The sequence below is a fragment of the Campylobacter sp. JMF_11 EL3 genome (assembly GCF_027736965.1).
Classification (GTDB): Bacteria; Campylobacterota; Campylobacteria; order Campylobacterales; family Campylobacteraceae; genus Campylobacter_B.
Genome location: NZ_JAOVTJ010000004.1, coordinates 1 through 57,671, shown reverse-complemented (window position 1 = coordinate 57,671; position 57,671 = coordinate 1). Strand labels below are relative to the sequence as shown.

Here is a 57,671-nt window from a genome sequence, read left to right as displayed (position 1 = left end):
GCCCATGCTCCTCGCGCAGGTGTTTTAAAAACTTCGCCCTCCCACTCGGATGCACGCTGTGCATGTGAAGCGAGCCACCACTGACATAAACAGCGCGATTTGCGTAATTTAACGCCAAATTTAGATCATGGCTAATCATAATAATGCCCGTGCCCTCTGAATTTAGGCTTTTTAGCAGTTCATAAATCTGCACCTGCCCCATAGTATCGATACTAGCCAAAGGTTCGTCCAAAAGCAAAATTTTAGCGTTTGCGCACAGAGCGCGCGCGATATAGACCCGCTGTCTCTGCCCCCCACTTAGCTCGCTGATTTTTGCCTCGCCAAGATCTCTCATACCCACTCGCTCCAAGGCTTCAAGGGCTTTTAGGCGATCTTTTTTAGTGTAAAATCCAAAAATTTTTTTATCTATTAGCCCCATTAAAACCACATCAGCCACGCTGATTGGAAAACTTTTGTTAATAGCGATGAATTGGGGCACATAGCCGATTTGCTTCCTAGCAGCAACCGGGGATTTGCCAAGCACCTCAATTTTGCCACTATCTGGCCTTAAAAGTCCCAAAATCAGGCGCAAAAGCGTGCTTTTGCCACTGCCATTAGGGCCAAAAATAGATAAAAAATCGTTGATTTCATACTCTAAATTTATCGAATTTAAAATTTGGCGCTTTTCGTAAGAAAACGAAAGGTTGCTAAGCTTTACGGCGCTCATTTTTGCGCCCCCGCAGCCGAGATTTCATCTATTAATTTTTTAAGCTCGCTTTGCCACTCATAGCTTAAAAAATCGATTTGTGTGAGCTTTGCGCCTGTTTGGGTGGCTAGGATTTGCGCTGCCTTGCTTGCAAACTGCGGGCTAGTGAAAATCACGCCGACTTTTTCATCATTTGCTAGCTTTATCAAATCCGCCAAATCAGCCGGTTTTGGCTCGCCCCCACCTTGCTCGACTGAAATTTGCGTGAGATTATACCTGCGCGCGAAATACCCAAGCGTGGGGTGGTAAATGATAAATTTCGCCCCAGATAAATTTGATAAATTTTGCAAGGCATAAGCGTGAAGCTCGTCTAATTCAGCTTCAAATTTAGCCAAATTTTGCTCGTATTTAGCGCAGTTTGCGCCATTTAGTTCGCATAAATTTTTAGCGATATTTTGCGAAATTTGTTTTACCAAAATCGGATCTAGCCAAATGTGTGGATCGGCTCCGTCGTGGGCGTGATCGGCGTGGTCGCCCTGCTCCTCGTGTTTTTCGGCGCGAGTATCATGCTCGCCAACTTCCTCGTGCGTTTCGCCCAAATTTTCGAAATTTATCTTCTCTATCCCTTCGCTTAAATCATAAAATTTCACCCCGCTAGCGTTTGCGCTAAACCTTTTTAGCCACACCTCATCAAACTCCGTGCCTATCCCAAAATACGCCACGCTCTTTGCGATATCACGCATTGTGGCGGGTTTGGGCTCGTATGTGTGAGGATCGGCGCCCTTATCCACGACGCTTTTTATCACAAAATCATCATCTGCGATTTTTTGCGCGAAATATCTCACAGGCTCGATTGTTACGCTAATTTGCGCCAAATCTTGGGCGAAATTTGCGCTAAATAAAAATGGGATTATCAAAAATTTGGGCAAAATTTTCATAAATTCTCCTTGTAAAACTGACGATTATATCATTTATAATAGAAATTTTGGTATTATTGCGAGAATTTGAGGTCGTTATGGAAAATATCTGGGACAAAAAAGCCGAAACTTACGCTAAATTCGATACAAATTTAAATGAATTTGGACAAAATTTATTTAAATTTATTGAAGATGAGGGCATAAATTTCGCAGGCAAAAGCGTCATCGACATAGGCGCAGGAACCGGCGTGTATTCACTATATATCGCTACTTTGGGCGCTAGGCTTTACGCTCTTGATAGCTCGGTTGCAATGCTTGGCGAGCTAAAAAACAGCGCGCAAAAATACGGCATTAATGTGGAGCAAATCATAAATGATGATTTTGCAAATTTTACCCAGAAAAATGAGCTTAAATTTGACATTGCGTTTTTGAGTATGAGCCCTGCACTGCGAAATGGGCAGGACTTTGATATGTTTTTAAACCTAGCAAAACGCAAAATTTATGTAAATTGGGCGAGCGAGCGAAATTCCTCGATGTTGTCGCCGATTTTCGCGCATTTTGGGATAAAAAAATCTAGTCTAAATTTAACCACGCAAAATTTCGAGTTAAATTTAAAAAACAAAAATATCCCTTACAAATCGCGCGAGATTAGCGAAAGGCGCATACAAAGGCGAAATTTAAGCCAAGCGGTGCAAAACGCGCTGTGGCATTTGGGGGTAAATGGCGCAAATATCAGCGAAAAGGCGCTAGAAAATCTTTTGGAAAAACAGGTAAAAAATGGGATTATCACAGATGAAATCAACGCTACTTTCAAAGCTTTTATTATTTAGTATTGTCCCTATTTTAGGCATTTGCGATGATATTTTCACGCCGCTAAAAATGCCAGCGTTTAGCCCCGAAAAAGCTAGCCTTGGCATGAAGCTTTACCGCGACGCTAAATTTAGCGAGCAAAAGCGCTCTTGCGATAGCTGCCACAATCTATACCTAAACTCATCGGGCGCTAGCGTGCGAAATGGCGAAATCCCCACAATCCTAAACGCTTATTATATCGAGCGATACTCGGGCGGAAACTTTTTCCCTAGCCTAAATGAGCGCATTAAAACCTCAGTTTTAAGCCCCAAAGAGTTAGCCTCATCAAAAGAGAAAATCGAGCTAATAATCACCCAAAATATAGCCTACAAACGCGAATTTAAAAAGCTTTATGGCAAGGCAAATTTCGAAAATTTCGTCGATGCCCTAGGCGAGTATCTGAAATCAAAAACCACGATAAATTCTAAATTTGACCGCGTTTTGCGCAATGAGGAAAAATTCAGCGAAAGCGAATTTAAGGGCTATTTGCTCTTTATCGAGTTGTGTTCGTATTGCCACAATGGCGCAAATTTAGGCACCAACTCATACGCCAAAGTGCCTAATAAAAACCTAAATTTCAACCCAAACACAAGGATTTCAAACCATCGAAGCCACACTCACAACTATCGAAGCCACACTTACAAAAGAGTGCCGACCCTGCGAAATATCACCAAAACAGCCCCTTACATAAACGGCGAGTATTCGCTAGCGCGCTCGATTAAATTTTTGTTCCGCGATGTGTTTGATTACAGCTTAGATGATGATGATTTGCAAAATTTGCTGGATTTTTTGGCGACATTATAAGGAGTTATGATGAAAAAATTATTTTCAAATTTTAACCAAATTAGTAAAGACACCATAAACTGGATAATCATGGGTATTATCATGATAATAAGCCTTAGCTTCGCGCTAAGCTACTTTATCTCGCTAAAAAATGTCTCCGACTACAACGCCGTAACACGCCAAATGACGATGATTTATGATGCGAATACTAGGCTAAATACGCTCTTTGCCTCTGATAAGCCAAGTCGTGATTTTAGCTCGATTAACGAAAATATGAAAGTCGTGTATAACACCCTAGATACGCTGGGGCAAAATCCGCTGATTTTGGATAATTCATTTAGCAACGATGTCGAGTATCTAAAAACAGCCTTTGCTGAAAAAATCAAACTCATCGACGAGCTAGGCGCGCTAAATTCGCAAAATAGCGTTATCTTGCACGCCATAGAGCAAAAATACATCAACCCAAACTCGCGCTACGAAGTGGTAAATATTTTCTCGCAAATCACGCAGCTAAACTACAATAACTACACCGAAATTTACGCCATAAAAGAAAAAATCAAATACATAACTCCGCAAAATTTAACCGAGCAAAATTTCTTAAAAAACGCAAATTTGGTGCTTGATAATCTCACTAAGCTAAATTTGATTATCACGCGAAATGAAAGCGCAATCAACGGCAAATTCAAGGATTTAAGGGAAAAATTTGCGAATTTCAACGCCGAATTTTACAACTCGTTTTCCGAAATGACTATGGTTTTTACCGCGATATTTTTGACATTTTTGCTCATCACTTACATGGTAAATTCAGACGCAATCAGCAAAAAACAAAAACTCCGCCCATACAAAGCCCTAGTCGATAGGGACGAAAACGCCGTATTTTTGCTAAATCATAAATTTCAAATCACCTACGCTAACAAACAAGTAACCGAAATGTTTGGCTACAAACTAGACGAGCTAAAAGGCAAGGATATCGGCATAATCGCAGCTAGCGAGGACCATGCCAAATTCGAAAAAAAACTTAAAGAAGAAAGCGATAAGATTGGATATTTCACACAGCAGCTGCGTTTGCTAGATAAAAATGGCACGCCGATTAACTCCAAAATAAAACTCTCAAAATTAGACGAAAACTCCAAATACCCGCACTATGGCGTTTTCATCAAAGATATGCGCCCAAATGAGGCTATGCAAGCTAGCCTAGCAGCAGCAGAGCAAACCCTGCTCGAACAAGGCTATGTCGATAAAATGACAAATTTCGGTAGCGAACTAGCCCTAAATGAAAGGATAATCAAACCAGAGATAGAAGGCTATATCATCTACCTAACAATCGCGAATTTTGATAATCTTAGACTATTTTATTCTAGCGATATTACTAGCCAAATCATAAAGGTATTTGCAAGGTCGCTTGATTTGTTTTTGGTCACAGAAAAAATCCCAGCCCAGCCATTTCGTATGCAAGGCGATGAATTTTGCCTATTTTATCCCGTTCATAAAGCTAGCAAAGAAAATATCGATAATAGAATTATTGTCGCAAATCATGTGCGCAAAATCATCGCAAAATTTACAAACCAACAGACCAAAATCGCAACCAAAGCCGGCGACATAAGTGTAACGATAAATGTCGTGGCTGGCGTAAGTAGCAACAAAGACAATAATCGCGCTACAAGGGTATTTCAAGCGGTCATGGCGATGTATGAAGCACAGCAAAAAAACGAGAATTTGGAGTATTACCGCCCAAACAACCCGATCGAGCTAAAATACGCCCAAAACCAGCTTATGATAAATACAATCCAGCAAGCAATCAAAACAAACCATGTCTTCGTGCTAGTCCAGCCGATTTTCGATATCTCAAAATCAGATCCAAACGGCAGGGAATACGGCACGCAAAGGACAAATTTCGTCCCTCTTGTCTATGAAATTTTAATCCGTCTAATCGATGATTCTGGCAGGGTTAGGCACCCGGGCGAGTTTATGGATGTCGCAAAACAGGCCTCACTTTACACTTCGCTGACAAAAATCGTAATCGAGGAGGCATTTAGGCTAATCGAAAATTTCCCAAATTCGAAATTTAGTATAAATTTGTCGTTTTTCGATATCGCAAACAACGAAATTCGCGCACTTTTGGAGGAAAAATTAGCAAAGGCAAAAAACGCGAAAAATCTCTTTATCGAAATTTTAGAGAGCGAGGAATTTGACGATTACGATAGCCTGCGAAAGTTTATCGCCACAGCCAAAAACCGTGGCTGCAAGATAGCTATCGACGACTTTGGCTCGGGGTATTCGAACTACTACCGAGTTTTGACGCTGGATGTGGATTTCATCAAAATCGATGGCGCACTCATCAAAGATATCGTAGCAGACGAGAGTTCGCGCGCGATCGTGGAGACTATCACAGCCTTTGCGAAAAACAGAAATTACGAAATCATCGCAGAATATGTCGAAAATCACCAAATTTCGACGATTTTGGAGAGCATGGGTATAAAATACATGCAAGGATTTTTTTACAGCAAACCAATGGAACCATCAAAAATCGCCGTGTAAATGGCGATTTTATCGTGGTTGTAAGCTAAATTTGCTTAATTTGCCATTGTGCGTAAATTTTGCTAAATTTATAAAATTTAAAATTTTGCAAAAAAATCGACCCTGAATTTTATACTCGTAGATTGCTTCGGCGATAAATCGCCTCGCAATGACAAATCAAACAATACGCTCAATCTGTCATTGCGAGAATTTTGCGTAAGCAAAATTCGAAGCAATCTACGAGCATAAAATTCAAGGTCAGTATTTTTGCAGAATTTTACCCATTTTTTCTGTTATACAAAATCGAGCAAACAAAGGCAGAAAAAATAAAAATTATCCCCAGTGTGCCGGTTATCACCTCGCTGATTTCAAATTCGAGCTTGATAAACATAATCGCTGCAAGCGTGCCAATCGCATAATGCGCGCCGTGTTCTAAAAAAATAAACTTCGCCAGCGTGCCACGCTCGACCAAATATATCGTGAGTGAGCGCACAAACATCGCCCCAGCTCCAAGTCCTAGCATAATGATAAAGATATTGTTGCTTAGCGCAAACGCCCCAATCACGCCGTCAAAGCTAAAACTAGCGTCCAGCATTTCGAGGTAAATAAAGCCGTTTAGGCCGTTTCTAACGCCATTGCAACTGAAAATTTTATCAAACGACTTTATCAAAATAAATAAAATTATCGCGCTAAAATATGCGATAATCGCCGTTTTTGAGGGGATTAAAACAGCCAAAACTGCGCCTAAAATCACAGCGAGTAAAATTTCAAATTTTGGGAAATTTTTGAGCCTTCTTACCAAAGCATTTTCTTCTAAAACCCGTATCCAAGGCTCTCTGTCCTCATCGTCGAAGAAAAAACTCAAAAACACCATCATCAAAAACGCCCCGCCAAAAATGTAAATGCCGTCTTTGTTTTCTTCTAAAATTTCACTATACCGCGCAGGGTTGTTTAGCGCCAAATTTAGGCTCTCAAAAAGCCCCAAATGCGAAGCAGCGCTTACGATGATAATCGGAAATGCAAACCTCATACCAAAAACCGCCACAGGTATGCCCCACACGATAAACCTTTTGCGCCAAATCGCGTTCATATCCGCTAAAACCTTGGCATTTACCACGGCATTATCGAAGCTAAGGCTGATTTCTAAAATAGATAGTAGCGCGCAAATATACGCCCCAGCGAACCCGCCTAGCCAAAATCCTACCAAAACAGCTATAAATAATATAAAAAATGATGAATAAAAATAACGCAAATTTTTCCTTTTTTTGTGCGATTTTAGCGTAAATTTGCCTTGAATTTAATATAATTTGCCCAAATTCCACACAAAGGCAAAAAATGTTAAGCAACCCAGTGTTTTTAAGCATACTTTTGATGAGTATTTTGTGTTTGCTTCGCTGTAATGTCATGCTAGCTATCCTAATCAGCGCGATTTGCGCGGTGCTGACTAGCCATATCCCGCTAATGGACGCCATAGGCTATTTCATCAACGGCAACCCGCAAACTGGCAGTGTCGGCATGGGCGGAAACTTGGAAACTGCGCTATCGTATATCTTGCTTGGCGTCATCGCAAGTGCCGTAGCACGGACAAATTTGACGGCGATTTTGGTGCGAAGCGTGGCTGGATTTATCAGCGATAAAAAATTTATTTTCATCGCTATGATTGCCTTTATTTCGTGTTTATCGCAAAATTTAATCCCTGTTCATATCGCATTTATCCCGATACTAATCCCGCCACTTGTAAAGATTATGAACTCACTAAAACTCGACCGCCGTGCCATAGCCTGCGCGCTGACATTTGGTTTGCAAACCCCGTATATGGCGTTTCCTGTGGGCTTTGGTCTGATTTTTATGGGAATTATCCAAAAAGAGATGAGCAAAAACGGCATGGATGTGGGTATCAGCGATATCGCTGGGGTCATGTGGATGAGTGCCATACCTATGGTAATTGGCCTTGTTTTGGCCATGCTTTACTACCGCAAGCCACGAAGTTACACTCAAACCAAAGAGAGCATTGAGGCGCATTTTGAGGAGTTTAAAATGCAAAAACGAGAATGGGGCGTGCTAGCTGGGATTATAGTGTGCTTCATCGCTCAACTTGTCCTTAGCATGGTAATTCAAATCGACGCTGGTTCAATGCCCTTTGCCGCTCTGGCTGGAATCCTTACAATGCTACTTTTAGGCGGTATTCCATGGGGCGAGCTAGATAGTATTTTCGACCAAGGCGTGCATATGCTAGGATACATCGCGTTTTTGATGCTTGTAGCTGGCGGATTTGGCACGATTATCAAAGAAACAGGCGGCGTGGGCGAGCTAGTAAGCGCAGTGGCTAGCCTAAGTGGCGGCAAAATCGGCGGAGCCGTGCTGATGATAGGTATAGGGCTTCTTGTAACAATGGGAATCGGATCTAGCTTTGGCACGATTCCGATTATCGCGACGATTTATTGTCCGCTAGCAGCTGAGCTTGGATTTAGCGTGGCTGCGACGATTTTTATCATCGGTGTGGCAGCAGGTCTGGGGGACGCTGGAAGTCCAGCCAGCGATAGCACGCTAGCCCCTACTGCCGGGCTAAACATCGACGGCGAGCATAACCATATCTGGGATACTTGCGTGCCGACATTTATATTTTTCAATATCCCGCTAATCATTTTTGGCGTAATTTTTGCGATAATTTTATAAATTTTTAGGGTTAAATTTCAAAATTTAACCCTAGATAAATTTTAAAATTTGCAGAATTAGGCAATAAATTTGGATAATCTTTCTAACTAAAATTTCTTAAATTTGCTAAAATTTTCTCACTAAATTTCAATCAAGGAGAAAATATGAAAAAAGTCCTAATTTCACTAGCTCTCGGAGCCATTTTAGCCACCACTGCAAGTGCCAAAGGCGAAGCGGATATGCCAAAAAATGTAGTGAGTGCGTGGGATAAAACCTTTGCAAAAAGCGACAAAGTAAATCACAAAAAAGTAGCCTTCAAAAACCGCTATGGAATTGTAATCGTTGCGGATTTATACACGCCAAAAAATATGAACGGCAAACTCCCTGCAATCGCCATTTCTGGCCCTTATGGCGCAGTCAAAGAGCAATCTAGCGGACTTCACGCGCAAACCCTAGCCGAGCGAGGATTTGTAACCCTAGCCTTTGATCCAAGTTTCACAGGCGAGAGCGGCGGCGATGTGCGCGACATTTCAAGCCCTGATATAAACACAGAAGATTTTAGCGCGGCTGTGGATTATCTAGGCGTACAAGACTTCGTAGATAGAGAAAAAATCGGAATTTTAGGCATTTGTGGCTGGGCTGGATTTGCGCTAAATGCCGCTATCAGCGACACTCGCATAAAGGCAGTTGCGACCACGACGATGTATGATATGACGCGTGTAACCGCCAAAGGATACAACGACAGCGTAGATGAAAATGCTAGGTATGAGGCCAAAAAAGCTCTAAATTTGCAACGCTGGGCGGACTTTGAAAAGGGTGAGGTAGAGTATTTGCCAAGCGGAAATATCGACCCTAAAACCATTACCGAGCAAACACCAAAATTTATCGCTGACTACGCGCTGTATTATAAAACCGAGCGTGGTTACCACGAGCGCGCCATCAACTCAAAAGAGCATTTTTGGAGCAAAACAGACGCATTAGCGCGTATGAGCGATAAAATTTTAACTTACGCAAATGAGCTTCGCGCCCCTGTTTTACTAGCTCATGGCGAGATCGCTCACTCACGATATTTTAGTGAGGACGCATTTAAAGAGCTTGGAAGCAAAAACAAAGAGCTTTTTATCGTGCCGGGTGCAAGTCATACGGATTTGTATGATAAAAAAATTCCGTTTGATAAATTTGAAGAGTTTTTTAAAGCAAATTTGAAATAAATTTGGCAAAATTGGCGCGAATTTGCGCGCCAAATTTAACTTAAATCACCAAAATTCCAGCATTTCTCATTAAATCTAGCGCGCACTTTTCATAATACTCGCGCTCATGATTTGGCGCGTCGTATGTCGCCACACACTCGCTAGGCACGACAATGTCCTTATTAATGTCATTTTCGTTGAAATATGTGCGAAGCGCAAGGGCAAATTGCAAAACGCAAATATCCGTGCAGCACCCCGTAATCACAAATCTATCAAATTCGCTCAAAATAGCCTTATCAAGGGCGTAAAAGCCGTTTGTCGAGCGTTTTTTGGTAGTGTTTTGAGGGGTGGCAAATTCGGATAGCTCGTCGATTATTTCGGCCTCTGGCGAGCCCTCGATACAGTGCGCTGGGTAGCGTTTCATCTCCAAATCCCGCTCGCCGTGCGCGTCGCAGATAAAATGCACGCCTGCACTTCTGCGAATTTGCGAAGCGATTGCGGGTGCGATTTTAGCGATGTTTGGATCTGCCATTGCGCCAAATTTCGCAAAACCATTTACCATATCGATTACAAAAACTAAATCCTTCATAAAATCTCCTTTAAAATCTCTTTTCGCTCATCTTTTAAAATATCCATTTTAGCCCGTGCTAGCGGAATTTGGGCCAAATTTATCTCGCAAATTTCACTTTCTTGCCCCACTCCAAGCTCGCACAAAATCTCTCCCTCAGGGCTAATCACGCACGAATGCCCGCCAGAGGCGCTATTTAGGGCTACTAAAAAACACTGCGCCTCAATCGCCCTAGCCCGCGCGAGAGTGTGAAAATGCTCTATGCGAGAGTGCGGAAACTGCGCGATGACAAAGATAATTTGCGCGCCATTTTTGGCAAGGTAACGGAAAATTTCGCCAAATCGCAAATCATAGCAAATCGCAAGTCCGATTTTTACGGGTTTTTCATCATGCGAAATTTCACAAAGCCCGAATTTATCGCCAGCGCGGACAAATTTATTTTCACCTGAATTTGAAAAAAGAAAAATTTTATCGTAATGATAAATTTCTCGCCCATTTTGATACACCAAGGCGCGGTTGTAAATTTCGCCATTTTCGTCCAGTGCAAGCCCAGCGATTGCGACTTTTTGCGCTGAAATTTCGCATAAAAATTCACGCGCTTTTTCGTTTTGCTCTGACGAAATTTCGCTAAAAATTTCAGGCGCAAACCCGCTTAAAAATGTCTCAGGAAGCACGATAATATCGCAATCCATCGCCTGCGAAGCCAAATTTCGCGCATTGGATAAATTTTGCTTGTATTTTAAAATTTCGCTTTTAATCTGCGCTAGTGCGATTTTCACTTTTTTACCCCTTTTATTTTTCCAGCCCTCTCATAGCGTTTGCGTGCGTGAGCGCAACCGCGATAGCATCGGTTATATCGAGCGGTTTAATCTCGCCTTTGAGCCCTAGTATTCGCTTGACCATGAAGGCGACCTGCTCTTTTGCGGCCTTTGCCTTGCCAGTTACGGATTTTTTAATTTGAAGTGGCGTGTATTCGGCGAAGTTGCCATAAACTTGCAAAATTTTTAGCCCCAAAGCCCCGCGAAATTGCGCTAGTTTTAGCACGGATTGGGGATTGTAGGCGTAAAACATACTCTCGATTGCGACCTCGTCGATTTTGTGTTGCGAAAATATAAGATCAATCGCCTCCGCCATTTGCGTCATCTGAAACTGCACATTTTCGGCCTTCATTTTCACTAAACCTGCTTCGACGAGCGAAATTTTATTCACATTTTTTTCTAAAATCGCATAGCCTAAATTTCTAGTTCCCGGATCAATTCCTAAAATTTTCATCACAATCTTTCACTTTAATTCACGCCTTATTCACTTGTGAATTACTTTATAAATTTAACACAAATTTAGCGAAATTTTGCTAAAATTAAGGATTAAACAAAGGAAAATTTATGGCAGAAACTCAACCACAAGAAATTTTATTAAGTTTAGCGGGCGAAATTCCACCGCTTGATTACGAAAGATATATCAAAAATTTAAAATTTAATGAAAAAAACTCTACCTTTGAATTCTTTGTTTATCACGCAAACAACGAGCTTGTGGCTAGATACATACAGACTAAATACGCTGAGAGGATCAAAAACGCGCTAGTTAAAAAATTTGGCGTTAGCAATATCACGGTCAAAATCACTTCAAAAGCCAAAATTTCTCCAAAAGAAATTTCAAAAATGATCCCGCAAGACAAGCCAAAAAGCACGATTGTCAATGACAATTACACATTTGAAAATTTCATCGTGGCTGATTCGAACAAACTCGCATTTTCTAGCGCAGTCAGTGCCGCCAAAAACCCCGGAAACAAAATGTATAATCCGCTGTTTTTATACGGACCTAGCGGGCTTGGCAAGACCCATTTGCTCCAATCAATCGCAAATCATTGTATCAAAAAAAATCTAAGCGTCATTTGCGTAACCAGCGAGCAGTTTGTAAATGAATTTATCTCAAATTTGGAAAATCAAACAATGGATAAATTCAAGCACAAATACCGCAACTGCGATATTTTGCTAATCGATGATATTCAGTTTTTGGTAGGCAAAAGCTCGACGATTGAGGAGTTTTTCTTCACTTTCAACGAACTAAGAGAAAAAAAATGCCAAATCGTCCTAACCAGCGACATCGCGCCAAAATACCTAAAAGGCTTTGAGGAGCGTATGATTTCGAGGTTTAGCGACGGGCTAATCGCTGATATAATGCCACCAGAGTTAGAGACCAAAATCGCAATCATCAAACGCAAAAGCGAAGAAAATAATTTTTATGTCCCAAACGATGTCATACAATACATCGCCGCGAATATGGGCGATAATATCCGCGAAATCGAGGGCGCACTAAACAAACTAAACGCATTTTCATCGCTTGTAAATGCCAAGATAGATTTAGCATTTGCCAAAACCACGCTTCAAGATCAGATCAAAGAACACTATCAAAATGTCGATTTGGAGCAGATTATAAGCGTGATTTCAAAAGAGCTAAATGTCAAACCAAGCGAGCTAAAAAGCAAAACAAGGGCCAAAAATGTCATCGAAGCGCGCCAAATTTGCATATATTTAGCCAAAATTTTAACCAAAAATTCAATGCCAAAAATCGCGTCGTATTTCAATCTCAAAGATCACAGTGCCATTAGCAAAAATATCAAAAAAATCAACGAAACGATTGAGAAAGATGAATTTTTTAAAATCAAAATCGAAGAGTTAAAAAACAAAATAACCCAAAAGGAAAATAATGAAAAAATATGAAATAAAATCAAAATTTGTGAATAATGGTGAATAAAATGGCAAATTTAATTCACAAAGCAAATTTCGCTAAATTCAGCATTTGCGCGGGGTATTCACTAAATCCCACACTCTACTATAACAAAAACAAAAATTTAAAATTTAAAGGACAGCTATGAAAGTCATAATTGCAAAAAAGGTTTTAGAAGACATTGTTTCAAACACAAATCCTTACCTTGACAAAAAGGATTTAAGCTCGATTACTTCTCATATTTTAATCAGAGCTAGAAATGGCGAACTAAGTATTAAAGCCACAGATCACGAAATCGGCCTTAGCTATGTTTTACCTTATGCTATGATCGAAGAAGAGGGCGAAGCCACAGCCAATGGCTCAAAACTTCTTAGCGTAATCAAAGGTTTAGGCGATGAAAATGTCACATTAGAGACAATGAACGGAGCGCTTTTTGTAAAACAAAAAAAGTTAAAATACAAATTCCCTATGTTTGACTCAAAAGATTTCCCAAATTTCCCTACTATCGAGGGCAAAAATAGCTTCAATGTAAATGCTTTGGTGCTTGGCAGAAGTCTTAAAAAAATATACTCTTCAATCGATACAAACAACCCAAAATACGAGCTAAATGGAGCTTTGATTGATGTAAAAGACGGGTATTTAAATTTAGTCGGAACCGATACTAAACGCCTTAGTGTCTTTGTGCTAAATACAAATATGGGCGAATTTGCCAAAAAAGATACCCAAATTTTAATCCCTAAAAAGGCAATTGGCGAAATTCAAAAGCTATTTTCAGATAAAATTGAAATTTATTATGATGAAAATGTCCTTTTGGCAGTGAGCGAAAATTTCGAATTTTTCACAAAACTAATCAACGGAAAATTCCCAAATTATGAGCGCGTAATCCCAACTGAGACAAATTTTAAAGTAATTTTACCACGAGATAAATTTGTCGGCGGCGTAAAAGCAATCAACGCAATGTGCGAAGAAATGAAGGTTACGATTAAGCCTGATGGCATTATTTTTGAGAGTATAAATGAAGATAATTCTGAGGCAAAAGCCGAAATCGAGGCAAATATCGCAGTTTCATCAAATTTGATTTTTGGCGTTAAAAACAGATTTTTACTCGATTTTCTAAACAGCGTCGAGGACGATATGTTTGAGCTAGATTTTAACAACTCAGAAACAGCATTTGTGCTAAGCTCAGGCGAGCTAAAAACGGTCGTAATGCCGATTAATAAAATTTAAGAAATTTAAGGGAAAATTTAATGGAACAACAAAATTATGGTGCAGGAAATATTAAAGTTTTAAAAGGTCTTGAAGCGGTTAGAAAACGCCCAGGAATGTATATCGGCGATACAAATATCGGCGGACTACACCACATGATTTATGAGGTTGTAGATAACTCTATCGACGAGGCTATGGCTGGGTATTGTGATACTATCGATGTAGAAATCACGCGCGAGGGTAGCTGTATCGTCACAGATAATGGCCGTGGAATTCCAGTAGATATGCACCCCACAGAGCATTTGCCAGCAGCGACTGTGGTTTTGACCGTTTTGCACGCTGGTGGTAAATTTGACAAAGACACTTACAAGGTAAGTGGCGGACTTCACGGCGTAGGTGTGAGCGTCGTAAATGCACTCTCATCAAAGCTTGTGCTTACAATCAAACGCCAAGGCAATGTTTATCGCCAAGAATTCGCCCAAGGCAAACCAACTACCGATTTAGAAATCATAAAATCCACAAACCGCACTGGAACGACTGTGGAATTTTGGCCAGATGGCGAAATTTTTGAAATTTTAGAATTTAATGCCGATACTTTGTCAAAAAGATTTAGAGAATTAGCATATTTAAACCCAAAAATTACCATAAATTTTAAAGATCAAAGAGACGGCAGAAATGAGAGTTTTCATTTCGAGGGTGGATTAGAGAGCTTCGTAACTGATATGAACAAAGCCTCACCTGTTAGCAAGGCAGTTTCATTTAGCGATAGCGTCGAAGATGTCGCTGTGGATATCGCGCTAATGTATAATTCAACCTACGATGAAAAATTATTAAGTTTCGTAAATAATATCAAAACCCCAGACGGCGGAACGCACGAAGCTGGATTTAGAGCGGGACTAACTCGCGCTATCACAAACTATATCGCAGCAAACGCAGCCGCACGCGAAAAAGACACCAAAATCACCGGCGATGATGTAAGAGAAGGCCTAATCGCAGTCGTAAGCGTCAAAGTGCCTGAACCGCAATTCGAGGGGCAAACTAAGGGCAAACTTGGTTCAAGCTATGTCAAACCAATCGTGCAAAAAATGACCTTTGAGGTGCTTTGTAAATATTTCGAAGAAAACCCAAACGAAGCACGAGCGATTATGGAAAAGGCTCTTTTAGCGGCCCGTGGTCGCGAAGCTGCGAAAAAAGCGCGCGATTTAACGAGAAAAAAAGATAATATCAACTCAGTCGGCACACTTCCAGGAAAACTCGCTGATTGCACCAGCAAAGATGCTAGTATGAGTGAAATTTTCCTTGTCGAGGGCGATAGTGCGGGCGGATCTGCCAAAGGTGGTAGAGATAGGGAATTTCAAGCGATTTTGCCTTTGCGCGGTAAAATTTTAAATGTCGAAAAAGCGCGTTTGGATAAAATTTTACAATCCGAAGAGATCAAAAACATGATAACCGCCTTTGGTTGCGGTGTAGGTGAGGAATTTAACGCCGATAAACTTCGCTATCACAAAATCATCATTATGACAGATGCCGATGTCGATGGTAGCCATATCCAGACCCTGCTTTTGACATTTTTCTTCCGCTATTTGCGTCCGATTATCGAAAACGGCTATGTTTATATCGCTCAACCGCCACTTTTCAAATACAAAAAGGGTAAAAAAGAAATTTATCTAAAAGATGAGCGCGCATTGAGTGAATTTTTGATCGAAACTGGTATTGATATGGGCGAATTTGAAGGAATTGGCAACCAAGATTTAATCGATTTTCTAAAAATCGTTTCAAACTACCGCTCTCTTTTGAACGAGCTTAAAAAGCGTTTTAGCGTCATTTCTGCGATTAGGTATCTAATCGAAAACGACGAAGCGCGCTCTATGGAATATTCTGCGCTTTTTGAAGTGATTAAAACGCGCTTAGAAAGCGAGGGATTTAATATTTTAAATTCAAATGTCAGCGAGAGTGAAATTCGTATCTATGTCCAAACTCCAAATGGTTTGGAGCAACTAAACATCAACGAAGCCTTGCTTACAAATCATATTTTTGCCGAAGCAATCCGCGTGTATGGGCTAATCAAAGAGCGTGAGGTCGATTTTGGTAGGGATTATATCGAGGTTTTGGACGAGATAGAGCGAAATTCAAAAAAAGGTGCGTATATTCAACGCTACAAAGGTCTTGGCGAGATGAACCCAGATCAGCTTAGAGAGACCACGATGAGCAAGGAAAATCGTCGTTTGCTTCGCGTGGGTATAGCTGATGCGCAAAGTGCGAGCGATACATTTAACCTTTTTATGGGTGATGAAGTGGAGCCTAGGCGAAACTATATCCAAGACCACGCAAAAGATGTTAAGAATTTGGATATTTAATGGGTAAATTTATCGAAAACGAAGTAATTCTAGTCTCAGAACAAAAAGAGCGCGAAACCAGATTTATAACGGCACTTAAAATTTCAGTGCCTTTTACACTCCTGCTTATCGCTTTTGGATATACGATGTTTAAAAACGGTGAGTTTAATAGCGATGATGTGATACTTTTTTCGCTACTTTTGATATGTTATGTGTATTATGTAATTTATCAAATTTACTTTGGTTTTAAAAAGACGCTAATCGATCCAGTCAGCCATGTATTCGTGCGCGATGAGATCGAGCGAATTTTAAAAAAACAGATGAAAAAAAACAAAATCAACCATGTGGTTTTGCTTCGTATCAAAAATATCGCCGATATCAACGATAGATATGGTTATCAAAACGGCGATGATATTTTGTATAATTTTTGCAAAGAATTTGCGAAATTTATGGCAAATCAGGGTTTTAAAAATTTGCACATTGGGCGTTTTATCAACGGCCACTTTATCTTTGGGCTTAATGGCAAAATGGCGAATTTAACGCACATTTTGAAGATGTTCGAGCATAAAATTTCAAACCAAAGCATAAACAATATCGAGATTAAAACCGAATTTGAAATCATGCCTACTTCGTATGACAAAAATCTCAGTAATATCACAAACGCGCTGTTTTTTAAGATAAATCGCAAAGAGGTCGAAGAGGAAAAATCCAGCGAAAATATTGATCTAAATAAAATTTTGCTTGATGATTTTAACAAAGATGTCGTTGATGCGATTGACAATGAGAGTTTTAGCTTTAAATTTCAATATGTCGCCGATAAAAATGGCGTCAAATCGCATATAAACTTAATCCCAAAACTAGATCTCAGAACCGGCGACAAGGTTACAAAAAGCCGAATTATTGATATTTTGCACTTTAATAATTACGATATCAAATACGATATTGCGATGATTAAGCAAATTTCGCGCATTATCTATTTTAAGGATATCGAGCATAAAATTTTCATCGAAATTATGCCTCAGACACTGCGAAATGCCGAGTTTCGCAACGAAATTTTAAAACTAATTGATAATAATCTAATCGATCCAAGCAAGATTGTTTTGGAGTTTAACGAGGAAGAAATTTACTCCGAAACAAAGCGATTTGCCGAAATTTTGCTTAAATTTAAAGAGCTTGGATTTAGCTTTGGACTTAGTCAATTTGGCGGTGCGAACGCGAGTTTCGAGTATTTTAAATTTTTCGATATTGATTTTGTGATTTATGATATCGAGTATAATAAAAATTTAGGCAACGAAAAAATAAAAAATGTTTTTATGAAACTAAACGAAATGTGCCAGAAATCGGGCATTAAAAGCATTATTCGCTTCGTAGATAAGCCGAAATTCCAAGACGAACTTTACGAGCTTGGGGTTGATTTCGTGCAGGGTTTTTGCGTAGGCAAACCAGAAGATATTATAAATTTAAGGAAATAAAATGCGTTATGGCGAAAAAGAGATAAAAGAATTTAACATAGAAAAAATGGAAATTTGGCCAAATAAACACGAAAATGATTATTTGATCAAAATCACGCTTCCAGAGTTTTGTTGCCGCTGTCCGCGCTCAGGATACCCTGACTTTGCGACGATATATTTAGAATACATACCGAATAAATTTGTCGTAGAGCTCAAAGCAATCAAACTCTACATTAACTCATTTATGGATCGCTACATCTCCCACGAGGACAGCGCGAACGAAATTTACGCTACCTTGCAAGAAAAATTGCAACCAAAATACCTAAAAATCGTGGCTGACTTTAACCCGCGCGGAAATGTGCATACCGTGATTGAAATAAATTCGGATAAAATTTACAAATGATAAGTTCAAATTTAGTAGAAAAAATCTTTAAAAGTGCGAGTATTTCGCGCTGGAACGACTACCCAAAAATGGTAAATTTAGTCGAGCTTGACAAACAAGCGCACAAATTTATCATTGCCTATTTTATCGCTAGTTTCGAGCGCGATATTGATATGAGCTATGTCATCGAGGCTGGGATTTTTGATTTTCTCTCACGCATCGTAGTAACCGATATCCGCCCAGATGTCTTTCACCAAATTCAAAAAAGTAAAAAAGATCAAATTAACAAATGGGTTCTCTCACAGCTTGAAAACGACCTTTCTAGCGTGCAAGATGGCGAATTTTTAAAACGATTTATAGCCTATCAAAACGGCTACTCGCACGAAAAAGAAAAGCTCATTTTAAAGGCGGCAAGTTATCTGGCTACGAGGTGGGAATTTAATATCGTTTATCAAACTAGCCAGTTTTTAAACGATATCGAAGAGCTTAAATTTAAGGTCGAAGAGGAATTAGAGGATTATTATGAGCTAATCGGCGTGCGAAAAATCGTAATGAATAAAAAACTAGCCCGAATTGTCGATCTTAGCGGTAGGCTAAGGTTTCAAAAGCGTTGGGCGCAAACCCCACGCATACCTGAGACTAGCGTGCTAGGTCATATGCTAATCGTGGCGATATTAAGCTATTTTTACTCGCTCAAAGTCGGCGCGTGCAAGAATAGAATTTTTTATAATTTTTACTGCGCGCTTTTTCACGATTTGCCAGAAAGCCTCACCCGCGATATCATCAGCCCCGTAAAATACGGCGTGGCTGGGCTTAGCGACATCATCAGCGAATACGAAATGCGCCTAATAGATGATAAAATTTTGCCCTTCGTGCCGGAGCATATCAGAGATGAGTTTAGCTATATTTTGGGCATTAGAAACGACGGCGAGAAATTTATAAAAGATGAGTTTGAAAACAGAATTTACGAGCTTGGCGGTAAGCCAAATTTCGCAGACGGCTCGCTTGGTGCGTATAACGAGGATAAATTTCGCGCAATCGACGGCAGGGCGCTTAAATTTTGCGATAAACTAGCCGCGTTTTTCGAGGCTGGAATTTCGATAAGCTATGGCGTCAAAAGCAAAGAATTAGTCAGTGGCTACAACTCAATGCTCGAAAATTTTAAGAGAAATAAAAGTATAGAAGGCGTCGATTTTCACAGCGTTTGTGATGATTTTATAGAAAATTTTGGATTGGATAGGGTTGAGTTTTAAAACCCCTTCCCAGATGACTGCGGCACACGATAGGTAAAAGTGCTCTGCTGTGTTCCCACCCTGAAGCGGTGTTTTTAAAAACCGTTGCACAGGTCTAAGAAAGGGCGAACTGGATTATAATTAAAAGTTTCTTAAAATAAGGTTATAAATGAATTTAAAAGATTATATTTTTTCGGTTTTTCGTGAAATTTCGATTTCTCACCACCGCTCTATCGAATTTAGAGCGAAAATTTTCGCTGCAATGTTGCTTGCTAAAAAAAAGCAAACCGATGAGGATTACGAAAACCTGCGCGAAATCGCAAGCGAAATTTACAGCGACGATTCGCGCAGAGTGGGGGTTTTGGTATCGATTGTGAGCGAATATATCCAAAAGGCCCACACCTACAAAAGTCTAAATTTAGACTCACTTTTAGTAGAAATCGACAAAGAGATAAAAAATGCGCCTCGCTATGTCAAAAAGATCGATTTCTCGCACCTTAGACGCCTCATTAGCGATGATGAAAACGACGCTTTAATCCAGCAAAGAGTGTATGAGTATTTGGTAAATGAGGTCAAAGAGTATTCTTAGAATTTAAGAATTTTTAGTGTATAATCATCAGTTTTTAAACATAAAATTTTGGAGTAAAATTTGGAAAATATTAGAAATATCGCAGTTATCGCCCATGTCGATCACGGAAAAACCACTATCGTAGATGAACTTTTGAAACAATCAGGCACATTTAGCGAGCACCAAGAGGTCGGCGAGCGCGTAATGGACAGCAACGATATCGAAAAAGAGCGTGGAATCACGATTTTATCGAAAAACACAGCTATTCGCTACGGCGATACGAAGATCAATATCATCGATACCCCAGGCCACGCGGATTTCGGTGGCGAGGTCGAGCGCGTGCTAAAAATGGTCGATGGCGTTTTATTGCTCGTCGATGCGCAAGAAGGCGTAATGCCTCAAACCAAATTTGTCGTTAAAAAGGCCCTATCTTTGGGACTTCGACCAATCGTCGTGGTAAATAAAATCGACAAACCAGCCGCAGATCCAGATCGTGTGGTAAATGAAATTTTTGACCTTTTTGTCGCACTTGATGCAAACGACGAACAGCTCGAATTTCCAGTCGTGTATGCTGCGGCAAAAAACGGCTATGCTAAACACAATCTAAGCGATGAAAATGTCGATATGAAGCCACTTTTCGAGACGATTTTGTCTCATGTGCCAAGCCCAAGTGGTAGCGATGAAAATTCTTTGCAACTTCAAGTCTTCACCCTTGATTACGATAACTATGTCGGTAAAATCGGAATTGCTAGAATTTTCAATGGTAGAATTTCAAAAAATCAAAGCGTAATGCTTGCCAAGGCTGATGGCACAAAGGTAACGGGCAGAATTTCGAAGCTTATCGGATTTAACGGCTTGGAGCGTATCGATATCGACAACGCCGGCACCGGCGATATCGTCGCTATCGCTGGATTTGATGCGCTTGATGTAGGCGATAGCGTGGTAGATCCCGCAAACCCTATGCCACTAGATGCGCTTCATATCGAAGAGCCAACTCTAAGCGTAATTTTTAGCGTAAATGACGGCCCGTTAGCTGGAACTGAGGGTAAATTTGTAACTTCAAACAAAATTGATGAGCGCTTGGCAGCGGAGATGAAAACAAATATCGCAATGCGATACGAAAATGTCGGCGAGGGTAAATTTAAGGTTAGCGGTCGTGGTGAGCTTCAAATCACGATTTTGGCTGAAAACATGCGCCGTGAGGGATTTGAGTTTTGCCTAGGTCGCCCAGAGGTCATCATCAAAGAAATCGACGGCGTGAAATGTGAGCCGTTCGAGCACCTAGTAATCGACGCTCCTGATGATTGCACAGGCACAGTTATCGAAAAACTCGGCCGCAAAAAAGCCGAAATGAAGGTGATGAACCCCACAGGCGATGGCCAAACTAGAATCGAGTTTGAAATCCCTGCTCGTGGGCTAATCGGATTTAGAAGCCAGTTTTTGACCGATACTCGTGGCGAGGGCGTTATGAATCACAGCTTTTTGGAGTTTAGACCGTTTTCAGGCGCAGTCGAAAAACGCCAAAATGGCGCACTAACTAGCATGGAAAATGGCGTCGCGCTGGGATATAGCCTATGGAATCTCCAAGATCGTGGCGTGCTATTTATCGCTCCGCAAGCCAAGGTTTATGTCGGTATGATTATCGGCGAACACAGCCGTCCAAACGACCTAGATGTCAATCCAATCAAAGGCAAAAACCTAACAAATGTCCGCGCTAGCGGTAGCGATGACGCGATTAAGCTAGTTCCGCCAAGAAGCCTAAATTTGGAGCGCGCATTAGAGTGGATCGAAGAAGACGAGTTAGTCGAGGTTACTCCGATAAATATCCGCGTGCGCAAACGCTACCTAGACCCGACCACGCGCAGACGCATGTCGAAAACTAATTCATAAAATTACTAAATTTCAGAAGTTTTGCTCAGTGGCAAAACTTCTTTTTATCCCAAAAAATCAATTATTTTTTACTAAATTTCGCTAGAATTTGCAAATTTAAAAAATAAAGGCAAAAAAATGCAATACGCTCATTTTAAAGAAAAGTTAAATAGTAAAATTTTTCTTAGCAATGATGACTTGAATTTAGAAATTTTAACAACTGTTATAAATAGCCCTGAACGCTATATCGGGCTTTTTCGTGTTACAAATGCAAAAACAAAGCTAATTCAAAATTTAACTCAAAGCCACGAGATTAAATTTGGCTATTTTATAGAAGATATTTTGACCGAATATATCGCTGAAATGGGCTATGAAAATTTGGATAAAAATATCGGTTTTGATGAAAAAGGCGATAGACTTAACTGCGACCAAATTTTCAAAGATAAATCAAATTTTATTTACTTAATCGAACAAAAAATCAGAGATAGCCACGATAGCACCAAAAAACGGGGTCAATATACAAATTTTATCAAAAAAATTCGCACCATAAAAGAAAAATATCCAAACCACAAAATTATCGCTTCAATGTGGTTTAGTGATAGTTATTTTCATAAAAATCGCAATTATTATTTAGAACAAATCGCAAATAATACCGATGATTTGGTAAAACTTAACTTATTTTACGGCGATGAAATTTTTATAAATTTATTCAATCGTATTGATATTTGGGACGAGCTGATTTCTCATTTAAGAGCAAATAAAACGAAGCGTTGCAAAGATATTTTAAGCGTTCCTGATTTTGATACAAGCATTGAAATCAAAAACGCACTTTTAAAATTAAAAGCAACAAAACCAAATCTTATCAAAAATCTTTTATCAAACAAACCAAAATTTGTAGAACTTAGAAAAGAGCTTTTTCCGACAGGTGCAAATTTAAAGGCGATTTTATGAACGAAATTATAAAAGGCGATTGCATAGAAATTTTAGCAAAAATGGCTGATAATAGCGTTGATTTGATTTTTGCAGACCCACCGTATTTTATGCGAACGGACGGGGTTTTAAATCGTCCAAACGGAAGCGAATTTGACGGCTGTGATGATGAGTGGGATAAATTTGATTCAAACTATGATTACGCCGAATTTACAAAATCGTGGCTAAAAGAGTGCAAAAGAGTGCTTAAAAAAGACGGCTCGATTTGGGTAATAGGCGGTATGCAGTGTATTTATACTATCGGCGGGATTATGCAAGAGCTTGGATTTTGGTTGATAAACGATGTTATTTGGCACAAAACAAATCCAACGCCAAATTTTATGGGAACAAGGCTTAATAATTCGCACGAAACGCTTATTTGGGCGTGTAAATCGAAAAAAAGTAAATTTACATTTAATTATAAAACTGCAAAAGAGCTAAATAACGAAAACATAGAGCCAAATTTATTTGCTAGGGGTGAGAGAAAACAGCTTGGAAGCGTTTGGAAAATGCCTGTTTGTGCAGGAAATGAAAGATTAAAAGATGAAAACGGCGAAAAACTTCACACCACGCAAAAACCTGAAAATTTGTTATATCGCATAATTGCAATTAGCTCAAAGCTTGGCGATTTGGTGCTTGACCCATTTGGCGGGACGATGACAACGGCTGCAATGGCAAAAAAACTTGGGCGAAATTTCATTATGATAGAGCAAAATGAAAAGTATATCGAATTTGGTAAAAAACGGCTTGAAAAAGTGGAATTTGAAAATAGCGATATTGCAAAGGCAAAATTTGATGAAAAACCTAAAAAAGTCAGTATGGACGAGATGATAAAGGCTAAATTTTTTATAAAAAATGAAAAATTTTACCTAAAAAATAGCGATAAATTTGCTATTTTACAAAGCAACGGAAAACTCGAATTTAACGGCGAAATTTACGATATGCACAGCTTAGCCGCAAAAATCAAAAATGCAAAAGCAAATAGACTAAACGGCTTTGATTATTGGTTTGTGAAGCGAAATGAAAATTTGGTCGGAATTAAAGAAATTAGGGAAAATTTTAGAAATATAAATTCTTTATAGTAAGTGGTTTTAAAAATCCAAAATTTATTTTGAAATTTTATAATCTTGCAAAAGGATTTTTATGAAATTAGTTTGTTTTGACTTCGATGGGACGATTACCAGAGATGATTCGTTGCTCGAATTTATCGCCTATGTCGTGGGGTTTAAGAAATTTTTCCGCGGGATTTTTAGGCTTAGCCCTATTTTGCTAGGCTACAAGCTTGGGCTGTGTTCGAATAATTTCACTAGAAGACGCCTAATGGTGCATTTTTTCGGCGGTATGAGCGTGGATAAATTCGCCAAAATTTGCAAAAAATACTCCACCACGCACATTGAAGATATTATCAAATTTGAAGCCATGGCAAAAATCAAAGAATACATCGCAAATGGCGATAAGGTCGTCATCGTAACGGCCTCCTTGGAGGATTGGCTAGCCCCTTGGTGCAAAGAAAATGGGCTCGAACTTTTGGGCACAAAAATCGAGAAAAAAGGCGGCGTAATCACCGGCGAAATCGATGGTTTAAACTGCTACGGGGCGCAAAAGGTGGCGCGTATAAAAGAAGCTTATGATTTGAGCGAATTTGAAAAAATCATCGCTTATGGCGATAGCAGGGGCGATAAAGAGATGTTAGAATTCGCAGATGAGGCGCATTTTAGGGCATTTGAGTGAAATTTTGCTAGTGCAAATTTGGGATACTGCGTCGAAAATCTAATAAAGGAGAAAAAATGAAAAAAATTTTAATCCCAAGCCTTGTGGCTATGGGTTTTGTGTGTGGGTATGCGGATGAAGGGCCAAGAAGCTATGAATACTTCGCGGCAAACTTGCAAATCGCTAAGGCAAGGGTGCAAGAGTGCGCGAAAACGGGCTCTGTGGCTTATATAGACGCGGTCGAGTGCAATAATGCTAGCAACGCCGTAAGCGAAGCGAACGAAAAAATTATGGCGAAGCTCCCACGCGAAAGAGTAGAAATTTTAAATGGTTTAAGAAGGATTTCGGTCTTGCTTGATGATTTTTACGCATACCACACTGCTATGGGAAAATTTGAAAACCAAGCTGAGCAAATGACAAATATCCCAAACCCTATCGCCGTAGCTGGTAAAAACTGCGCCAAATACGCTACCATTGGCTCCCACGAAGTAGAAATCGCAATAGACAAAAATGACGAAATTTGCAAAGGGCTTGCTAGCGAATTTGAGAAAAATTTCGGGCAAAATAGTGCGTTTTCGCGCAAAGAAAATAGCGAAAAAAGCGATATTTGGACATTTGATGTCACGAAAAAATCTAGTAATTTTTACTATATTTTCTTAAACGCTGTGGAGTAACTTAGAAAAATTTCGCTTCGCAAACTCAGATACTGGTGCGGGAATTTTGAATTTGGCGATTGCTTCGAATTTTGCAAAGCAAAATTCTCGCAATGACACTAAAAAGCAAAATTTAAAAATTCCGCGCCAAATTTCAAATTTAAAATTCCAAATTTCACGCTTTCGTAATTGCAATTTTGACAAGTTGCGAAAATTTCACACCTTTGAGTCCGCCGATTTTGGCGCTAAATTTCTCGATTTCGCCCATTTTGCCACGCACATTTATGGTTTCTAAGCAGTTGTCGTGATCGACATGGATATGGTTCGTGCAGACAACATCGATTTTAGCGTGGTGTTCGAGCTCGATTAGGTTTTCGAGCAGGTCGCTTTGGTGGTGCGAATACGCTATGCAAATCACGCCAAGCCCCTCTTTGTCGCTGTTTTCCTCGCTCCATTTATCATTTACGATTTTCTCGCGGATTAGGTCTCTGATATACTCGCTCCTGCTAGGATAGCCCCTGCTCTGCACGCGCGAGTTTAGCTCGTCAAAGAGCTCCTCTGGCAGTGAAACGCTAAATCTGATTACATTATCCATTTTCGCCCTTTTAATTTTCTTTTTTCTTTACCCTAAGCGAGGCTATCGAGGTGCCGTCCATCGCAAGCACGGTGTAATCGCAGTTTTCGTCGCTTATCTCATCGCCATTTTCTGGCAAACGACCAAAGAGATTAAAGACATATCCGCCAATCGTGAGCTGCTCGGTCTCATCGTCAAAGGCGATTTCCATTATTTCCTCGACATTTTCGATCTCAAAGCGACCTTTAAATTCGTAAGTATTATCGTCAATGCGGGTGAAATTTTGCTCTATATCGTCGTATTCGTCCTCGATCTCGCCAAAAATCTCCTCGATTATGTCCTCCATGGTCAAAAACCCCGCCGTTCCGCCGTATTCGTCGATGACAAGGGCGGCGAAAATGCGCTCTTTATTCATCATTGATAAAATTTTGGTTATCGGGGAGTTTTCTGGCACGATGATGAGTTTGCGCACGATTTTATCGAAATTTTTCTCGCCGTTTTGCTGCATGATATCGCGGATATGGATTAGTCCTAGCACCGTGTCTTTGCCTCCGTCGATGTATGGGAAGCGGGTAAATTTCGACTCCAAAACTACGCGGTAATTATCCTCGTAGCTTTCGTTTTTATCTAGGCAGACCATATCCTTGCGCGGAGTCATAATCTCCTTTGCCACAGTATCGCCAAAATCCACGGCGTTTTTGATGATTTCGGTCTCCACGCTATCTAGCACTCCGCCTTTTAGGCTTTCGCTGGCGATGATTTTGATCTCTTCTTCGGAGTGGGCGACCTCGCTATCTTTGACCGCGCGGATTCCAAAGAGCCTAACCACGCTTGATGCGACGAAATCAAACGCCTTAATCGCGGGCAGACACAAAACCCAAAAACAATAAAGCGGTCTAGCTATCCAAAGCACGATTTTTTCGGATTTTGCGATTGCGATAAGTTTCGGGGCCTGCTCGCCTAGGACGATATGCAGTGTCGTAATGATACTAAACGCGATAATCACAGCCACGGTATGCACGCTAGCCTCGCCTAAATTTAGGCTAGCAAGTGGCTTGCGGATTAGGCTAGCTACGGCTGGCTCGCCTATCCAACCAAGGGCGAGGGAAGCCAGCGTAATGCCGATTTGGCAGGCGCTTAGGTAGGTATCGATTGAGTTTGTCATTTTTAGAGCGAGTGAGGCGTTTGCGACCTTGTCTTTGACGAATTCTTCGAGTTTTGAGCGTCGAACTTTAACAAGGGCAAATTCAGATAAAACAAAAAAAGCATTTAAAAAAATTAAAACAAAAGCGAGAAGTAACATAAAGACCGAACGATCCGTGTCCAAAATTTAATCCTTTGAATTTAAAATAAAATGCAGATTATAGCAAAATTAAACTAATTTTCACAAATTTTTTTAAATTTTAAAAGTGCGGAATTTTGAAATTTAGCTGGTGCGAAATTTCACAAATTTCGCACCGATGAAGCTTACGAAGCTATTTTTTACCTTTTTTGGCTTGTTCGTATAGTGGCATGACCACTGGGATTGTTTTTTCTAGGTTTTTGATACGGGTTTCATCGCCTGGGTGAGTTGAGAAAAACTCAGGCGTTTTGCTGCCACTTTCTAGTTTCGCCATTTTGCGCCATACATTTGGGGCTTCGTTTGGATTGTATCCAGCGCGCGCCATAAGCTCTAAGCCCATGATATCGGCCTCTGTTTCGTGTGAGCGAGAAAACGGCAGACTAAATCCATACTGCCCCAAAATCGCTAATCCAGTCGCGCCCAAATCCCCTAGCCCAGCGGCTTGCGCGCCGATTGAAATGCCTAGATTTTTTACAGCCTCTGTGCTGGCTCGCTCTCGTGAGTGTTCGCGAAGAGCATGAGCGATCTCGTGTCCTACGACAGCTGCTAACTCGCCGTCAGTTAGGCTAAGCTTATTGATAATGCCTGTATAAACGGCAATGCGACCCCCTGGCATACACCACGCATTTACGGTCGGATCTTCGATGACATTTACCTGCCAGTTCCAGTTGCGTGCATCTGGTCTGAAAACGCCTACTTGGTTAATCAATCTATTTGAGACTGTTTTTACTCTTTGGGTTTGTTTGGCGTTGGTGTTTAGCTTTTTTTGGCTTTTTGCTTGGCTGATTACTTGCGTGTATGAGCTTGCTGCTGCCTTGTCAAGCTCGGCTTCGCTGACTGTGAGAAGCTGGGTGCGATTTACCCCCACAGCGCCACCTTGGGTCGTGCTAGCACAACCGCTCAAAAAAATCGTGGCGAAAATCGCCAAAATTAAGGAAAGTTTTTTCATCTTTTCTCCTTTGAAATTTGAAAATTTAAATTCGCCAAATTTTAGCCAAAATTTTTAAAATTTCATTATAATTGAGTAAAAAAGGAAAATTTATGAAAAAAAATCTACTAGTTTTTATCCTCGCTCTGCTCGTTGGTTTGGGCGTTGGTGTGTATATGATGGGTGGGCTTAGCTCGCATGGGGACGGCGGAAATGGCGAATTTAGCGCAGGCGAGCATTATTTGGTTTTGGATAAGCCACTAAGTGTGGATAAGGGCAGTTTCGTGGCGATTTCTAGCTATGCTTGTCCGTTTTGCTATAAATATTATCAAAATGTCCTTCCTGAAATTTTAGGCGAAATCTCGGCTACTTACGAGCCGTTTCACATGCACGCTATGGGCGAATTTGGCGTGAGTGTGAGTAAAATTTTGGCTGTGGCAAGAGTTTTGGATAAAAGAGAAAATATCGCCCCAAACTCGCCAAATTCGAAATTTAAGAAAATTTTATTTGCGTATTTTGAGAGTTATCACGACAAAAAAGAGCGCCCAAGTGCCGATATGGACGAGATGAAATTTTTGCAAACGGGCTTTACAGCCGGCGGTATTACGCGCGAAATTTACGAGAGTGAATTGCAAAATAGTGAAGTTTTGGACTTGCTTGGGCTTTGGGACGAGGGCTATGATGTCGCACTTATTCAGGGCGTGCCAGCCTTCGTGGTGAGTGGAAAATATCTCATAAAAACAGACAAAATAACTTCAACGGCTGAATTTGCGAATTTAATTAATTTTTTAGCGAATAAAAATGAGTAGAGTATTATTTAGAATTTGTGCGTGGCAAAACAGCGCGAAGCCTTGGATTTATCTGATTTTTGTCTGCGCGCTTTTAATCATTATCGCGCACTATTTTTTCCAAGAATACCTATTTATGGCGCCTTGCGAGCAGTGTGTGTATATCAGACTGGCATTTTTTGTGATACTTTTGGGCGCGATTTTAGGCACGATTTGCGGAGGAAATTTGCTACTTAAATTTTGCGCTTATGGAGTGTGCTTTGTGGGCGCATTTTATGGAATTGCCCGCTCAATCCACCTATACAAGGTGCATAGCGCGATTTTAGGTAATCTGCCTTTTGGCGTGCATGGTTGCTCGTTTAAGCCAAATTTCCCGCTAAATTTGCCCCTTGATGAGTGGTTTGCTAGCTTTTTTAAGCCAACTGGCGATTGTGGCTTAGACGCGCCCATAGTCCCGCTAGGAACGAGCCTAGATCCTATTCAAAGCTTTTTTGTGGATTTGTATTCTAATGGCTGGTATTTAATCCCAAGCGCGAAATTTGGCACAATGGCTGAGTGCATGATTTTAGCTTTTGGCGTGATTTTAGCGGTTTTATTTGTGATGATGAGTGCGCAAATTTACGCTATGTTTTCAAAGAAAATTTAGGGCAAAATTTTAAAATTTTGATGATCTAATTTTTGGATTTTTTTATTTTTGATTAGCTTATTTACAGCCACGGAGACATTTTGGCGTGGGGCTCCGACGAAGCTTGCGATTTCGCTGACACCGCCATTGACATGTGCTATATCGCCGTTTGCGATTTGAAGTAAAAATTTATAAGTTCGAGTTTCGACGCTATCAAAAACCAGCTCTTTTATCACATTTTTTTGCATTGTCATATTTTTCAAAAACGAGTTAAAAAGATAAATCGCAAAGTCTTGGTTGAACTCAAACAGATCAATCACGGTGGATAAATTTGCCTCTAAAATTTCAGCGTCTTTTGTGATTTCAAATGACGAAAAGGTATCGACTAGCACGAAAGAACCCGCCCCAAAGTAGCTTAGCACATACTCTCTGCCACTTTCGTGGTAGGTATTTAGCTTGCCCTCGCCTTTTAGGATTATCATAAAAAGCTTTTTTTGAGCGTAAATCATCGAGCCTTTTTGATAGGAAATGCGTCTGAATTTATCCAAATCCTCTTTACCGAAAAACGATAACTCTTCGCCCTCAAAAACCCCTGTCGTCCTAGTCCCCATAAAATGCCTTTTTATTTTTATTATCTCACAAAAAGGTTAAGTATCGATAATAAAAACTAAATTTGTCATAAAAATGACAAATTTTTATTTTTGTTTTTTATAAAATTTCGCAAATTTTAAAAAAGGAGAAAATTTGAAAATTCTAAATTTAGCTCTTTGCTTAGGTCTTTTAACCTGCGCCGCAAACGCCCTTAGCGTGGGCGATAGCGCGTATAGCGTCGCTGTTAAAAATATCAGCCTAAGCGCGGATTTAAGCGAAAGTGTCGGAAGATTAATGCCGACAAATGAGATCAAAATCATCGAAGCAGATGATAAAAAGGTCAAATTTAGCCTTGAAGGCTACCAAAGCGCAAAGGCGCAAAATATCATTTATTTTACCCCTAAGGCGAGGATTATCTCGGTTGCCTTTTCAAAACAGGCGAAATTCGACGCTGAGGTTTTGGAGAATTTGGGCGAATACAACAAGGTAAAAATCACAGCCTATACTTCGCCAGATGCGCTAGAAACGGATTTGAAAGCGATTTTTAGCACAGCGAAGAAAAACCACGAAGAAAACTGCGGCACCTGCCACCCGCTTCACAGAGGCGAAACTCAGGTCGCAAATAGATGGCCTGCGCTGATTAAATCAATGCAATCACGCACGCCATTAACCCAAGATGAAATTTGGGTTATCACTCAGTATTTACAAAAACATTCAAAAGACATTAATGTCGATTAAAGGAGAAAAGATGAAAAGACGAAGTTTTCTAAAAGGAACAGCTACACTTGGCGCAGCAAGTGCTATGCCTAGTTTTGTTTTCGGTGAAGCCGCAAATACCGCTTTGGTTAAAAACGGCGAAGTTCTCACTGCGGCGCACTGGGGAATTTTAAAAGCTACCGTAAAAGACGGCAAAATCGTAAAATCACAAGCTTGGAAAAAAACTTCAAATGTGCCAAATCCTTTGCAAACTGCGATGGACGATTTGGTTTATAAAGCAAGAATCAAAGCTCCAATGGTTCGCAAAAGCTACCTTGAAAACCCAGATAGCCCAAAACCAGAGCTTCGCGGCAAAGACGAGTGGGTAGAAGTGCCTTATGAAGAGGCTATTAAACTTGTCGCTAGGGAGCTAAAAAAAACGCGCGAACAAAAAGGTATGAATAGTATTTGTGCAGGAAGCTACGCTTGGCAAAGCTCAGGCGCACTTGGTATGGCAAGAACGCTTTTGCATAGATTTATGAATATGACAGGTGGTTTTGTGGGTGTTACCGGGGATTTTTCAACGGGAGCTGCGCAAGTGATTTTGCCACATGTCGTGGGATCTAGCCAAGTCTATGAGCAACAAACCGTTTGGCCTGTGGTTTTAGAAAACTCAAAAGTCGTCGTGCTTTGGGGTATGAATCCAATCGGCACTTTGCGTTTGTCATTTACGGTTTCTGATGAAGGCTCGTTTAAATATTTCGAAAAACTAAGAGATAGCGGTAAAGAAATCATCATCATCGATCCGCTTAAAACAATCACAACTAAATTTTTTGAAGGCAAAGCTACTCATATCAGACCTACTCCAAATACCGATGTCGCGATGATGTTAGCTATGGCAAATCACCTACTAAAATCAGGCAAATATGATAAAGAATTTTTAAGCACTTACACCGTTGGCTTTGATAAATTTGAGCAGTATCTACTAGGCAAAGAAGACGGCGTAGAAAAAACACCTGAGTGGGCAGAGAAAATTTGCGGTATCGAAGCAAAAGTTATAAAAGAGTTAGCTGAAAAATTCTTTGATAATCGCACTATGATTATGGCTGGTTGGGGTATGCAAAGAGCGCACCACGGCGAACAAGTCCATTGGATGATAGTAACTCTTGCTAGTATGCTTGGTCAAATAGGGCTCCCAGGTGGTGGATTTGGTTTTAGTTACCACTATGCAAACGGCGGAACGCCAAGTTGCGTTGGTGGCGTGATTAAAACAATCAACGCAGGAAGCGTAGGCGTTATCAAAGACGGCAAATATATGGGTCCTGCTAATGCTGATGGCGCAAAAGAAAACGCAGCGCAGTCTTGGCTATCAAATACTGCCCTAATGTCATATCCTGTCGCAAGGAACGCGGACGCTTTGCTAAATCCGGGCGCAACGCTTGATGATAACGGAAATAAAATCACATATCCTGATATGGATTTTATCTACTGGGTCGGCGGAAATCCGCTCACACAACAACAAGACACAAATAAAAATGTCAAAGCTTGGCGAAAACCACGAACTATCGTCGTAAATGAAATTTACTGGACGCCGACAGCGAAAATGGCTGACATCGTGTTCCCGGTAACTAGCTCGTATGAGAGAAATGACATTTCTATGACAGGAGACTACACAAATATGCATATCGTCCCACAAAAACAGGTTGTAGAAAAACAATTTGGCGCAAAAGATGATTATCAGGTTTTCGTTGATTTGTGTAAAGCTTATGCAGACGGTCTAGCCGAAGCCTACACAGAAGGCGGCAAAACCGAAATGGACTGGATAAAAGAATTCTACGAAACAGCGGCAAATCAAGTAAATGCAAACGAAGCTTTGGGAATAAAAATGCCAAGTTTCGAAGAGTGGTGGAACAAAAACGAACCGACTGAATTTTTCCCTACAATGGAGAGCGAAAGCTATGTAACTTTTGCAGATTTTAGAGAAGATCCGATTTTAAATGCACTTGGCACACCAAGCGGACTAATCGAAATTTACTCTGAAACAATCGAAAAAATGGGCTATGATGACTGCAAAGCTCACCCGACATGGTTTGAGCCAATCGAGTGGCTAGGTATGAAGGATAAACCAGCCAGATTCCATATGATAAGCCCACACCCAAATGATCGCTTACACTCACAACAAAACCAAACTAAGCTAAGAGATAGCTATGCAGTAGCAGGTCGTGAGCCGATTTTCATCAACGAAGAAGACGCAAAAGAGCTAGGTATCAAAAATGGCGATTTGGTAAGAGTTTTCAATGCTAGGGGCGAAGTGCTAGCAGGTGCGGTTGTAAATGATGACACTCCAAGAAATGTCGTAAAACTATGCGAAGGTGCTTGGTATGATCCAAACGAAAACGGACTTTGCAAAAACGGCTCGGCAAATGTGCTTACTATCGATATTCCGACAAGCAAACTAGCCAACGGAAATATCTCTCACACTTGCCTTGTAAATATCGAGCCTTACAAACCAAAAGACGGCGAAGACATCACGCTAACTGCGTTTATGCCGCCAAAAGGTGCGAAATAACCCAAATTTAGCCAGAGAAATCTGGCTAAATTTTCAATCTGTCATTGCGAGGCGATTTATCGCCGAAGCAATCTACGAGTGAAAATTACCAAAATGCGAATTTCGTGTCATTGCGAGCGAGTATAACGAGCGAAGCAATCCAGGGAAATTTAAATTCAAAATTCAACCTAAATTTAGCATTGAACGATTTTTTGAATTTAACCTGCGCCGTGAAATTCTTTGTAAGGGGGAAGGGGGGCTTGAATTACTCTGCTTCGCTTCGCTCGCAAGAAATGCCGGCTGTCGCCGTCGCTACGCTCATTTTGCGAGGTCGCGCCCCTTCCCCTGCATTTAATTCGCACGCAAAAGCGCTGTTCGCGCCTTTTGCATCGTGCGAATTTCCCCCGACGACGCTTTTAAGGTGGCTAAATTTAAAGCGAAGCTTTAAATTTAGCTGGTTTTATTTTTACGGAAATGCTTTGCATTTCTTTGTGAAGTAAGTTAAATTTCGGCGCAGTGTTTCCGTGAATTTCTTAAATTCACGGAACGAAAATATTTCCTCCACTTCGTGGATTTAGCGGATCGTCGCCGTATTTGTTAGCTCCGTCGGTGCCCTTTAAAATCGTAGAGATAAAAATATAAATTATAAGCCCCACAGCAACAAATAAAAACAGCATAGCTAAAATTCTAATTCCATCAGCAAACATTATCCCAAGCACGCACAAAAGAAAAATTGCGCCAAAATACCACCCGCTGATATCTCTATCGTGTAGCCTTCTCCACAAAACCGCAAATGAGGGCACAAGCAAGCCAAGAGCAACCACGCTGGCTACGATACCGATGACTTGCGGGGTGCCGTTTTTGTCAAACCCCAAAACGATATTTGTGCCAAGCACGGCGTCGATTACGGCAGTGGCGATATTGACCAAAACGCTAAAAAGGTAAAACCACCAATACTCGCTTCTGCTAGCCCTGCCAGAAAATGTAGCGTATTTTTGTTTGAGGCAAACGCTAATCGCCTCGCCAAAACTCATCATTTTTTTCTCCTTATGATTTGATTTTGTTAAATTCGCTAATGTGAAATTTCAAATTCGAAAAATAATAGTTGTTTTTCGAAATTTCGAAATTTCGGCTATCTTTGGCACAAGCAATGATAAAAAGCGAATTTATAATCGAGCAAATTTGCACCGCGATTATCGCTAAAATCGGATTAAAATAGACTAAAACTAGCCCAATCACGCATGAGAGCGCATATACAAAAAACGCCTTAACGAAAATTTTGCATCCGCTCGTCTGGAAAAGCTCTTTGTAAATCAGCAGAGCAAAGCATGCGCCAAGCCCCGTAAATACTGCGCCGAAAACAAATACAATCAGGCTTTTATCCCCAAACATCATCATCAAAAACGGGATTAGCGCAAGGCCGTCAAATACGACAAAAAGGGTTAAATTTCGCAAAAGTGTCTTTGAACAAATTGTGCTAGCGATGAAATACGCGCTCATTGCTAAGCACACTTGCCCCGCTGTCGAGGCGAGTTCGGCGCCGTTAATCTTGGTGCCAAAAATGTTTAAAACTGCCATTAAAATCAAAAGTCCGCACCCAATGTAAGCTAGCTGTCTAGCCGAGGCTAAATTCGCGCTTTTTTCTTCGAAATTTAGGCTTTGGCTGGGATTTTCGCTGGGATTTTCGCTCAAATTTTCGGTCTCGCACCCTGCGCTAAGGTTTGCGCTATCTACCATTTTTTCTAAATTGAAAAAATCGTGTATTATCCACGCCAAATAGGCTAAATTCGGCAGTGCAAAGACCATAATCGGTTTTATTAAATTTTCCCTAGCCCTAAGTGTATCTTGGTCGTCAAATTCGAGGCTCGGCCTTATGGAGCGCAAAATTTCGAGCGCGCTATCGTTTGATATCAAAGCATACGCCACCAAAAAGCAGACAAAGATGATAAACCCAAATCCGCCAAGAAGCTGGAAAATCGCGCTTATATTTTTTTTCAGATAAAATCTGTGCGCGCTAAAAACCCCTAGCGTCAAATATAGCGTGTAGGCGGTGTTGAGGTGAAATTTAGGCGCGTTTTGCGGGAGGGTTTGCATGGATTTCCTTTTTTTAAATTTGGGCGAAATTATAGCCAAATTTTAAAATTTTGCGCCAAAAAATAATCTATTAAATTTTATGAGATAAAATGTGTTTTATTTTTTACAAGGAGAAAAAATGCAAGTAAAATTTTTAGGAAACCCCGTAAATTTGGGCGGAAATGAAGTAAAAGTCGGCGAGGCTGCGCCAGAAGTCGTAGTCGCTGGGAAAGATTTAGAAGATATCGTAATCGGCAAAAGCGAGAAAAAACAAATCATCGTAGCCGTTCCGTCGTTAGATACGCCAGTTTGCGCTAGCGAGGCTCGCAAATTCAACGAAAAAGCAGCAAGCTTGCCAAATACCGAAGTAATCGTGGTTTCAATGGATTTGCCGTTTGCGATGGGCAGATTTTGCACGACAGAGGGTATCGAAAACTTGCGCACAGCAAGCGATTTTAGAGCGAAAAAATTCGCCAAAAGCTATGGAATTTTAATCGAAGATAGCGCGCTAGCTGGGCTAAATGCAAGAGCGGTTTTCGTCATCAGCGGTGGCGTAATCGCATACAAAGACATCATGGCTGAAATCACCGAAGAGCCGAACTACGAAGCAGTTTTAGAGGCTGCAAAAAACGCATAAATTTTTAGCTTCCCCCTTAAAAATACAGCGAAATTCCGCAAATTTTGCGGAATTTCTAATTTAGATTTAAAATTTCCTTTGCTCTTGTTTTTTTGTATAAAATCGACTTTAAATTCTGCATTTCACGCTCGTTTAAAGGGCTAGCGTCAAGCAGTTTGGCGCAGTTTTTTTGCCTAGGATTTTCGCAAAATTTAGGCGCGAAAAGCTCGCTAATACCGCCGTGAGTTTCTCCGCTTTGGAGCGGATTTTCGTGGCAGGCTTCGCAGGATTTGCCGATTTTTTGCACGCTATGAGGCGAAAACGGCTTCCAAACCTCGAATCTCTCGCCACTCTCGCCAAATTTAGCCACGCTAGCATTTTCATCTTTTATGCTAAGATTGTAGCCAAACACAGGACGCGCAAGGGCGATTTTGCCGTTATTTTTGCGCACCAAAAGGACATTTTCGAAGCGTTCTAAACTAAATGCGCTATGCCAAATGCCAGGTTTTCTCTCGCCTCCAAGTGTGCGCGAAAATGGCGCATGGCGTGTATTTTGGCGTAGGGCGCGTGCGTTAAATCGCTTGGTGCTCGCGTCAAATTCGATTAAATTTTGCCAGTTTTCGTAATCCTTGCTAAAATCAAGCATAGCATTTAGCTCGTAAAAACTCCCACCCCATGCGCTGTGGCAGGTGGCGCACTCTAAATTTTGGTGGAATTTGTGTGAGGTGTTATTTTGCGTGGCGGTTTCGTGGCAGGCTTCACAGCTTTTGGTTTCGCTCATTTTGTGGCAATCCGCGCACACTAGCCCCGCGCTAAAATGTGCGTCAGGGCGCAAATTTGCGTATGTTACGCCGTGTCTTAGCCCTGGGAAATTTCCATTTTTTTGCAACGGCGTGCGGTAGTCTTTGTGCGTGTTTTGTGGGAAAAGCCCCATAAAATCGGCGCCGATGAAGTATTTGTTGTGGCAAGAGGCGCAAACTTCGTTATCCGCGTGCGAGAGCGTGTGAGTGCGCGAGTGAGGGCGCGCGCTAGTATTTGTGTCGCTGCCGCCGTAATGCGCGCTGGGTGCGTAGCTAGCGTGGCATGCCATGCAACCCTTTCCATGAGCGGAAAATAGGGAATTCTCGCCATTATCAAAGGCGTGGCATTTTAGGCATTTGCGCTCCACGAAGTCTGCTACCACGCGCTCTTTCTCGCTTAAATTTGGCAAATTTTGGCTTAAAAAATCTTGCAAACTAAGATTTAAATCCATATTAAATGCGCTAAAAATCGTTTTTATCTCGTTTTTGTGCGTGAAATGGTTGCTTTTTTCAAATTCGCTGATTTGCTTTGCGTGACAGCTGCCACAAAACTCGCCATAATGCGCGGGGCTTGCTGGGTGAGCGATGATATTTTCGTGCGAAAATCCGCCAAATTTGGCTAAGCTTTGCGGGAAATCTGAGGGCGAAATTTTGCTTTTATGACAACTTTCGCATGAAAAATTGTGATTTTGCGCGTCAAATTTTTCGATTTTATGGCAGTTTTCGCAGGATAAATTTTGAGCAAAAGCGAAATTTAAAAGCGCAAAAAATATCAAATTTATCACTCTAAACATTTCGTCTCCCCTGCCCTAAATTTCGCTTTTGAGGCGTTAAAATCGGCATAAATTTTATCATCGTAGCGATCGTGGCAGATAGCGCAGGCATAGGCATCAAGGATTTTTTTCATTTGAGCTAAGCTTAGCGTGGAATCGTTTTTAGAAATGATTTGATTTTGCGCTCCTTTTGGGCTAGCAAAGGCGTCAAGGGCGAAATTTAACTCGCCAAAATTTGCCAAATTTGGGCTAAATGAAATCTCGCCGTTTTTATAGCCCAAAACACCGCGCCCAAGCCCTAGCGCAGTAGGCGAGAAGTGGCAAGAGACGCAGGTTTTGCTCTTGCCAACGCTGTGTTGCGCCCAGCTAGCTAGGCTAAGGGCGTCAAAGTGCTTCGTGGCGCCATTTTCGTAGATACTAGCCACGACCTGACAGCCTGGGGCGAGGTTTGCGATTTTGCCGTCATTTCTCACGCCCAAAGCTGGGTCTTCGAAGCGCAAAAAACTGCGCATTTCGCTCCACGCACCCTCGCTGTATTCGCCCTTTTGCCACTCAAACTGCTTTGCGCCCGCAAATCTTTGCTCGTGGCAACCAAAACAGCTTGCTACGCTTTTTTCGTGGCAGGCTTGGCAGGATAAATTTGCGTGCAAAGGCTCGTGCGCTGGGTGTTTTAGCGCTGAAATTTCAAATTTTGCTCCGTCTTTTTTGCGCGTAAGAACTGCTTTTTCGCCTACTTTGGTGACATTGTAAAGTGGGAAATTTCCCTTTTTTGTGTAGGCGATGAGCGCGCTATCTGGGATATTTGGATTTGTTTTTGCTAAATTTCGCGCCGTCTCGTTTGGCGTGGCAAAATTTGGCGCGTGGCAGTCCTCGCATGCGATAATTACGGCCTCTCTCATATTTGCGTGGTTTTTTTTATCGCCCATTACCCCAAGGCTAGTATGGCAATCCACGCACTCTAACCCTGCCCTTTCGTAGTGAATATCGGCGCGCAAATCGTGGAAATGGCGCCCGTCGGATAGCGTATGGCTCTGCTCGAAAGGCGCCTTGCTTCCCTCGCTTTCGAATTTTCCATAATATGCAAAACCAATGCGAGCCGAGCGGTTGTGGCAGGCTAGGCAGTTTTGGCTAGGGATTGCGGTGGAAAATCGCGTGTGGGTTTTGGGCGCAGTATTTGGGGAGGTTGCGTGCGCGCCGGAATTTACGCCGGAATTTGCGCTTAAATTTGGCGCAGAATTTGCATTTTTGCTGGCGAAAAACGGGGAGAGCAAGAAATTCTCATCTAAATTCGAAGCCTTATGGCACGCCCCACACCCGCCACCTTTGGCGATATTTTGATTTATAAAAACCTCTTTTTCTTGCGAGATATGACAACTGGCGCAGGCTTTGGCGTAGTGGTCCTTGGCGAATTTTTCGATTTGCTCTGCGCTAAAATCAGAGCTCGCGCCCTGCTTCGCCCACTCGCCTAGCAAATTTTGCTTGATTGGATTTTGGGTTTGCATTACTGTAGTGCTAACGCGGGCGATTTGGTCCTTGTGACAGCGCGCACAACGGCTTTTGGCGTTTTCTAGCGTGGCTGGATTTGGGATTAGGGCGATGTGAGCGAGCGATTTTTCGTTAGCAATCTCGTTGCCCCCATGGCAGCTCTGACAGGCAACCTCATCGTGTGAGGGGCTTAGTGAGCCGTAATTTTCGTGGCAAGCGGTGCATGAGTTTATCTGCGAAAATGCGCTTAGCGAAAAAAACAAAATAGCAAAATTTGCGAAAATTTTAAAATTTAGCCCTTTTAAAATTTCGCAAATTCTTCTCACTAGCAACCCTCAAACTGCGCTGGTGCGCCACTGGCTTTCGGCGCGGCAGCTTCGCTTTCATCGGCTTTGGCGCCAAACTCATCTATCAAGCCTTCATCGGCTAAGCGTTGAATGACATCATCATAGCTTTCCCACGCTTTTTTGTTGTAAGCGTCTGCTTGAATCGCCTTTTTTGCGTATGCCCTAGCAAGCGTGAGATTGTTTTTTGCCACAGCTTCGCGTGATAAATTTACAAAATGCTCCGCCTGCGCTTTTGAAGTATTGTAGCTTTGCAAATTCTCCGCAAAACCAAAATTGCAAAGTAAAACCATGCTTAAAATTATCTTTTTCATCATTTTCTCCTATGAATTTATCGTCACATAATAGACATTTGGTTCAAGTCCGTCACTCTCTTTTAGGCGAGTAATGGAGGTCGCGCGCGCCAAAATTTGCGAAACATCACTATTTGGGTCATTTAAATCGCCAAAATTTCGCGATTTTCCCACGCAGGTGGTTACACAAGCCGGAAGCAAACCTTTATCCACTCTTGGGGCGCAAAATGTGCATTTATCGACGGTTTGTTTGTGTTCATTGTAGTATCTGGCGTTGTAAGGACAGGCTACCATACACGCCTTGCAGCCTATGCAAAGGGACGGATCGACTATAACTATGCCGTCTTTTTCACGCTTGAAACTAGCTTCTGTCGGACAAACTGCCACGCACGGGGAGTTTTCGCAGTGGTTACAAAGCACAGGCAAAAAGTTTAAAATCGGATTTCCTGCGTTGTCTTCGTTTTCGACTTCAAAAACCCTTGTGCGATACGCTTCTTTGAAAAGCGGCACTTCCCACTCGGTTTTACACGCTACATAACACGCATCGCACCCGATACAGCGATCACCGATAATCACCATAGCTAGGTTTTTTTCTTTTTTGTGATTTTTATTTATTAGTGAGTTCATCTTACGCCCTTTCAAGTCTAACAAAGCCGTTGTTTAAGCCGCTACAACCACTAACAGGATCGACGCTATTACTGCAAAAATAAACATCGCTAATGCCTTTATCAAAGCCGCTCTTCCACTCTTTGCTAACATGCCCAAAGCCGTGGTGGATAAAGACATTTCCCTCAGTTATTCGCTTTGTGATTTTTATATTTTGCGGTTTTGATTTAAGCCCTGTTTTAGCATTTATCATTATGACTTTATCGCCAGTTTTTAAACCTAAATTTGCCGCGTCATCAGGATTTATCCAAATCGGGCTATCATCTTCAAGTTCGAGTAAGAGCTTGTTATTTTGGCTTCTTGCGTGAGAGTGCGCCGGACCCCTGCCAAAAAGCAGTCTAAACTCGCCTTCTTTTGGCTGTGGCGGTGCTACCCAAGTAGGCAGTGGCGCACAAACATCTCCGTATTCTTCATACATTTTTTCCATATCAGGGTTGTATAGATGAATTTTGCCCGTGCTAGTAGGGAAGCTTAGTGGCTTACCGCTACTTTGTGGATACGCATCGGCTAAATAATCGCACAAAATGCCGTCTTTTTCAAATTTTTCTTTATCTTCGGGGCTAAGCGAATTTACGAAATTATTTATCGCATCGCTTGGCGAAATGGTAAAATACTCGTCCATATCAAAGCGTTTGCAAATCCCACGCACTATGTCAAAAACATGCTTAGTATCATGTAGCGGCTTAATCGCAGCCTTTCTCACAGCCACAAACGGCACATCGTATTTTTGGATATATGGCCCGTCGTCTTTTTCTAAATATGTGCTTTCAGGCAAAACTATGTCGCAATACTGACAAAAATCGTTCATCTGTGTATCTATCGACATAATAAAATCTAGCTTTTCGATCGATTTCATAACGCCGTTTGCTTCGACTGCCGTATGTCCTAGCGGATTTGTATCGTAGGTCAGCCACGCTTTTATCGGATATGGCTGTTCGCTTAAAGTCGCGCGATAAATTTCGCCACTTAGCCCTAAATTTGCAGGGTTAAACGGCCACCTAACCCCAACGCCATCAGCCCTTGGCTCCCTTACAGCCGGTGCGTCATCATCTTTTGGGAGCTTGGCTAAATTTATACTTTGATTTACCCAAGTTCCGCCCTTTACGCCGTAATTTCCCATAATCGCATTTAATATCGCAATTGCTCTTGCTGTTTGCGTATCGTTTGCGTATCTTGAAAATCTACGCGGTGCGATAGCTAGGACATGCGGAGCAAATCTGGCAAATTCCCACGCTACTTCTTCTATCTCTTCGGCTTTTATACCGCAAATTTCTTCTGCCCATTTTGGGGTGTATTGTTTGACATGACGGGCTAGTTTATCAAAGCCGTAGCAGTATTTATTGATAAATTCCATATTTGCTAGATTATCTCTAATTATGACATGGATTAGCGCTAGTGCTAGTGCCATATCGCACCCCGGTTTTATGCGAAGCCATTTGTGCGCTCTAATCGCACTTTCGCTCTGTCTAGGATCGACATAGACGAGTTTTGCGCCATTTGCCAAGCCCTCCATAAAATCTCTTGCTTCTCTAACCTGAATCGCTCCTGCCATATTTCTGCCAAATAAAATCATATATTTGGTGTTTGCCATGTCGTAGTTTTCATGACCCCCGATACCGCCACCGCCAAATGTCAAAGACCAGCCAATCGCTCTACTGCCACGACACTCTGAAAATGAAGCATAGCTTACATTTGGAGTGCCAAGTAAGGTGGCAAATTTGTGAAAATAGCTTGAACAGCTTCCATGAGCAAAAGCTGCAATGCTTTTTGCACCGTATTTGTCGATGATTTTTTCTAAATTTTCATGCACGAAGTCAAATGCTTCGTCCCAGCTGACCTTTTTCCATTTGCCTTCGCCCCGTTTGCCGACTCTAATCATCGGGTATTTTAAGCGATCTGGATCGTAAGTAGAATAAACCCCCGCATTTCCCTTAGCGCAAATCGTGCCGTAATTGTATGGATTTAGCTTGTTTCCTTCGATTTTGTGAATTTTGCCGTCCCTTGTAAAAACATTTACGCCACAATTCCAAAAACACATTTCGCAGTAATTTGGAGTTTTTACCCCCTCGTCGTATTCTAATAAATTTGAAAGCTCTTTTGAGTTTTTATGCGTTTTTGCCATTAGCGGATTTGGTAGCCCTGTAAGTCCGGCAGTTCCGGCAACAGCTACGCTAGAAGCCATTTTTAGGAAATTTCGTCTTGTTATTTTAAGCTCTCTCATTTTTCACTCTCCAAATTTAAAAATGTTTTTCCAAGTGCGTAAATAAAGAGCATTACGCCAATGCCTGAGATAAAAATCGTAATTTCTGCCACGCTTGGGCAGTATGAGCCAAACTCTATCTTGCCTAAAAATTCGCTCTCGACTTTTACAAGCTGACCGCCCACAATGCCGTCAAACCTAGCAAAAAATACGCCGATAATGGCTAAAATTCCAGCCAAAAATGAAATTTTTAAATTTTGAAATTTAGACAAAATAAGCAAAATCATCGGAAGCAAAATTCCAATGCAAATTTCAAAAAAATAGAAATTAAATGACAAATTTCCGTTTGTAAAAACTTCGAAATTTTTGGCTAGATAGCTTCCTGTGCCATAGCTTGAAATCACTGCGTTCCAAAAATTTATAAATAAAACAGCCAAAAGCAATAAAAACATAAAAATATTCAAATTTCGCAAAATTCGCTCATTTAGGGCTTTTTTGCTTAAATTTACAAAGGCAAAAATCACGCTTACGCCACAGATCAAAGCCCCTAAAATAAATGAAATGGTAAAGCTTGGCGTATTCCAAATCGGTCTAGCTGAATTTACGGCAAAGACCATTGAAAGTGTGCTAAAAGCGACTATTCCCATTATAAATGCGACAATTCCTGCGTAAAACGAAGCTTTTTCGCTGTTTTTTAGCATTAAAATTAGCTCGATTATTAAAAGCGGAGTTTCGATGAGATAAAAAGTGCTCATCCACCAAATCGGGCTTTCTACCGCGAAATTAAAGTAATAACGCACGAAACGCAAAACTTGCAGTTTAAAAGGGCTTCCAAGCTCCCAAAAAATCAGCCAAAATGCCGCTAAAAGCGCAGCAATAGCCAAAAGCTGTAAATGGCGTGAAATTTTAGAAAATGCGTGAAATCCAAAGAGATGATCGGCCGTAGCGATTGTGGCAACTCCTACGCTAATGCCCACAAAAAAGGCATATCCCATAAGCAAAAGCCCAAGCGGAACCTCGCGGCTGACATTGTAGCTAGCTTCTTGGCCATTTAAAAAAACGCTACAAATCCCCACGAGCCCTACCGCGCACAGCGCAAGCGATAGAAAAAGAAGCCCAAATTTTGGGGTTTTGGCGACTTTTGTCATCTTTGCTCCTTTAAATTTGATATTAAAAATTTGGCAAAATTTAAAATAAACTCAAATTCTTTTAAATTTTCAAAATTTGCTAAATTTTTACTCAAAGGCTCTAAAAAGTCCAAAAATTTAGTAAATTTCAAAAATTTCTCCCACTCGCCCTGCTCTGCTAAAATCGCGCAAAATGCGAGTAAATTTGAGGCGTGGTCGCAGTTTTTTTCCACCACAAAACCACAAATTTCATAAAATTTGCAAATTTCATTATAACTCTCGCCAAACATTTTTTTATCTAACCAAACCCCAGCTAGAAGCGAAGTGCCGAATTTGGCTGAGTTTAAATCAAAATAAAAAATGTAATTGCTGATAATTTCGTCTAAATTTGGCGTTTTTAAATCGTTAAATTTGAAATTTGAAAATTTATTGAAGCGTTCGGCAAATTCGCCGTTTGCAAATTCGCCAAGCGCGCAGTATTTCTCGCGCCAACCCTCCGCTGGAAAGGCGAGCAGGTCGGCGCATAAGTCTAGGCAATCAATCGAAATTTGATTATTTTTCATCGCCTTTTAGCACTTTTCTTTTTGGCAGGTTCGAATACTCGACCATACTTGCTTCGTAGTTTTTGACCTTGTCATTTCCCATGATGTATTTTGTCGCAAACCAGCCACCACTTGCGTGCCAGCCTGTGTTGCAATACCAAATTTGTGGTGCGTTTGGATCTAGACCGGCTGTTTTAAATAGCTCGCCAACAGCCTCTTTATCAGTGTTGATATAAAAAACTCCGTCATTTTCTTTGGCAAGTTTGCCGATAAAGATATTTCCATCAACGCCTTCTAAGTGCCCTGCTTTGGCTGCTTTTGGGTGAGCTTTTTCGCCAGAGTATTGAGCTTCGATTCTGCCGTCAATTAGCGCTACGCTGTTTGTAACCACAGCCTCGTCGATATCGTAAGCAGTCGCAACGATGTCTTTGTTAAATTTAGTGATTTTAAAATCGCTTTTTTCTGGTGTGACGGCCTCTATGCTTAACTCGCCACCAGCTTTTTTCCAAGCGTCAATTCCGCCGTTTAAAATCGCTGTGTTTGTAAGGCCGTAGTATTCAGATACGAATAGAGCCAAAGTTGAAAGTGTATAATCAGGAGCGGCTTTTGCGTCGTTGTAGAAAACTACTGCGCTAGTATCTTTGATACCGCTTTTTTGAAATAATCTCTCAACCGTAGTCGGAGAAGCGATAAATCCTGGCATTTCGCCTCTTGCCTCTCTGAAATCAGCCTCTTTCCAAGCAACTGCGCCTTTGATATGACCTGCGCCGTATCCTTCGCCTTCTTGAAGGTCGATTAAAACTAGGTCTTTATCAGCCAAATTTGCTTTTAGCCACTCGACATCTACGACCTTATTTTGTGGTAAATCTAGGGCAAATGCGCATGTGCAAGCAGCCGCTAGAAGTGATGAAGTAAGTAATTTCATGATATCTCCTTAAAAATGAAATTGTTGCAAAAAAAAATTGTAACAAAATTTAGTAATATTAAATTAAAAATTTATCGAAATTTTATAAGTTAGATTAAAATTTTCCGTGATTTTGTCACAAAAAATCTGAAAAATCTAGAAATATTAAATTTTCATTTACTTTTGTGTTAATAATTTGTTATGCAGAATTTGGATAAAATCGACAGCTTTTTACTTTAATTATTAAAATTTAATAACCGAGGTTTGTATGAAGAAAATTTTCTCACTAATTGCGACGCTAGCACTGCTTAGCGGATGTTCGTATTTCGAAAAAAAAGAAGAGGGCGCAGGAGCAGGTGCTAAGGGCGCTGGCGGTATGCCGCCGCTTCAAGTAGCTGTTTTTAAAGCCCAAAAATCCGATGTTCCAATCGCGCTAAAATTTAACGGCGAAACCGCGAGTGATTTAGATGTCACGCTAAAATCGCAGGTTTCTGGCACGATAGAAAAACAGCTTTTCGCACCTGGCGTGCGCGTAGAAAAGGGCGAGGGGCTTTATGAAATCGACAAATCTCGCTACCAAGCGATTTTTAACAGCGCGAAAGCTAGCCTAAACAACGCCAGCGCAGATTACGAGCGCGCTAAGAAATTAAAGGCGAGCAATACCATTTCAGCGCGCGAATTTGACGGCGCAAAATCAGCTTACGAAGTGGCTAAGGCAAATTTCGAACGGGCGAAAATTGACCTTGATAATGCCCTTGTCAAAGCCCCATTTGACGGCATTGTAGGCGATACGCAAAAAGATACTGGCTCGTTTGTGGGCGTAGGCGAAAATCTAGTCAGACTTACAAAACTAAATCCAATTTATGTGAAATTTGGAATTTCTGATACCGATAAGATGAAAATTGATAGAAATTTAGCCAGTAGCGATTGGTATATGAAAAACACAAAGGCTACAATTTCCTTTAATGACAAAATTTATGAAGGAAATGTAGTATTCATCGATAGCGTCGTAGATAGCGCGACTGCAAGCGTGAGCGCCAAAGCGCAATTTAACAACCTAAATTATGAAATTCAGCCAGGAATTTACACTAGAATTTCAGTCGATGGTTTCGTGCAAAAAGATGGCTTCCAAATCCCTCAAATCGCAGTTTTGCAAGATTTAAGCAACTCTATCGTTTATGTCGTAGATGCAAACAACACCGTGGCTAAAAAAATCGTAAAAGTTATAGCGCAGGATTCTACGACGATGACCATTTCAGAGGGTTTGAGCGAGGGCGATTTGATTGTTTTGGATAATTTTTCAAAAATTCAAGTTGGCGCCAAGGTAACCCCGCTTCCGCCAGAAACAGACGCGACAAAGGCTAGGTAGGCAAGTATGTTTTCTAAATTTTTTATCAATCGCCCAGTTTTCGCAAGCGTTATTTCGATTATTATCGTTATTGCTGGAACGATTTGTCTATTTATCGCCCCTGTGGAAGAATACCCACAACTAACCCCGCCTCAAATTTCAGTTACAGCCACATATAGTGGCGCAGACGCGCAGACTATCTCTGATACTGTCGCTTCGCCACTAGAAAACGCAATCAACGGCGTCGATGATATGATTTATATGAGTTCGTCGTCTAGCTCGTCAGGTAGGGCAAATATCAGCGTGTTTTTCAAGGTCGGCACCGATCCACAAGAAGCACTCGTAAATGTAAATAACAGAGTAAATCCAGCCTTAACCACGCTTCCAGCCGAAGTGCAAAGAATGGGCGTTAGCGTTACGGAGCGTTCATCATCTATACTTTCTGCGTTTTTCTTTTATGACCCAACAGGTCAAATGAGCCCGCTTGATATCCAAAACTATGTCAGCATTAATGTCGTCGATGAGCTAAAACGCGTTAGTGGTGTGGGCGACGCACAGGCTCTTGGCACGAAGGATTATTCGATGAGAATTTGGGTAAATCCAGGACTTATGGCTAAGCATAATGTCGTATCATCTGACATAATCGCAGCCATTAGAGAGCAAAATAGCCAATACCCAGCTGGAAAGCTAGGCGAGCAACCAAACGATTTGGGTAACCCTTATGTCTATGCAATCCAGCCAGAGGGGCGTTTGAAAACGGTCGAAGAGTTCGAAAATGTAATCATTAGAGCCAGTGATGATGGTAAATTTTTGCGTGTAAAAGATGTCGCTAGGGTCGAGCTTGGGGCTGAGAGCCTTATCATCAATGGTAAATACCAAGGACACGACGCAACGCCAGTTTTCATCTATCAACAAAACGGCGCAAACGCCATTGCTACGCTTGATGCCGTAACTGCGCGTTTGGAGCAGTTAAAGCAAAATTTCCCAGGCGCACTGACTTATAGCAACGGATACGACACGACAGAATTCGTAAAAGTCTCTATCGAAGAGGTTATTCATACTTTTATTGAAGCGATGATTTTGGTCGTTTTGGTTATCTATATGTTTTTAGGAAATTTCAGAGCGACGATTATTCCAATGCTAGCCGTGCCAGTATCGATTTGTGGAGCGTTTATCGGAATTTACGCTTTTGGATTTTCGATAAATTTAATTACCCTTTTCGCCCTAGTTTTGGCTATCGGTATCGTCGTCGATGATGCTATTATCGTTATCGAAAATGTGGAGAGAATTTTGCACGAAGAGCGAAATTTAAGTGTCAAAGAGGCCACGATTAAAGCAATGGACGAGATCGTAAGTCCGGTAATTTCAATTGTGCTTGTTTTGGCGGCGGTTTTCGTGCCGGTTGCTTTTATGGAGGGCTTTGTCGGCGTTATCCAAAGACAATTCGCGCTCACACTTGTCTCATCTGTGGTTTTCTCCGGATTTGTCGCCCTTACTCTAACCCCTGCGCTGTGTGCGCTTTTACTTCGTAAAAAAGAGGCCGAGCCGTTTTGGTTAGTGCGTAAATTTAACGAATTTTTCGATTTTTCAACCCGCCTTTTCTCAGCAGGTGTTGCTAAAATTTTGCGCCATGTGATTTTATCTTTGTGCCTTGTGGGAATTATCATTTTTGTGATGTTAGAGTTATTTAAAATCACCCCGGGCGGACTTGTGCCAGCCGAGGATAAAGGCTATGTAATGGGCTTTTCGACACTTCCGTCGGCTAGACCTTTGGTAGCTACTGAAAAACACATGGATTTCTTGCGTGGCACACTTTCACAAAACCCAAATGTCGAAGCAATCACCACAATCGCGGGATTTGATATGATGGCAGGTGGTGCTAGGGAAAATTCAGGCGTATTTTTCTCTAAACTCAAACCTTGGGAAGTCCGTCCTGAGGCAAACCAATCAGCCCAATCAATCGCAAACGCGCTAACTGGACAGCTTTTTGTCATGGATAGAAGCGCGATGACCTTTGCCCTAACCCCGCCTCCGATCAATGGTCTATCAATGACTGGTGGATTTGAAGTTTATGCAGAAAATACTACGGGCAAAAACTATCAACAAATCGCCGATGATATGGCGCGAATAGTCGCCAAAGCTTCGCAAAATCCAGCTTTGCAAAATGTCCGTTCTACGCTAGATGTAAATTTCCCGCAATACAATCTAAGCCTAGATAGGGAAAAAATCAAAATGCTTGGAATTTCAATCCCTGATATTTTTACGACGATAAATTCGACTATCGGACAATACTACATAAACGATTTTAACCTTTTAGGTAAGACATACCGCGTCTATATGAGAGCAGAGCAACTCTTCCGCGATACGCCAAATGATTTAAGGACGCTTTATGTGCGCTCAGCTAGTGGAAATTTGGTTTCGCTTGATTCGGTTGTAAATTTAGAACGCGCCAAAGGCCCTGATATCGTCGATCGTTTCAACGGCTTCCCAGCAGCTAGACTTATGGGCGATCCTGCCCCAGGATATACTTCTGGTCAGGCGATTGACGCTATTAGAGATACGATTCTTGGCGAATTCCCTACTGGATACACTCTTGGCTGGTCAGGCACGGCTTATCAAGAGGTAAATGCAGCAGGAACCGGCGCAAAGGCATTTGCGTTTGGACTTTTGTTTGTATTTTTGATTTTAGCAGCGCAGTATGAGAGGTGGCTAATGCCAATGGCGGTTCTTACAGCCGTGCCATTTAGCGTGTTTGGTGCGCTTTTATTCACATGGGCTAGGGGATTAAATAACGATATATATTTTCAAATCGGACTTATTTTGCTTATCGGACTTGCAGCAAAAAATGCGATCTTAATCGTCGAATTTGCTATGCAAGAGTATCAACACGGCGGAAAAAGTATCGCAGAAGCGGCGATAAGTGCTGCAAAAATGCGTTTTAGACCGATTGTTATGACATCTTTGGCTTTTGGTCTTGGCGTTTTGCCTATGGTACTTGCCACAGGAGCAGGTTCTGCTAGCCGTCACGCGCTAGGAACTGGCGTGCTTGGTGGAATTTTGGCTGCTTCGACGATAGCGATTTTCTTCGTGCCGCTATTTTTCTACCTTTTGGAGAGCTTTAATGCGTGGCTAGATAAGCGAAAAATAAAATCAGAGGAAAAAGATGAAAACTAAAATTTTACTAGGAATTTTAACTGGCGCACTGATTAGCGGTTGTAGCTTTAAGCCTGATATGCCTACTCGCCATATCGAGTATAGATCTGGATACGAGGCGACAAATGTGAGCCAAATGTGGTGGAAAAGCTACAACGACACCCAGCTAAATGCGCTAATTGATAGTGCTTTGGCGAATAATTCTGATTTAATGCTAGCTTTAAATAATATCGAGCGCGCAAGGCTAAATTTGGGTCTAAGTAAGCTTGAATATCTACCAAATATCGGAATTTCAGGCTCTGCAATGCGCCAAAATAATTATGCTAATATGCCTGATTCAAATTCTCACGCTTCTTACGCGATTTCAGCGCCACTTAGCTATGAGATTGATTTTTGGGGTAGGGTGCGAAACAGCGTGGGTGCTAGCGCGGCGCAGTATATGGGGACTAAGTATGATTATGAAACAGCCAAAAACACAATCACTAGCGCGGTTGCAAGCTCGTATTTCGCGCTTTTATCCCTAAAAGAGCAAGAAAGAATTTTAACTAAATCGCTTAAAAGCTACGAGCAGACGCAAAGTTACCGCAAAAAAGAGCTAGAAGCTGGCGCGATAAATCAAATCACGCTTAGCCAAGCAAGTGCCGCTGTGCAAAACGCCAAAGCAAGCCTAATCGCCGTGCAAAACCAAATTTCTCAGGTGCAAACCTCGCTTGCGATTTTAGCCGGCAAAAGCTACGACGGGGTCGTAAATCCGCAAATCCTCACAGCCGCAAAACTTCCTAATGCCCCACAAATCCCAAGTGGCGTGCCAAGCGATGTTTTGCTTCATCGCCCAGATGTGGCAAAGGCTTTGGAGGATTTGCGCGCTAGCAATTTCCTTGTAGGCGTTGCCAAGGCAGGGTATTTCCCGACTATTTCGCTAACTGGGGCGTTTGGCTATGCAAGTAGCGATTTTGATAGGTTGATTAGCTCGACTACTAGCTCGTGGAGTATCGGTGGCTCGCTCGTGGGACCTTTGCTTGATTTTGGGCGAACTAAAAAGAGGGTTGATATCGCAAATGTCGATCAAAACTCATCTTTTATTGCTTATGACAAGGCACTAAAAACGGCTCTTGGCGATGTCAAAGACGCCCTAACTACGCTTAAAAACGCAAAAGAACGCAAAAAAGCGATGAGCGATTTGCTAAGCTCGCAACGCAAAATTTACAAAGACGCGACCGAGCTTTATAATGCTGGGTATTCTAGCCATTTAGAATTCCTAGACGCGCAACGCAATCTTTTAAACACAGAACTTGCCAAAGTAGGCGCTGATTTGGAGGAATTAGAAGCTAGCGTAAATGCTTACAAGGCGCTTGGCGGGGGATTTAGCATAAGCGATGAGGAGCTAAAAGAGATTTTAGGGGCTGATGCCGATACTGCGCCTGATATGTCTGTTGTGCCGATAGATAGGATATTTAGGTGAAATTTGCGGAATTTTAAAATTCCGCAAATTTTCAAATTTCAGCTTCAAATTTAAAATTTTAGTTATAATCCAAACCTTTTTAGACAGGTGTCCGAGTGGTCGAAGGAGCACGCCTGGAACGCGTGTGAGGTGCAAGCCTCCGAGGGTTCGAATCCCTTCCTGTCTGCCAGAATGCAAATTACAGAATAAATTTTATTTAAATCAAATTTTGCTTATAATTGCGCCTTAAATTTTATTATAAGGAGGGGTGATGTTTTCGCCTGTTTTGATTGGATTTGGTGGCGGTTTGGTCGCTATCGTGGTCATTTGTGTGCTTGCAGCTATGTATTTTAGGACCGTCGTGGAGACAAACGAGGTTCATATCGTCCAAAGCGCGCGCAAAACGCAAAGTTTTGGCAAAGACACTGGAAATGGAAATGTGTATTATAATTTCCCGGGTTGGGTGCCGATTTTAGGCGTTAGCAAGATAATTTTGCCAGTTTCGGTATTTAGTATCAAAATCGAGGCTTACGAAGCTTACGATGTGGGTAGGCTGCCATTTGTCGTGGATATCACGGCGTTTTTCCGCATTGCCGATTCAAATTTAGCCGCCCAAAGGGTCAAAGACTTCGACGATCTCAAAAAGCAACTCACAGATATTATCCAAGGCTCAATCCGCTCGATTTTAGCCAAACGAGAGCTCGAAGAAATTCTTACAATCCGCTCAGCCCTAGGCGAGGATTTTACCGTTTCGGTTCAATCCCAGCTCGAAAACTGGGGCATTGCGCCTGTGAAAAATATCGAATTAATGGATATTAAAGACAAAGAGGGCGAAAAGGTCATTTTCAACATAATGGAAAAGAAAAAATCCGCTATCGAAAAAGACAGCCGTGTCGAGGTCGCCGAAAACCGCAAACGCGCCCAAATCGCTGAAATCGAAGCCAAAAGAGAAACCGAAATCAAAGAGCAAGAAGCCCTAAAACTCGTAGGTCTTAAAACCGTCGAGCAAGAGCGCGAGGTCGCAATCAGCAAAGAACAAGCCAAACAAGTGGTAAAAGAGCAGGAAAAAATCACCCAAGAAAAGGCAATGGAGGTCGTGCGCGTCCAAGATGTCAAAAAAGCAGAGATTAAAAAGCAAGTAGAAATTGTCCAAGCCGAGCAAGAACAGCGCAAAATCGAAATCGACGCAGAGGCTAAGAAAACAGCCAAAATCAAGGAAGCCGAAGCCCAAAAAGAAAACCAAATCCTAATTGCGCAAGGCGATAAAGAAAGGCAGTTTTTGGAGGCGGCTGCGCTTTTAGAAATCAAAGACAAAGAGAGCCAAGGTATCGCAAAAATCGGAACCGCTGAGGCTGAGGCTTTGAGATTAAAAGAGCTAGCCCCTGTCAATGCGCAAATCGAGCTAGCGCGCGAAATCGGCGAAAACGAAGGCTATCAAACATATCTAATCTCAATCGAGCAAATCAAGGCTAACCGCGATATCGGCTTAGAGCAGGCCAAAGCCCTAACTAGCGCAGATCTAAAAATCATCGCAAACAACGGCAATGTAAGCGAGGGGCTAAATTCGCTTGGTAGCGTGCTAAGCACGAGTGGTGGCACAAAAATCGCCTCCATGCTAGAAGGGCTAGCCCAAAGCGAGCTAGGAAAACAGCTTGTCGATAAAATCACCAAGCCAAAAGAGGGCGAGAAATAAAATTTAACCCCAAATTTGGGGTTAAATTTTATAATACTAGACTTGACATTAATTCGAAATCTAACTATAATACGCCCTAAATTTTAGGGCAAAAATGAAAAAAGAACGCAAAAGCATATTTTTAAGCGCACTTCTTGTAAGGTGTGCGAACGATTACATTATAAACGAATTTAAAAGGCTTGAAATTTTAGGGATTTCACCCAGCCACGGGGATATTTTTCACTATCTTTTTGGGGGTAAAATTTTAAGTCCAGCCCAAATCGCCACTAAAATCAACCGCACAAAAGCAACTGTTACAACCCTGCTTGATAGGCTTGAAATGGACGGCTATTTGGTGCGAGAAAAGGACAAAAACGACGCAAGAAGCGTAAATGTAAAACTCACGCCAAAAGGCGAGAGTTTAAAGCCGAAATTTGATGAAATTTCAAAGAATTTAAATAAAATTTTAGCGAAAAATTTTAGCGAATTTGAATTAGACGCGCTAGATACGCTTTTAAGCCGTGCGATTGAAAATTTTAATAAAAAAATCAATTAGATATCAAAGGAAATTTATGAAAAAATTTGCGATTTTTGCTGTTTTGGTGGGTCAAATTTTATGCGCTAATTCAAATTTAGCCCAAAGCTTAGAGCCAAATTTTAACCAAATTTGCTACCAAAGCAGGGCCAAATCCGAGTGCAACAAAGAGGCGATGATGCATTTTCAAACCGCCATAAACACCGCTGATACCGCCTTGGCAGAGAAGCTAATAAACCAAAACGCTACATTTTTTACCCCAGTTTCCAAAGACCCGCTTTATGGCGGCGCAGGGTATATCTCGGTGGTAAATTTCATGAGGCAAAGCTTCCCTGATATCAAATGGCAAATCAAAGATATCGTCGCAAACGACGCTGTGGTGGCTGTTTTATGGGAGTGTAGCGGCACACACGAGAGTGGCGAATTTTACGGCAAAAAGGCGGACGGAGCGAAATTTTCGTTTAGCACGATGAATTTTTACTATTTTGACGAAAATGGCAAAATCACAAACGATGTCGCAGGCGAGGGGCTTGCGGGACTTTTAATCGATCTTGAAATTTTAAAATAATCTTATTTAAGGAGAAAAAATGAAAAACTATACTTTTGCAAGGCTCGATAGCAACGAGCGCGTCGAGTTTAAAGAGCTTTTGGGTCTAAGCGGTTGCGAGATTAGCTTAAACACTCTGCCAGCGGGCATTAGCGTGCCTTTCGTGCATGCGCATGTCCAAAACGAAGAGGTCTATATCGTCCTTGAAGGTAGCGGTAAGCTTTTCATCGACGGCGAAGAAATCGCAATCGCTAAGGGCGATATTTTCAAAATCGACCCAAGCGGCGAACGCTGTATCAGCGCTGGCGATGAGACGATTAGATTCCTTTGTATCCAGGTCAAGGCAGGCTCTTTGGAGCAATACACCGACACCGACGGCGTTTTGCGCGAGGGGATTAAGCCAAGCTGGCTATTTAATGTAAAATAGTGGAATTTAAAATTTCGCTTCGCAAGCTTGTAAATACTGCGCCCGAATTTTAAAATTCGGCACAAAATTTGAAATTTGCGAGGCGGGAAAATTTAAAATTTAAGGGGTTTTTATGCCGTATATCGATGCGAAATTTAGCGCGAAATTTGATGAAAAAACACTACAAAGCGTCGCGGGCGCACTTTGTAAGGCTGTAAGCGAGGCGTTTGGCAAAAAAAGCGAGAGCATAATGAGTGCGGTAGAGTGCGACAAGGCGCTTTTTATCGCACAAAACGCGCTAGATAGCGGCGCATATATCGCAATCTCGCTGCTAGGAACTAGCGTAGAAAAGCAAAAATGCGAGGTTTGCGTTAGGCTTGTGAGCGAGGCGTTGCGTGGCTTTGGCATAAATCCTGATGAGGTGTATGTGACATTTCACCCGATCCCGCTGTGGGGCAGAGGCGAGAAGATGTTTTAGGGCGAAATTCGCAGAATCTGTCATTGCGAGGCGCGATAGCGCCGAAGCAATCCAGGGAAATTCAGATAAATTTCAGTTCTTAAAATTTTAAATTCGCTATAAATTTTACTGGATTGCCACGCTCGTTACACTCGCTCGCAATGACAAATTAAATAAAATTTTGCTCGTAATGGCGCGAAATACAAATAAAATTCCATGCTAAATTCGCAAAATTTTATAATTTCTCCAAAATTCACAACAAAAATTTAAAAGGATTTAAAAAAGTGGCCGGGAGATAGGGATTCGAACCCCAGGAGGTGTTACCCTCAACGGTTTTCAAGACCGCCGCTTTCGACCGCTCAGCCATCTCCCGATAGAATTATTCTGTTTTTTCGCTAACCCACTCAGCGCCGTTATGAACCTTTTCTTTGGTCCATTGACCAGCGTTTTTTGAGTCTTGTTTCACGCCTTGCCATGTGTTTGAACACCCGCTAAACGCCAAAACTAAAAGTATCGTAACTATATATTTCATAGACTCTCCTTGTTGTTTTGGAAGCGACACCCGGATTCGAACCGGGGATCAAGGCTTTGCAGGCCCATGCCTTACCGCTTGGCTATGTCGCCACACTAAGCCGTTTTTGGTGGTGCCCGGAGCCGGACTTGAACCGGCACGGAAGAAAAAATTCCGAGGGATTTTAAGTCCCTTGCGTCTACCAATTCCGCCATCCGGGCACATTTTCAACACATACAAAATCATGGAGCGGGAAACGAGAGTCGAACTCGCGACATCAACCATGGCAAGGTTGCGCTCTACCACTGAGCTATTCCCGCGTCAAAAACGAAAGCTGATTTTAGCAAATTAAAACTTAAAATTTTATTTTATTTGCAAAATTTCTCTTTTTTAAATTCATTATAAGCTAAAAAGTGTAAAATTACAGAGCTTTTTGGGGTTATAGCTCAGCTGGGAGAGCGCTTGAATGGCATTCAAGAGGTCGGCGGTTCGATCCCGCTTAACTCCACCATTTTATTTTAAATCCACACCCATTTAACACTGTGCCGAATTTTTAAATTTCGTAAATTTTATCATTGTTGGTGAAATTTGCCCTATTTGTCATTGTGAGCTTTCGCAGAAAGCAAAGCAATTTGCGACCAAAATTACCAAAACGCAATTTTCGTGTCATTGCGAGCAAAATTCCTAAAATTAAAAAAAAAAAATACAAAAAAAGTTTATAAATTTTTTGAAATTATCTGCTTTTTAGCGCGATTTGTGTTATAATCTCAGTTATTTTTAAATTTCAAAGGAGTTTGAGATGAAAACATTAAACAAAAGCAGAGGAAGTATCGTCCTAGCCACTGTGCTCTTTGCTGTTAGCGCAGCAAATATCGCAAATGCCGATAATAAAATTACCGGAACCAACACTCCTACTGGTTCCGTAGGTTCTAACCCCTATATAGGCGTAGATAACGCAGGAAACCTACTGACAACAGGTGCTTCGGTTACTATTAGCGGCACCTCCACAGACGGCATCACATTTGACCCTAGAAGAGATGCTTATGGTGGTTATGCAAAAGGGGCTGCAAATTCAAATGTTTCTGGCAATACAATAAAAATAATAGACCAAGTAAATTTTAAAGGTCCTAGCTCTGGAAGAATAATTGCTGCCGGTAGAGTAGCAGATCTTAGTAGCGAAAATTCGATTGTCCAAGAAAATAAACTTATAATCAAAGATTCTACTATTGAAATAGGCGATAAACAAACAGACCCTAATGACCCTAATAAGAAAATCGAGATTTACCCTTCTGTCATAGGCGGTAGAATTGATGGAAAAGGCGGTGTAGCCAAAAATAATACAGTAGAAATAAGCAACTCAGATGTAAGCTATTGTATCTATGGTGGAAAAGGTAGCAATAATGCAAACAATGATAGTGAAATTTACAACAACCATGTTTATATAGAAAATTCAAAATTTGCAAGCGCATGGGGTGGTCAAGCACAGGCTGAAATAGATAGCGCAAATCACGCCAAGTATAATACTCTCGTTATAGTAGGTGGCGGATATTCAACAAAAGCTAGATATGGAGATCTTCGTGGCGGAACCACTTATGGTGCGGGAGATAGTGAATACAATACTCTATCTATAAGTGGCGGAACGAAGCTAAATTTCAACACTGTTAGTATTTTTGGTGGTTATTCGCAAGGTAAAGCGACAGGAAACAACCGCTATAATCAGCTTATCTTAGATAATGTAACAATACCAAACGCTAGCAACACTATATATGCGGGCGGTATCAAGGCCAATACCTCTACTCTATCAAGTTCAGAAGCAGTTGGCAACAGAGCATATATAAATGACTTAAAATTTGCAAAAGGTATCGTAGTCGGTGGCAGTAGCGAACTAGGCAACACAAGCGATAATATAGTTGTCATCAACGGCACTACCGAGCTAAAATCTGCTTACAGTGGCGAAGTAAAAGAAGGTGCTGACGGAACTGCAAAAGATAACCTTGTCATTATGTCTGGTGGCACTATTAACGAAAATATCTACGGCGGATATACTCAGGGTGGTGAAACGAGTGGAAACGCTGTTTATTTCATGGGTGGCGAAGTCTCTGGCATAGTCGGCGGTGGAAATAACGGCAATAAAAATACCCTAATCCTAGGCAACAGCACTAGCACTTGGGGCACACGAAAAGCAGGACAAATTTCAAATTTTGAAAATCTAAATTTCAATGTTTTACAAGAAGGTGATAAAAGCAAAGCCGTGCTTTCTTTAACAGGAGCAGATTCTAGTAGCTTAGACGGCGCGAGCGTTAAGTTTTTAGACCCAAGCAATGGCGATAGCAAAAAAGCAACAATCACGGTCGGTGGAAATGGTGGAGTTGGTGTAAATTCGCTCCGAGATAGTGGTGGTGGCGCAAACGGCATAAAA

The 57,671-nt window shown here is 41.4% G+C and carries 51 protein-coding genes, 6 tRNA genes, 1 other RNA gene and 1 pseudogene (1 of these 59 running past the window's edge); 33 read left to right on the top strand and 26 right to left on the bottom strand.

Annotation, left to right across the window (positions count from 1 at the left end; all coding sequences use genetic code 11):
- On the bottom strand, window positions 1–706 hold the 5' portion of the coding sequence (locus tag OFN67_RS06335; RefSeq protein ID WP_270858657.1) for a metal ABC transporter ATP-binding protein. 59 nt of this gene lie to the left of the window's left edge; the window shows 706 of its 765 coding nt (coding positions 1–706); its start codon is at window positions 704–706; the stop codon falls past the left edge of the window.
- Complete coding sequence (locus tag OFN67_RS06330; RefSeq protein WP_270868624.1) at window positions 703–1,623, bottom strand: metal ABC transporter solute-binding protein, Zn/Mn family; 921 nt, start codon at window positions 1,621–1,623, stop codon at window positions 703–705. The genes OFN67_RS06335 and OFN67_RS06330 overlap by 4 nt, the downstream gene beginning before the upstream one ends.
- 77 nt (window positions 1,624–1,700) lie before the next feature.
- On the opposite strand from OFN67_RS06330, the gene OFN67_RS06325 reads away from it, so the two are divergent.
- Genes OFN67_RS06325 through OFN67_RS06315 form a run of 3 tightly spaced genes read left to right on the top strand, consistent with a single transcriptional unit; the run spans window position 1,701 to window position 5,772 of the window.
- Complete coding sequence (locus OFN67_RS06325) at window positions 1,701–2,432, top strand: class I SAM-dependent methyltransferase (RefSeq protein WP_270868625.1); 732 nt, start codon at window positions 1,701–1,703, stop codon at window positions 2,430–2,432.
- Window positions 2,380–3,255, top strand: coding sequence for a cytochrome-c peroxidase (locus OFN67_RS06320; RefSeq protein ID WP_270868626.1), 876 nt, complete (start codon window positions 2,380–2,382; stop codon window positions 3,253–3,255). Before OFN67_RS06325 ends, OFN67_RS06320 begins: the two co-directional genes overlap by 53 nt.
- 9 nt (window positions 3,256–3,264) lie before the next feature.
- The gene (locus OFN67_RS06315) at window positions 3,265–5,772 is read left to right on the top strand and encodes a sensor domain-containing phosphodiesterase (protein ID WP_270868627.1); all 2,508 of its coding nucleotides are present in this window, start codon (window positions 3,265–3,267) and stop codon (window positions 5,770–5,772) included.
- Between the two features lie 256 nt (window positions 5,773–6,028).
- On the opposite strand, the gene OFN67_RS06310 is transcribed toward OFN67_RS06315, so the two are convergent.
- On the bottom strand, window positions 6,029–7,003 hold the full coding sequence (locus OFN67_RS06310; RefSeq protein WP_270868628.1) for a DUF475 domain-containing protein: 975 nt from the start codon (window positions 7,001–7,003) through the stop codon (window positions 6,029–6,031).
- A gap of 83 nt (window positions 7,004–7,086) precedes the next feature.
- Here OFN67_RS06310 and OFN67_RS06305 point away from each other — a divergent pair, with 83 nt between their 5' ends.
- Window positions 7,087–8,427, top strand: coding sequence for a Na+/H+ antiporter family protein (locus OFN67_RS06305; RefSeq protein ID WP_270858651.1), 1,341 nt, complete (start codon window positions 7,087–7,089; stop codon window positions 8,425–8,427).
- A 218-nt stretch (window positions 8,428–8,645) separates the two neighbouring features.
- A complete protein-coding gene (locus tag OFN67_RS06300) occupies window positions 8,646–9,617 on the top strand; it encodes an alpha/beta hydrolase (protein WP_270868663.1) in 972 nt (323 codons plus the stop codon).
- Window positions 9,618–9,657: 40 nt separating this feature from the next.
- Here the strand turns inward: OFN67_RS06300 and OFN67_RS06295 are convergent, their stop codons facing one another.
- From OFN67_RS06295 to ruvC, 3 genes are read right to left on the bottom strand one after another with little or no spacing between them, the layout of a single operon-like run.
- Window positions 9,658–10,185: a cysteine hydrolase family protein gene (locus tag OFN67_RS06295; protein WP_270868629.1), complete on the bottom strand. Its 528-nt coding sequence runs from the start codon at window positions 10,183–10,185 to the stop codon at window positions 9,658–9,660.
- A complete protein-coding gene (locus tag OFN67_RS06290; RefSeq protein ID WP_270868630.1) occupies window positions 10,182–10,943 on the bottom strand; it encodes a nitrilase-related carbon-nitrogen hydrolase in 762 nt (253 codons plus the stop codon). The genes OFN67_RS06295 and OFN67_RS06290 overlap by 4 nt, the downstream gene beginning before the upstream one ends.
- 13 nt (window positions 10,944–10,956) lie before the next feature.
- Window positions 10,957–11,436, bottom strand: coding sequence for a crossover junction endodeoxyribonuclease RuvC (ruvC, locus tag OFN67_RS06285; RefSeq protein ID WP_270862630.1), 480 nt, complete (start codon window positions 11,434–11,436; stop codon window positions 10,957–10,959).
- 110 nt (window positions 11,437–11,546) lie between these two features.
- On the opposite strand from ruvC, the gene dnaA reads away from it, so the two are divergent.
- The 6 genes from dnaA to OFN67_RS06255 all read left to right on the top strand — a co-directional run bounded on the left by dnaA (window position 11,547) and on the right by OFN67_RS06255 (window position 19,519).
- Window positions 11,547–12,884: a chromosomal replication initiator protein DnaA gene (gene dnaA / locus OFN67_RS06280; RefSeq protein WP_270873992.1), complete on the top strand. Its 1,338-nt coding sequence runs from the start codon at window positions 11,547–11,549 to the stop codon at window positions 12,882–12,884.
- 151 nt (window positions 12,885–13,035) lie between these two features.
- A complete protein-coding gene (gene dnaN / locus OFN67_RS06275) occupies window positions 13,036–14,118 on the top strand; it encodes a DNA polymerase III subunit beta (RefSeq protein WP_270873991.1) in 1,083 nt (360 codons plus the stop codon).
- Window positions 14,119–14,138: 20 nt separating this feature from the next.
- Entirely contained in the window at window positions 14,139–16,454 is a 2,316-nt protein-coding gene (gene gyrB, locus OFN67_RS06270) for a DNA topoisomerase (ATP-hydrolyzing) subunit B (RefSeq protein ID WP_270862633.1), read from the top strand.
- A complete protein-coding gene (locus OFN67_RS06265; RefSeq protein ID WP_270862634.1) occupies window positions 16,454–17,905 on the top strand; it encodes an EAL domain-containing protein in 1,452 nt (483 codons plus the stop codon). Before gyrB ends, OFN67_RS06265 begins: the two co-directional genes overlap by 1 nt.
- 1 nt (window position 17,906) lies before the next feature.
- Window positions 17,907–18,287 carry a preQ(1) synthase gene (queF, locus tag OFN67_RS06260; RefSeq protein ID WP_270868634.1) on the top strand — a complete coding sequence of 127 codons (381 nt, stop codon included), beginning with the start codon at window positions 17,907–17,909 and terminating at the stop codon, window positions 18,285–18,287.
- Complete coding sequence (locus OFN67_RS06255) at window positions 18,284–19,519, top strand: HD domain-containing protein (protein WP_270868635.1); 1,236 nt, start codon at window positions 18,284–18,286, stop codon at window positions 19,517–19,519. The genes queF and OFN67_RS06255 overlap by 4 nt, the downstream gene beginning before the upstream one ends.
- A 3-nt stretch (window positions 19,520–19,522) precedes the next feature.
- Here the strand turns inward: OFN67_RS06255 and ffs are convergent.
- Window positions 19,523–19,620: signal recognition particle sRNA small type (gene ffs, locus OFN67_RS06250), an RNA gene on the bottom strand.
- 47 nt (window positions 19,621–19,667) lie between these two features.
- On the opposite strand from ffs, the gene OFN67_RS06245 reads away from it, so the two are divergent.
- From OFN67_RS06245 to OFN67_RS06220, 6 genes are all read left to right on the top strand, one after another.
- On the top strand, window positions 19,668–20,087 hold the full coding sequence (locus OFN67_RS06245) for a hypothetical protein (protein ID WP_270858641.1): 420 nt from the start codon (window positions 19,668–19,670) through the stop codon (window positions 20,085–20,087).
- Between the two features lie 60 nt (window positions 20,088–20,147).
- Window positions 20,148–21,956, top strand: coding sequence for a translational GTPase TypA (typA, locus tag OFN67_RS06240; RefSeq protein ID WP_270858640.1), 1,809 nt, complete (start codon window positions 20,148–20,150; stop codon window positions 21,954–21,956).
- Between the two features lie 117 nt (window positions 21,957–22,073).
- Window positions 22,074–22,886, top strand: a complete 813-nt coding sequence (locus OFN67_RS06235) for an HpyAIV family type II restriction enzyme (RefSeq protein WP_270868636.1) — start codon at window positions 22,074–22,076, stop codon at window positions 22,884–22,886.
- The gene (locus OFN67_RS06230; RefSeq protein ID WP_270868637.1) at window positions 22,883–23,986 is read left to right on the top strand and encodes a DNA-methyltransferase; all 1,104 of its coding nucleotides are present in this window, start codon (window positions 22,883–22,885) and stop codon (window positions 23,984–23,986) included. Before OFN67_RS06235 ends, OFN67_RS06230 begins: the two co-directional genes overlap by 4 nt.
- A gap of 61 nt (window positions 23,987–24,047) precedes the next feature.
- On the top strand, window positions 24,048–24,635 hold the full coding sequence (locus OFN67_RS06225; RefSeq protein WP_270868638.1) for an HAD-IB family hydrolase: 588 nt from the start codon (window positions 24,048–24,050) through the stop codon (window positions 24,633–24,635).
- Between the two features lie 56 nt (window positions 24,636–24,691).
- The gene (locus OFN67_RS06220) at window positions 24,692–25,288 is read left to right on the top strand and encodes a hypothetical protein (protein WP_270868639.1); all 597 of its coding nucleotides are present in this window, start codon (window positions 24,692–24,694) and stop codon (window positions 25,286–25,288) included.
- A gap of 154 nt (window positions 25,289–25,442) precedes the next feature.
- Here OFN67_RS06220 and nikR read toward each other — a convergent pair whose 3' ends face one another.
- From nikR to OFN67_RS06205, 3 genes are all read right to left on the bottom strand, one after another.
- Window positions 25,443–25,862 carry a nickel-responsive transcriptional regulator NikR gene (gene nikR / locus OFN67_RS06215; RefSeq protein ID WP_270868640.1) on the bottom strand — a complete coding sequence of 140 codons (420 nt, stop codon included), beginning with the start codon at window positions 25,860–25,862 and terminating at the stop codon, window positions 25,443–25,445.
- Window positions 25,863–25,872: 10 nt separating this feature from the next.
- A complete protein-coding gene (locus OFN67_RS06210) occupies window positions 25,873–27,144 on the bottom strand; it encodes a hemolysin family protein (RefSeq protein WP_270864646.1) in 1,272 nt (423 codons plus the stop codon).
- A 172-nt stretch (window positions 27,145–27,316) separates the two neighbouring features.
- On the bottom strand, window positions 27,317–28,132 hold the full coding sequence (locus OFN67_RS06205) for a M48 family metalloprotease (RefSeq protein WP_270868641.1): 816 nt from the start codon (window positions 28,130–28,132) through the stop codon (window positions 27,317–27,319).
- Window positions 28,133–28,224: 92 nt separating this feature from the next.
- Between OFN67_RS06205 and OFN67_RS06200 the strand changes: the two genes are divergently transcribed.
- Together OFN67_RS06200 and dsbI are read left to right on the top strand one after the other, a co-directional pair.
- Entirely contained in the window at window positions 28,225–28,920 is a 696-nt protein-coding gene (locus OFN67_RS06200) for a thiol:disulfide interchange protein (RefSeq protein WP_270868642.1), read from the top strand.
- On the top strand, window positions 28,913–29,545 hold the full coding sequence (dsbI, locus tag OFN67_RS06195) for a protein-disulfide oxidoreductase DsbI (RefSeq protein ID WP_270868643.1): 633 nt from the start codon (window positions 28,913–28,915) through the stop codon (window positions 29,543–29,545). Before OFN67_RS06200 ends, dsbI begins: the two co-directional genes overlap by 8 nt.
- Here dsbI and OFN67_RS06190 read toward each other — a convergent pair.
- A complete protein-coding gene (locus OFN67_RS06190; RefSeq protein ID WP_270868644.1) occupies window positions 29,542–30,135 on the bottom strand; it encodes a Crp/Fnr family transcriptional regulator in 594 nt (197 codons plus the stop codon). The two genes, dsbI and OFN67_RS06190, sit on opposite strands and share 4 nt — an antisense overlap.
- Window positions 30,136–30,268: 133 nt before the next feature.
- Between OFN67_RS06190 and OFN67_RS06185 the strand changes: the two genes are divergently transcribed.
- Together OFN67_RS06185 and OFN67_RS06180 are read left to right on the top strand one after the other, a co-directional pair.
- Entirely contained in the window at window positions 30,269–30,853 is a 585-nt protein-coding gene (locus OFN67_RS06185) for a cytochrome C (RefSeq protein ID WP_270864651.1), read from the top strand.
- Window positions 30,854–30,863: 10 nt separating this feature from the next.
- Window positions 30,864–33,380: a molybdopterin guanine dinucleotide-containing S/N-oxide reductase gene (locus tag OFN67_RS06180; protein ID WP_270868645.1), complete on the top strand. Its 2,517-nt coding sequence runs from the start codon at window positions 30,864–30,866 to the stop codon at window positions 33,378–33,380.
- 518 nt (window positions 33,381–33,898) lie between these two features.
- Here the strand turns inward: OFN67_RS06180 and OFN67_RS06175 are convergent.
- Window positions 33,899–34,396 (bottom strand): DUF805 domain-containing protein, encoded by a 498-nt coding sequence (locus OFN67_RS06175; RefSeq protein ID WP_270868646.1) that lies wholly within the window; start codon window positions 34,394–34,396, stop codon window positions 33,899–33,901.
- A 10-nt stretch (window positions 34,397–34,406) separates the two neighbouring features.
- Window positions 34,407–35,453: a TM2 domain-containing protein gene (locus OFN67_RS06170; RefSeq protein ID WP_270868647.1), complete on the bottom strand. Its 1,047-nt coding sequence runs from the start codon at window positions 35,451–35,453 to the stop codon at window positions 34,407–34,409.
- Window positions 35,454–35,571: 118 nt separating this feature from the next.
- Between OFN67_RS06170 and tpx the strand changes: the two genes are divergently transcribed.
- Entirely contained in the window at window positions 35,572–36,069 is a 498-nt protein-coding gene (gene tpx / locus OFN67_RS06165) for a thiol peroxidase (protein ID WP_270862651.1), read from the top strand.
- Window positions 36,070–36,124: 55 nt separating this feature from the next.
- Here the strand turns inward: tpx and OFN67_RS06160 are convergent, their stop codons facing one another.
- The 8 genes from OFN67_RS06160 to OFN67_RS06125 are packed head-to-tail and all read right to left on the bottom strand — an operon-like array spanning window position 36,125 to window position 45,203.
- Complete coding sequence (locus OFN67_RS06160; protein WP_270868648.1) at window positions 36,125–37,642, bottom strand: hypothetical protein; 1,518 nt, start codon at window positions 37,640–37,642, stop codon at window positions 36,125–36,127.
- The gene (locus OFN67_RS06155; protein ID WP_270868649.1) at window positions 37,630–39,432 is read right to left on the bottom strand and encodes a hypothetical protein; all 1,803 of its coding nucleotides are present in this window, start codon (window positions 39,430–39,432) and stop codon (window positions 37,630–37,632) included. Before OFN67_RS06155 ends, OFN67_RS06160 begins: the two co-directional genes overlap by 13 nt.
- Entirely contained in the window at window positions 39,432–39,764 is a 333-nt protein-coding gene (locus OFN67_RS06150) for a hypothetical protein (RefSeq protein ID WP_270868650.1), read from the bottom strand. Before OFN67_RS06150 ends, OFN67_RS06155 begins: the two co-directional genes overlap by 1 nt.
- 9 nt (window positions 39,765–39,773) lie before the next feature.
- Window positions 39,774–40,370 (bottom strand): 4Fe-4S dicluster domain-containing protein, encoded by a 597-nt coding sequence (locus tag OFN67_RS06145; RefSeq protein ID WP_270868651.1) that lies wholly within the window; start codon window positions 40,368–40,370, stop codon window positions 39,774–39,776.
- Window position 40,371: 1 nt separating this feature from the next.
- A complete protein-coding gene (locus OFN67_RS06140) occupies window positions 40,372–42,630 on the bottom strand; it encodes a molybdopterin-dependent oxidoreductase (protein WP_270868652.1) in 2,259 nt (752 codons plus the stop codon).
- Complete coding sequence (nrfD, locus tag OFN67_RS06135; protein ID WP_270868653.1) at window positions 42,627–43,757, bottom strand: NrfD/PsrC family molybdoenzyme membrane anchor subunit; 1,131 nt, start codon at window positions 43,755–43,757, stop codon at window positions 42,627–42,629. The genes OFN67_RS06140 and nrfD overlap by 4 nt, the downstream gene beginning before the upstream one ends.
- A complete protein-coding gene (locus OFN67_RS06130; RefSeq protein ID WP_270868654.1) occupies window positions 43,754–44,299 on the bottom strand; it encodes a molecular chaperone TorD family protein in 546 nt (181 codons plus the stop codon). The genes nrfD and OFN67_RS06130 overlap by 4 nt, the downstream gene beginning before the upstream one ends.
- Entirely contained in the window at window positions 44,289–45,203 is a 915-nt protein-coding gene (locus OFN67_RS06125; protein ID WP_270868655.1) for a sulfurtransferase, read from the bottom strand. Before OFN67_RS06125 ends, OFN67_RS06130 begins: the two co-directional genes overlap by 11 nt.
- Before the next feature lie 247 nt (window positions 45,204–45,450).
- On the opposite strand from OFN67_RS06125, the gene OFN67_RS06120 reads away from it, so the two are divergent.
- From OFN67_RS06120 to OFN67_RS06080, 9 genes are all read left to right on the top strand, one after another.
- Window positions 45,451–46,551: an efflux RND transporter periplasmic adaptor subunit gene (locus OFN67_RS06120; protein WP_270868656.1), complete on the top strand. Its 1,101-nt coding sequence runs from the start codon at window positions 45,451–45,453 to the stop codon at window positions 46,549–46,551.
- Between the two features lie 6 nt (window positions 46,552–46,557).
- A complete protein-coding gene (locus tag OFN67_RS06115; protein WP_270868657.1) occupies window positions 46,558–49,704 on the top strand; it encodes an efflux RND transporter permease subunit in 3,147 nt (1,048 codons plus the stop codon).
- Complete coding sequence (locus OFN67_RS06110) at window positions 49,694–51,145, top strand: efflux transporter outer membrane subunit (protein WP_270868658.1); 1,452 nt, start codon at window positions 49,694–49,696, stop codon at window positions 51,143–51,145. Before OFN67_RS06115 ends, OFN67_RS06110 begins: the two co-directional genes overlap by 11 nt.
- A gap of 81 nt (window positions 51,146–51,226) precedes the next feature.
- Window positions 51,227–51,314 (top strand) — tRNA-Ser (locus OFN67_RS06105).
- 81 nt (window positions 51,315–51,395) lie between these two features.
- Window positions 51,396–52,817: an SPFH domain-containing protein gene (locus tag OFN67_RS06100; RefSeq protein WP_270865724.1), complete on the top strand. Its 1,422-nt coding sequence runs from the start codon at window positions 51,396–51,398 to the stop codon at window positions 52,815–52,817.
- A 94-nt stretch (window positions 52,818–52,911) separates the two neighbouring features.
- The gene (locus tag OFN67_RS06095) at window positions 52,912–53,352 is read left to right on the top strand and encodes a MarR family winged helix-turn-helix transcriptional regulator (RefSeq protein ID WP_270868659.1); all 441 of its coding nucleotides are present in this window, start codon (window positions 52,912–52,914) and stop codon (window positions 53,350–53,352) included.
- Between the two features lie 16 nt (window positions 53,353–53,368).
- The gene (locus OFN67_RS06090; RefSeq protein WP_270868660.1) at window positions 53,369–53,899 is read left to right on the top strand and encodes an ester cyclase; all 531 of its coding nucleotides are present in this window, start codon (window positions 53,369–53,371) and stop codon (window positions 53,897–53,899) included.
- A gap of 19 nt (window positions 53,900–53,918) precedes the next feature.
- A complete protein-coding gene (locus tag OFN67_RS06085; RefSeq protein WP_270862665.1) occupies window positions 53,919–54,305 on the top strand; it encodes a cupin domain-containing protein in 387 nt (128 codons plus the stop codon).
- A 112-nt stretch (window positions 54,306–54,417) separates the two neighbouring features.
- On the top strand, window positions 54,418–54,762 hold the full coding sequence (locus OFN67_RS06080; RefSeq protein WP_270868661.1) for a phenylpyruvate tautomerase MIF-related protein: 345 nt from the start codon (window positions 54,418–54,420) through the stop codon (window positions 54,760–54,762).
- Between the two features lie 264 nt (window positions 54,763–55,026).
- Here OFN67_RS06080 and OFN67_RS06075 read toward each other — a convergent pair.
- From OFN67_RS06075 to OFN67_RS06055, 5 genes are all read right to left on the bottom strand, one after another.
- A tRNA-Ser gene (locus OFN67_RS06075) sits at window positions 55,027–55,114 on the bottom strand.
- Window positions 55,115–55,120: 6 nt separating this feature from the next.
- Window positions 55,121–55,273, bottom strand: a complete 153-nt coding sequence (locus OFN67_RS06070) for a hypothetical protein (RefSeq protein WP_270858610.1) — start codon at window positions 55,271–55,273, stop codon at window positions 55,121–55,123.
- An 18-nt stretch (window positions 55,274–55,291) separates the two neighbouring features.
- Window positions 55,292–55,365, bottom strand: a tRNA-Cys gene (locus OFN67_RS06065).
- An 18-nt stretch (window positions 55,366–55,383) separates the two neighbouring features.
- A tRNA-Leu gene (locus OFN67_RS06060) sits at window positions 55,384–55,473 on the bottom strand.
- A gap of 24 nt (window positions 55,474–55,497) precedes the next feature.
- Window positions 55,498–55,572 (bottom strand) — tRNA-Gly (locus OFN67_RS06055).
- A gap of 115 nt (window positions 55,573–55,687) precedes the next feature.
- Here OFN67_RS06055 and OFN67_RS06050 point away from each other — a divergent pair.
- Together OFN67_RS06050 and OFN67_RS06045 are read left to right on the top strand one after the other, a co-directional pair.
- Window positions 55,688–55,763: transfer RNA gene (locus OFN67_RS06050), tRNA-Ala, on the top strand.
- 288 nt (window positions 55,764–56,051) lie between these two features.
- Window positions 56,052–57,671 (top strand): annotated as a pseudogene (locus OFN67_RS06045) (hypothetical protein); the annotation flags it as partial.

What these genes read in the sequence shown, in the direction of transcription:
- OFN67_RS06235 (WP_270868636.1), top strand. Translation starts at nt 22,074, where the DNA reads ATGCAATACGCTCATTTTAAAGAAAAGTTAAATAGTAAAATTTTTCTT.
- OFN67_RS06305 (WP_270858651.1), top strand. Translation starts at nt 7,087, where the DNA reads ATGTTAAGCAACCCAGTGTTTTTAAGCATACTTTTGATGAGTATTTTG.
- OFN67_RS06230 (WP_270868637.1), top strand. Translation starts at nt 22,883, where the DNA reads ATGAACGAAATTATAAAAGGCGATTGCATAGAAATTTTAGCAAAAATG.
- tpx (WP_270862651.1), top strand. Translation starts at nt 35,572, where the DNA reads ATGCAAGTAAAATTTTTAGGAAACCCCGTAAATTTGGGCGGAAATGAA.
- nikR (WP_270868640.1), bottom strand. Translation starts at nt 25,862, where the DNA reads ATGGATAATGTAATCAGATTTAGCGTTTCACTGCCAGAGGAGCTCTTT.
- OFN67_RS06220 (WP_270868639.1), top strand. Translation starts at nt 24,692, where the DNA reads ATGAAAAAAATTTTAATCCCAAGCCTTGTGGCTATGGGTTTTGTGTGT.
- OFN67_RS06295 (WP_270868629.1), bottom strand. Translation starts at nt 10,185, where the DNA reads ATGAAGGATTTAGTTTTTGTAATCGATATGGTAAATGGTTTTGCGAAA.
- OFN67_RS06265 (WP_270862634.1), top strand. Translation starts at nt 16,454, where the DNA reads ATGGGTAAATTTATCGAAAACGAAGTAATTCTAGTCTCAGAACAAAAA.
- OFN67_RS06320 (WP_270868626.1), top strand. Translation starts at nt 2,380, where the DNA reads ATGGGATTATCACAGATGAAATCAACGCTACTTTCAAAGCTTTTATTA.
- OFN67_RS06245 (WP_270858641.1), top strand. Translation starts at nt 19,668, where the DNA reads ATGAATTTAAAAGATTATATTTTTTCGGTTTTTCGTGAAATTTCGATT.
- dnaN (WP_270873991.1), top strand. Translation starts at nt 13,036, where the DNA reads ATGAAAGTCATAATTGCAAAAAAGGTTTTAGAAGACATTGTTTCAAAC.
- OFN67_RS06300 (WP_270868663.1), top strand. Translation starts at nt 8,646, where the DNA reads ATGCCAAAAAATGTAGTGAGTGCGTGGGATAAAACCTTTGCAAAAAGC.
- queF (WP_270868634.1), top strand. Translation starts at nt 17,907, where the DNA reads ATGCGTTATGGCGAAAAAGAGATAAAAGAATTTAACATAGAAAAAATG.
- dsbI (WP_270868643.1), top strand. Translation starts at nt 28,913, where the DNA reads ATGAGTAGAGTATTATTTAGAATTTGTGCGTGGCAAAACAGCGCGAAG.
- OFN67_RS06100 (WP_270865724.1), top strand. Translation starts at nt 51,396, where the DNA reads ATGTTTTCGCCTGTTTTGATTGGATTTGGTGGCGGTTTGGTCGCTATC.
- OFN67_RS06090 (WP_270868660.1), top strand. Translation starts at nt 53,369, where the DNA reads ATGAAAAAATTTGCGATTTTTGCTGTTTTGGTGGGTCAAATTTTATGC.
- OFN67_RS06125 (WP_270868655.1), bottom strand. Translation starts at nt 45,203, where the DNA reads ATGAAATTACTTACTTCATCACTTCTAGCGGCTGCTTGCACATGCGCA.
- OFN67_RS06255 (WP_270868635.1), top strand. Translation starts at nt 18,284, where the DNA reads ATGATAAGTTCAAATTTAGTAGAAAAAATCTTTAAAAGTGCGAGTATT.
- OFN67_RS06145 (WP_270868651.1), bottom strand. Translation starts at nt 40,370, where the DNA reads ATGAACTCACTAATAAATAAAAATCACAAAAAAGAAAAAAACCTAGCT.
- OFN67_RS06200 (WP_270868642.1), top strand. Translation starts at nt 28,225, where the DNA reads ATGAAAAAAAATCTACTAGTTTTTATCCTCGCTCTGCTCGTTGGTTTG.
- OFN67_RS06095 (WP_270868659.1), top strand. Translation starts at nt 52,912, where the DNA reads ATGAAAAAAGAACGCAAAAGCATATTTTTAAGCGCACTTCTTGTAAGG.
- OFN67_RS06180 (WP_270868645.1), top strand. Translation starts at nt 30,864, where the DNA reads ATGAAAAGACGAAGTTTTCTAAAAGGAACAGCTACACTTGGCGCAGCA.
- OFN67_RS06150 (WP_270868650.1), bottom strand. Translation starts at nt 39,764, where the DNA reads ATGAAAAAGATAATTTTAAGCATGGTTTTACTTTGCAATTTTGGTTTT.
- OFN67_RS06070 (WP_270858610.1), bottom strand. Translation starts at nt 55,273, where the DNA reads ATGAAATATATAGTTACGATACTTTTAGTTTTGGCGTTTAGCGGGTGT.
- OFN67_RS06115 (WP_270868657.1), top strand. Translation starts at nt 46,558, where the DNA reads ATGTTTTCTAAATTTTTTATCAATCGCCCAGTTTTCGCAAGCGTTATT.
- dnaA (WP_270873992.1), top strand. Translation starts at nt 11,547, where the DNA reads ATGGCAGAAACTCAACCACAAGAAATTTTATTAAGTTTAGCGGGCGAA.
- OFN67_RS06120 (WP_270868656.1), top strand. Translation starts at nt 45,451, where the DNA reads ATGAAGAAAATTTTCTCACTAATTGCGACGCTAGCACTGCTTAGCGGA.
- OFN67_RS06110 (WP_270868658.1), top strand. Translation starts at nt 49,694, where the DNA reads ATGAAAACTAAAATTTTACTAGGAATTTTAACTGGCGCACTGATTAGC.
- OFN67_RS06175 (WP_270868646.1), bottom strand. Translation starts at nt 34,396, where the DNA reads ATGATGAGTTTTGGCGAGGCGATTAGCGTTTGCCTCAAACAAAAATAC.
- OFN67_RS06325 (WP_270868625.1), top strand. Translation starts at nt 1,701, where the DNA reads ATGGAAAATATCTGGGACAAAAAAGCCGAAACTTACGCTAAATTCGAT.
- OFN67_RS06085 (WP_270862665.1), top strand. Translation starts at nt 53,919, where the DNA reads ATGAAAAACTATACTTTTGCAAGGCTCGATAGCAACGAGCGCGTCGAG.
- OFN67_RS06330 (WP_270868624.1), bottom strand. Translation starts at nt 1,623, where the DNA reads ATGAAAATTTTGCCCAAATTTTTGATAATCCCATTTTTATTTAGCGCA.
- gyrB (WP_270862633.1), top strand. Translation starts at nt 14,139, where the DNA reads ATGGAACAACAAAATTATGGTGCAGGAAATATTAAAGTTTTAAAAGGT.
- OFN67_RS06080 (WP_270868661.1), top strand. Translation starts at nt 54,418, where the DNA reads ATGCCGTATATCGATGCGAAATTTAGCGCGAAATTTGATGAAAAAACA.
- OFN67_RS06160 (WP_270868648.1), bottom strand. Translation starts at nt 37,642, where the DNA reads ATGTTTAGAGTGATAAATTTGATATTTTTTGCGCTTTTAAATTTCGCT.
- OFN67_RS06130 (WP_270868654.1), bottom strand. Translation starts at nt 44,299, where the DNA reads ATGAAAAATAATCAAATTTCGATTGATTGCCTAGACTTATGCGCCGAC.
- OFN67_RS06170 (WP_270868647.1), bottom strand. Translation starts at nt 35,453, where the DNA reads ATGCAAACCCTCCCGCAAAACGCGCCTAAATTTCACCTCAACACCGCC.
- OFN67_RS06315 (WP_270868627.1), top strand. Translation starts at nt 3,265, where the DNA reads ATGAAAAAATTATTTTCAAATTTTAACCAAATTAGTAAAGACACCATA.
- nrfD (WP_270868653.1), bottom strand. Translation starts at nt 43,757, where the DNA reads ATGACAAAAGTCGCCAAAACCCCAAAATTTGGGCTTCTTTTTCTATCG.
- OFN67_RS06205 (WP_270868641.1), bottom strand. Translation starts at nt 28,132, where the DNA reads ATGAAAAAACTTTCCTTAATTTTGGCGATTTTCGCCACGATTTTTTTG.
- OFN67_RS06190 (WP_270868644.1), bottom strand. Translation starts at nt 30,135, where the DNA reads ATGGGGACTAGGACGACAGGGGTTTTTGAGGGCGAAGAGTTATCGTTT.
- OFN67_RS06210 (WP_270864646.1), bottom strand. Translation starts at nt 27,144, where the DNA reads ATGTTACTTCTCGCTTTTGTTTTAATTTTTTTAAATGCTTTTTTTGTT.
- OFN67_RS06225 (WP_270868638.1), top strand. Translation starts at nt 24,048, where the DNA reads ATGAAATTAGTTTGTTTTGACTTCGATGGGACGATTACCAGAGATGAT.
- OFN67_RS06140 (WP_270868652.1), bottom strand. Translation starts at nt 42,630, where the DNA reads ATGAGAGAGCTTAAAATAACAAGACGAAATTTCCTAAAAATGGCTTCT.
- ruvC (WP_270862630.1), bottom strand. Translation starts at nt 11,436, where the DNA reads ATGAAAATTTTAGGAATTGATCCGGGAACTAGAAATTTAGGCTATGCG.